Annotated in this window: 67 protein-coding genes and 4 pseudogenes (2 of these 71 cut by a window edge); 38 read left to right on the top strand and 33 right to left on the bottom strand. The window is 61.4% G+C overall.

Translation table 11 applies throughout. The features are described 5' to 3' along the window. Together OVY29_RS21735 and ribA are read left to right on the top strand one after the other, a co-directional pair. A protein-coding gene (locus tag OVY29_RS21735; protein ID WP_313912229.1) for a helix-turn-helix domain-containing protein crosses the window boundary here: on the top strand, nucleotides 1-162 show its final stretch. The gene continues 279 nt to the left of window position 1, outside the view; only the last 162 of its 441 coding nucleotides appear in the window; the start codon falls outside the window, past its left edge; it ends in the stop codon at nucleotides 160-162. A gap of 210 nt (nucleotides 163-372) precedes the next feature. Further along, nucleotides 373-1056: a GTP cyclohydrolase II gene (gene ribA / locus OVY29_RS21730; RefSeq protein WP_313912228.1), complete on the top strand. Its 684-nt coding sequence runs from the start codon at nucleotides 373-375 to the stop codon at nucleotides 1054-1056. Between the two features lie 171 nt (nucleotides 1057-1227). Here the strand turns inward: ribA and OVY29_RS21725 are convergent, their stop codons facing one another. The 7 genes from OVY29_RS21725 to OVY29_RS21695 form a co-directional block, all read right to left on the bottom strand. Next, nucleotides 1228-1923: an alkylmercury lyase family protein gene (locus OVY29_RS21725; protein WP_313912227.1), complete on the bottom strand. Its 696-nt coding sequence runs from the start codon at nucleotides 1921-1923 to the stop codon at nucleotides 1228-1230. A gap of 72 nt (nucleotides 1924-1995) precedes the next feature. Next, a complete protein-coding gene (locus OVY29_RS21720; protein WP_313912226.1) occupies nucleotides 1996-2715 on the bottom strand; it encodes a hypothetical protein in 720 nt (239 codons plus the stop codon). Between the two features lie 192 nt (nucleotides 2716-2907). Continuing rightward, nucleotides 2908-3207, bottom strand: coding sequence for a cation transporter (locus OVY29_RS21715; RefSeq protein WP_313912225.1), 300 nt, complete (start codon nucleotides 3205-3207; stop codon nucleotides 2908-2910). Nucleotides 3208-3247: 40 nt separating this feature from the next. After that, nucleotides 3248-3562, bottom strand: a complete 315-nt coding sequence (locus OVY29_RS21710) for a mercuric transporter MerT family protein (RefSeq protein ID WP_235212034.1) — start codon at nucleotides 3560-3562, stop codon at nucleotides 3248-3250. A 355-nt stretch (nucleotides 3563-3917) separates the two neighbouring features. Continuing rightward, on the bottom strand, nucleotides 3918-4559 hold the full coding sequence (locus tag OVY29_RS21705) for an NrsF family protein (RefSeq protein WP_037515620.1): 642 nt from the start codon (nucleotides 4557-4559) through the stop codon (nucleotides 3918-3920). A 2-nt stretch (nucleotides 4560-4561) separates the two neighbouring features. Further along, complete coding sequence (locus tag OVY29_RS21700; protein WP_037515622.1) at nucleotides 4562-5113, bottom strand: sigma-70 family RNA polymerase sigma factor; 552 nt, start codon at nucleotides 5111-5113, stop codon at nucleotides 4562-4564. A gap of 158 nt (nucleotides 5114-5271) precedes the next feature. Then, nucleotides 5272-5571, bottom strand: a complete 300-nt coding sequence (locus tag OVY29_RS21695) for a heavy-metal-associated domain-containing protein (protein WP_037515623.1) — start codon at nucleotides 5569-5571, stop codon at nucleotides 5272-5274. A 449-nt stretch (nucleotides 5572-6020) separates the two neighbouring features. Between OVY29_RS21695 and OVY29_RS21690 the strand changes: the two genes are divergently transcribed. The 13 genes and pseudogenes from OVY29_RS21690 (at nucleotide 6021) to OVY29_RS21630 (ending at nucleotide 17173) form a co-directional block, all read left to right on the top strand. Further along, entirely contained in the window at nucleotides 6021-6341 is a 321-nt protein-coding gene (locus tag OVY29_RS21690) for a hypothetical protein (protein WP_037513775.1), read from the top strand. Next, nucleotides 6334-6948, top strand: coding sequence for a hypothetical protein (locus OVY29_RS21685; RefSeq protein ID WP_052187397.1), 615 nt, complete (start codon nucleotides 6334-6336; stop codon nucleotides 6946-6948). Before OVY29_RS21690 ends, OVY29_RS21685 begins: the two co-directional genes overlap by 8 nt. 7 nt (nucleotides 6949-6955) lie before the next feature. Then, nucleotides 6956-7387: an organomercurial transporter MerC gene (gene merC / locus OVY29_RS21680; RefSeq protein ID WP_037513778.1), complete on the top strand. Its 432-nt coding sequence runs from the start codon at nucleotides 6956-6958 to the stop codon at nucleotides 7385-7387. A gap of 119 nt (nucleotides 7388-7506) precedes the next feature. Next, nucleotides 7507-8870 (top strand): IS3 family transposase gene (locus tag OVY29_RS21675; RefSeq protein WP_409581491.1). Its coding sequence is split into 2 segments (ribosomal slippage): nucleotides 7507-7854 and nucleotides 7857-8870, totalling 1362 coding nucleotides; the frame shifts between segments, so codons are not numbered across the junction. 105 nt (nucleotides 8871-8975) lie between these two features. Continuing rightward, nucleotides 8976-10334 carry a dihydrolipoyl dehydrogenase family protein gene (locus tag OVY29_RS21670; RefSeq protein ID WP_037515898.1) on the top strand — a complete coding sequence of 453 codons (1359 nt, stop codon included), beginning with the start codon at nucleotides 8976-8978 and terminating at the stop codon, nucleotides 10332-10334. Nucleotides 10335-10391: 57 nt separating this feature from the next. Further along, nucleotides 10392-11078 (top strand): FAD-dependent oxidoreductase, encoded by a 687-nt coding sequence (locus OVY29_RS21665; RefSeq protein ID WP_052187596.1) that lies wholly within the window; start codon nucleotides 10392-10394, stop codon nucleotides 11076-11078. 32 nt (nucleotides 11079-11110) lie between these two features. After that, nucleotides 11111-12484, top strand: coding sequence for an IS1182 family transposase (locus OVY29_RS21660; protein WP_037515904.1), 1374 nt, complete (start codon nucleotides 11111-11113; stop codon nucleotides 12482-12484). Nucleotides 12485-12490: 6 nt separating this feature from the next. Further along, nucleotides 12491-13351, top strand: coding sequence for an FAD-dependent oxidoreductase (locus OVY29_RS21655; RefSeq protein ID WP_081940595.1), 861 nt, complete (start codon nucleotides 12491-12493; stop codon nucleotides 13349-13351). A 44-nt stretch (nucleotides 13352-13395) separates the two neighbouring features. Continuing rightward, nucleotides 13396-13623, top strand: coding sequence for a hypothetical protein (locus tag OVY29_RS21650; RefSeq protein ID WP_037515906.1), 228 nt, complete (start codon nucleotides 13396-13398; stop codon nucleotides 13621-13623). Between the two features lie 6 nt (nucleotides 13624-13629). Continuing rightward, nucleotides 13630-14441, top strand: a pseudogene (locus OVY29_RS21645) (SDR family NAD(P)-dependent oxidoreductase). Nucleotides 14442-14477: 36 nt separating this feature from the next. Beyond that, entirely contained in the window at nucleotides 14478-15758 is a 1281-nt protein-coding gene (locus tag OVY29_RS21640) for a family 1 glycosylhydrolase (RefSeq protein WP_235212042.1), read from the top strand. A gap of 240 nt (nucleotides 15759-15998) precedes the next feature. Beyond that, nucleotides 15999-16340 (top strand): ferredoxin FdxA, encoded by a 342-nt coding sequence (gene fdxA / locus OVY29_RS21635; RefSeq protein WP_313912224.1) that lies wholly within the window; start codon nucleotides 15999-16001, stop codon nucleotides 16338-16340. Nucleotides 16341-16615: 275 nt separating this feature from the next. Further along, on the top strand, nucleotides 16616-17173 hold the full coding sequence (locus OVY29_RS21630) for a flavoprotein (protein WP_052187599.1): 558 nt from the start codon (nucleotides 16616-16618) through the stop codon (nucleotides 17171-17173). A 44-nt stretch (nucleotides 17174-17217) separates the two neighbouring features. Here OVY29_RS21630 and OVY29_RS21625 read toward each other — a convergent pair whose 3' ends face one another. Both OVY29_RS21625 and OVY29_RS21620 read right to left on the bottom strand, forming a co-directional pair. Further along, nucleotides 17218-18504 (bottom strand): hypothetical protein, encoded by a 1287-nt coding sequence (locus OVY29_RS21625; RefSeq protein WP_037515909.1) that lies wholly within the window; start codon nucleotides 18502-18504, stop codon nucleotides 17218-17220. A gap of 193 nt (nucleotides 18505-18697) precedes the next feature. Further along, on the bottom strand, nucleotides 18698-19246 hold the full coding sequence (locus tag OVY29_RS21620) for a recombinase family protein (protein ID WP_037515912.1): 549 nt from the start codon (nucleotides 19244-19246) through the stop codon (nucleotides 18698-18700). 239 nt (nucleotides 19247-19485) lie between these two features. Here OVY29_RS21620 and OVY29_RS21615 point away from each other — a divergent pair, with 239 nt between their 5' ends. Both OVY29_RS21615 and OVY29_RS21610 read left to right on the top strand, forming a co-directional pair. After that, a complete protein-coding gene (locus tag OVY29_RS21615) occupies nucleotides 19486-19776 on the top strand; it encodes an AbrB/MazE/SpoVT family DNA-binding domain-containing protein (protein ID WP_037515914.1) in 291 nt (96 codons plus the stop codon). After that, the gene (locus OVY29_RS21610) at nucleotides 19773-20159 is read left to right on the top strand and encodes a type II toxin-antitoxin system VapC family toxin (protein ID WP_037515916.1); all 387 of its coding nucleotides are present in this window, start codon (nucleotides 19773-19775) and stop codon (nucleotides 20157-20159) included. Before OVY29_RS21615 ends, OVY29_RS21610 begins: the two co-directional genes overlap by 4 nt. A gap of 275 nt (nucleotides 20160-20434) precedes the next feature. Here the strand turns inward: OVY29_RS21610 and OVY29_RS21605 are convergent, their stop codons facing one another. The 5 genes from OVY29_RS21605 to OVY29_RS21585 all read right to left on the bottom strand — a co-directional run bounded on the left by OVY29_RS21605 (nucleotide 20435) and on the right by OVY29_RS21585 (nucleotide 21869). Further along, complete coding sequence (locus tag OVY29_RS21605) at nucleotides 20435-20605, bottom strand: hypothetical protein (RefSeq protein WP_037515944.1); 171 nt, start codon at nucleotides 20603-20605, stop codon at nucleotides 20435-20437. Nucleotides 20606-20618: 13 nt separating this feature from the next. Continuing rightward, a complete protein-coding gene (locus OVY29_RS21600) occupies nucleotides 20619-20837 on the bottom strand; it encodes a helix-turn-helix domain-containing protein (RefSeq protein WP_152568114.1) in 219 nt (72 codons plus the stop codon). Nucleotides 20838-21002: 165 nt separating this feature from the next. Continuing rightward, on the bottom strand, nucleotides 21003-21284 hold the full coding sequence (locus OVY29_RS21595; RefSeq protein WP_037515918.1) for a helix-turn-helix domain-containing protein: 282 nt from the start codon (nucleotides 21282-21284) through the stop codon (nucleotides 21003-21005). Then, nucleotides 21281-21604 (bottom strand): type II toxin-antitoxin system RelE/ParE family toxin, encoded by a 324-nt coding sequence (locus OVY29_RS21590; protein ID WP_037515920.1) that lies wholly within the window; start codon nucleotides 21602-21604, stop codon nucleotides 21281-21283. The genes OVY29_RS21595 and OVY29_RS21590 overlap by 4 nt, the downstream gene beginning before the upstream one ends. A gap of 43 nt (nucleotides 21605-21647) precedes the next feature. Beyond that, nucleotides 21648-21869: a hypothetical protein gene (locus tag OVY29_RS21585; protein WP_037515922.1), complete on the bottom strand. Its 222-nt coding sequence runs from the start codon at nucleotides 21867-21869 to the stop codon at nucleotides 21648-21650. Between the two features lie 16 nt (nucleotides 21870-21885). Between OVY29_RS21585 and OVY29_RS21580 the strand changes: the two genes are divergently transcribed. Then, the gene (locus tag OVY29_RS21580) at nucleotides 21886-22473 is read left to right on the top strand and encodes a hypothetical protein (RefSeq protein WP_235212043.1); all 588 of its coding nucleotides are present in this window, start codon (nucleotides 21886-21888) and stop codon (nucleotides 22471-22473) included. Between the two features lie 48 nt (nucleotides 22474-22521). Here OVY29_RS21580 and OVY29_RS21575 read toward each other — a convergent pair whose 3' ends face one another. Beyond that, nucleotides 22522-25491, bottom strand: a complete 2970-nt coding sequence (locus OVY29_RS21575; RefSeq protein WP_004213245.1) for a Tn3 family transposase — start codon at nucleotides 25489-25491, stop codon at nucleotides 22522-22524. A gap of 139 nt (nucleotides 25492-25630) precedes the next feature. Between OVY29_RS21575 and OVY29_RS21570 the strand changes: the two genes are divergently transcribed. Further along, complete coding sequence (locus OVY29_RS21570) at nucleotides 25631-26200, top strand: recombinase family protein (protein WP_004213243.1); 570 nt, start codon at nucleotides 25631-25633, stop codon at nucleotides 26198-26200. 92 nt (nucleotides 26201-26292) lie between these two features. On the opposite strand, the gene OVY29_RS21565 is transcribed toward OVY29_RS21570, so the two are convergent. After that, the gene (locus OVY29_RS21565) at nucleotides 26293-26706 is read right to left on the bottom strand and encodes a MerR family transcriptional regulator (protein ID WP_004213241.1); all 414 of its coding nucleotides are present in this window, start codon (nucleotides 26704-26706) and stop codon (nucleotides 26293-26295) included. Nucleotides 26707-26784: 78 nt separating this feature from the next. On the opposite strand from OVY29_RS21565, the gene OVY29_RS21560 reads away from it, so the two are divergent. From OVY29_RS21560 to OVY29_RS21525, 8 genes are all read left to right on the top strand, one after another. After that, the gene (locus OVY29_RS21560; protein WP_004213240.1) at nucleotides 26785-27183 is read left to right on the top strand and encodes a mercuric transporter MerT family protein; all 399 of its coding nucleotides are present in this window, start codon (nucleotides 26785-26787) and stop codon (nucleotides 27181-27183) included. 27 nt (nucleotides 27184-27210) lie between these two features. Next, the gene (locus OVY29_RS21555; protein WP_313912223.1) at nucleotides 27211-27393 is read left to right on the top strand and encodes a cation transporter; all 183 of its coding nucleotides are present in this window, start codon (nucleotides 27211-27213) and stop codon (nucleotides 27391-27393) included. Nucleotides 27394-27403: 10 nt separating this feature from the next. Then, nucleotides 27404-27652: a mercury resistance system transport protein MerF gene (merF, locus tag OVY29_RS21550; RefSeq protein ID WP_004213237.1), complete on the top strand. Its 249-nt coding sequence runs from the start codon at nucleotides 27404-27406 to the stop codon at nucleotides 27650-27652. A 2-nt stretch (nucleotides 27653-27654) separates the two neighbouring features. Then, a complete protein-coding gene (gene merA / locus OVY29_RS21545) occupies nucleotides 27655-29085 on the top strand; it encodes a mercury(II) reductase (protein ID WP_004213235.1) in 1431 nt (476 codons plus the stop codon). An 11-nt stretch (nucleotides 29086-29096) separates the two neighbouring features. After that, entirely contained in the window at nucleotides 29097-29723 is a 627-nt protein-coding gene (gene merB / locus OVY29_RS21540) for an organomercurial lyase MerB (protein ID WP_004213233.1), read from the top strand. A gap of 59 nt (nucleotides 29724-29782) precedes the next feature. Next, nucleotides 29783-30184 carry a mercuric resistance transcriptional repressor MerD gene (gene merD / locus OVY29_RS21535; RefSeq protein WP_037492485.1) on the top strand — a complete coding sequence of 134 codons (402 nt, stop codon included), beginning with the start codon at nucleotides 29783-29785 and terminating at the stop codon, nucleotides 30182-30184. Nucleotides 30185-30387: 203 nt separating this feature from the next. Further along, nucleotides 30388-31032: an MgtC/SapB family protein gene (locus tag OVY29_RS21530; protein WP_004213231.1), complete on the top strand. Its 645-nt coding sequence runs from the start codon at nucleotides 30388-30390 to the stop codon at nucleotides 31030-31032. Nucleotides 31033-31271: 239 nt separating this feature from the next. Further along, nucleotides 31272-31517 carry a hypothetical protein gene (locus tag OVY29_RS21525; protein ID WP_037515924.1) on the top strand — a complete coding sequence of 82 codons (246 nt, stop codon included), beginning with the start codon at nucleotides 31272-31274 and terminating at the stop codon, nucleotides 31515-31517. Here OVY29_RS21525 and OVY29_RS24750 read toward each other — a convergent pair. From OVY29_RS24750 to OVY29_RS21465, 12 genes are all read right to left on the bottom strand, one after another. Next, nucleotides 31439-31669, bottom strand: a complete 231-nt coding sequence (locus tag OVY29_RS24750; RefSeq protein WP_409581498.1) for a hypothetical protein — start codon at nucleotides 31667-31669, stop codon at nucleotides 31439-31441. The two genes, OVY29_RS21525 and OVY29_RS24750, sit on opposite strands and share 79 nt — an antisense overlap. 109 nt (nucleotides 31670-31778) lie before the next feature. After that, on the bottom strand, nucleotides 31779-32039 hold the full coding sequence (merF, locus tag OVY29_RS21515; RefSeq protein ID WP_037515948.1) for a mercury resistance system transport protein MerF: 261 nt from the start codon (nucleotides 32037-32039) through the stop codon (nucleotides 31779-31781). A 10-nt stretch (nucleotides 32040-32049) separates the two neighbouring features. After that, on the bottom strand, nucleotides 32050-32364 hold the full coding sequence (locus OVY29_RS21510; protein WP_313912222.1) for a cation transporter: 315 nt from the start codon (nucleotides 32362-32364) through the stop codon (nucleotides 32050-32052). A gap of 31 nt (nucleotides 32365-32395) precedes the next feature. Further along, a complete protein-coding gene (locus tag OVY29_RS21505; protein WP_409581490.1) occupies nucleotides 32396-32809 on the bottom strand; it encodes a mercuric transporter MerT family protein in 414 nt (137 codons plus the stop codon). Nucleotides 32810-33377: 568 nt separating this feature from the next. Then, entirely contained in the window at nucleotides 33378-34016 is a 639-nt protein-coding gene (gene merB, locus OVY29_RS21500) for an organomercurial lyase MerB (protein WP_313912221.1), read from the bottom strand. A 116-nt stretch (nucleotides 34017-34132) separates the two neighbouring features. After that, nucleotides 34133-34831: a hypothetical protein gene (locus OVY29_RS21495; RefSeq protein ID WP_313912220.1), complete on the bottom strand. Its 699-nt coding sequence runs from the start codon at nucleotides 34829-34831 to the stop codon at nucleotides 34133-34135. A 47-nt stretch (nucleotides 34832-34878) separates the two neighbouring features. Then, entirely contained in the window at nucleotides 34879-35103 is a 225-nt protein-coding gene (locus OVY29_RS21490) for a hypothetical protein (protein WP_313912219.1), read from the bottom strand. A gap of 43 nt (nucleotides 35104-35146) precedes the next feature. Continuing rightward, nucleotides 35147-35857: a tRNA-dependent cyclodipeptide synthase gene (locus tag OVY29_RS21485; RefSeq protein ID WP_313912218.1), complete on the bottom strand. Its 711-nt coding sequence runs from the start codon at nucleotides 35855-35857 to the stop codon at nucleotides 35147-35149. A 147-nt stretch (nucleotides 35858-36004) separates the two neighbouring features. Then, nucleotides 36005-36646 carry a DUF1109 domain-containing protein gene (locus tag OVY29_RS21480; protein ID WP_313912217.1) on the bottom strand — a complete coding sequence of 214 codons (642 nt, stop codon included), beginning with the start codon at nucleotides 36644-36646 and terminating at the stop codon, nucleotides 36005-36007. After that, entirely contained in the window at nucleotides 36633-37199 is a 567-nt protein-coding gene (locus OVY29_RS21475; protein WP_313912216.1) for a sigma-70 family RNA polymerase sigma factor, read from the bottom strand. The genes OVY29_RS21480 and OVY29_RS21475 overlap by 14 nt, the downstream gene beginning before the upstream one ends. Further along, nucleotides 37196-38047, bottom strand: coding sequence for a hypothetical protein (locus OVY29_RS21470; RefSeq protein ID WP_313912215.1), 852 nt, complete (start codon nucleotides 38045-38047; stop codon nucleotides 37196-37198). Before OVY29_RS21470 ends, OVY29_RS21475 begins: the two co-directional genes overlap by 4 nt. Nucleotides 38048-38186: 139 nt before the next feature. Further along, entirely contained in the window at nucleotides 38187-38483 is a 297-nt protein-coding gene (locus OVY29_RS21465; protein ID WP_313912214.1) for a mercuric transporter MerT family protein, read from the bottom strand. A 91-nt stretch (nucleotides 38484-38574) separates the two neighbouring features. Here OVY29_RS21465 and OVY29_RS21460 point away from each other — a divergent pair, with 91 nt between their 5' ends. From OVY29_RS21460 to OVY29_RS21430, 7 genes and pseudogenes are all read left to right on the top strand, one after another. Beyond that, nucleotides 38575-39042: a helix-turn-helix domain-containing protein gene (locus OVY29_RS21460; RefSeq protein WP_313912213.1), complete on the top strand. Its 468-nt coding sequence runs from the start codon at nucleotides 38575-38577 to the stop codon at nucleotides 39040-39042. Between the two features lie 24 nt (nucleotides 39043-39066). Further along, on the top strand, nucleotides 39067-40437 hold the full coding sequence (locus OVY29_RS21455) for an NAD(P)/FAD-dependent oxidoreductase (protein WP_313912212.1): 1371 nt from the start codon (nucleotides 39067-39069) through the stop codon (nucleotides 40435-40437). 272 nt (nucleotides 40438-40709) lie between these two features. Continuing rightward, nucleotides 40710-41789 carry an IS630 family transposase gene (locus tag OVY29_RS21450; protein ID WP_313912211.1) on the top strand — a complete coding sequence of 360 codons (1080 nt, stop codon included), beginning with the start codon at nucleotides 40710-40712 and terminating at the stop codon, nucleotides 41787-41789. A gap of 102 nt (nucleotides 41790-41891) precedes the next feature. Next, complete coding sequence (locus OVY29_RS21445; protein WP_313912210.1) at nucleotides 41892-42206, top strand: hypothetical protein; 315 nt, start codon at nucleotides 41892-41894, stop codon at nucleotides 42204-42206. Between the two features lie 93 nt (nucleotides 42207-42299). After that, nucleotides 42300-42743, top strand: a complete 444-nt coding sequence (gene hisI / locus OVY29_RS21440) for a phosphoribosyl-AMP cyclohydrolase (RefSeq protein ID WP_313912209.1) — start codon at nucleotides 42300-42302, stop codon at nucleotides 42741-42743. Between the two features lie 263 nt (nucleotides 42744-43006). Further along, nucleotides 43007-44116: pseudogene (locus OVY29_RS21435) on the top strand (IS110 family transposase). A gap of 473 nt (nucleotides 44117-44589) precedes the next feature. After that, nucleotides 44590-44781 carry a tyrosine-type recombinase/integrase gene (locus tag OVY29_RS21430; RefSeq protein ID WP_313912236.1) on the top strand — a complete coding sequence of 64 codons (192 nt, stop codon included), beginning with the start codon at nucleotides 44590-44592 and terminating at the stop codon, nucleotides 44779-44781. A gap of 108 nt (nucleotides 44782-44889) precedes the next feature. Here OVY29_RS21430 and OVY29_RS21425 read toward each other — a convergent pair. The 3 genes and pseudogenes from OVY29_RS21425 to OVY29_RS21415 all read right to left on the bottom strand — a co-directional run. Then, nucleotides 44890-45421: pseudogene (locus tag OVY29_RS21425) on the bottom strand (transposase); the annotation flags it as partial. Nucleotides 45422-45446: 25 nt separating this feature from the next. Further along, nucleotides 45447-46727, bottom strand: a complete 1281-nt coding sequence (locus OVY29_RS21420; protein WP_313912208.1) for a glycoside hydrolase family 130 protein — start codon at nucleotides 46725-46727, stop codon at nucleotides 45447-45449. Nucleotides 46728-47311: 584 nt separating this feature from the next. Then, nucleotides 47312-47494 carry a fructose-bisphosphatase class II gene (locus OVY29_RS21415; protein WP_409581497.1) on the bottom strand — a complete coding sequence of 61 codons (183 nt, stop codon included), beginning with the start codon at nucleotides 47492-47494 and terminating at the stop codon, nucleotides 47312-47314. A 37-nt stretch (nucleotides 47495-47531) separates the two neighbouring features. Here OVY29_RS21415 and OVY29_RS21410 point away from each other — a divergent pair. Continuing rightward, a pseudogene (locus tag OVY29_RS21410) lies at nucleotides 47532-47795 on the top strand (transposase); the annotation flags it as partial. On the opposite strand, the gene OVY29_RS21405 reads toward OVY29_RS21410, so the two are convergent. Further along, nucleotides 47765-47992: a transposase gene (locus tag OVY29_RS21405; protein WP_313912207.1), complete on the bottom strand. Its 228-nt coding sequence runs from the start codon at nucleotides 47990-47992 to the stop codon at nucleotides 47765-47767. The pseudogene OVY29_RS21410 and the gene OVY29_RS21405 overlap by 31 nt on opposite strands. 12 nt (nucleotides 47993-48004) lie before the next feature. Next, complete coding sequence (locus tag OVY29_RS21400; RefSeq protein ID WP_313912206.1) at nucleotides 48005-48253, bottom strand: hypothetical protein; 249 nt, start codon at nucleotides 48251-48253, stop codon at nucleotides 48005-48007. 301 nt (nucleotides 48254-48554) lie between these two features. Here OVY29_RS21400 and rpiA point away from each other — a divergent pair, with 301 nt between their 5' ends. The 3 genes from rpiA to OVY29_RS21385 all read left to right on the top strand — a co-directional run. Then, the gene (gene rpiA / locus OVY29_RS21395; RefSeq protein WP_313912205.1) at nucleotides 48555-49232 is read left to right on the top strand and encodes a ribose-5-phosphate isomerase RpiA; all 678 of its coding nucleotides are present in this window, start codon (nucleotides 48555-48557) and stop codon (nucleotides 49230-49232) included. Between the two features lie 78 nt (nucleotides 49233-49310). Continuing rightward, nucleotides 49311-51404 carry a transketolase gene (gene tkt / locus OVY29_RS21390; RefSeq protein ID WP_313912204.1) on the top strand — a complete coding sequence of 698 codons (2094 nt, stop codon included), beginning with the start codon at nucleotides 49311-49313 and terminating at the stop codon, nucleotides 51402-51404. Continuing rightward, nucleotides 51405-53859, top strand: partial view of a bifunctional transaldolase/phosoglucose isomerase gene (locus OVY29_RS21385; RefSeq protein ID WP_313912203.1) — the 5' portion only. The gene runs 347 nt beyond the window's last position; only the first 2455 of its 2802 coding nucleotides appear in the window; the start codon lies at nucleotides 51405-51407; the stop codon falls past the right edge of the window.

The following is a 53859-nucleotide window of genomic DNA, read 5'->3' as shown; positions in this document are numbered from 1 at the left end:
CGGGATCTAGCGGCAACGCATCTGGCTAACGTGCAGACCAAGATAGCTGATCTCCGGGGGATGGAGACAGTTCTCTCGGAAATGGTGAGCACATGCGACACGGACAAGTCACCCGACTGCCCGCTTATTGATCGCATGTTCAAGGAAAAAAGAACGTCTTAGGGGGCGCGGGATCGCTCGTCCTCTAGGCTCCAGACAGCGGATCACGAACAAGGGTCGTGGAACTCGCCATTTACAAAAAAAAGAGCTGGCATCTGTAGCTCCTAAAGGACGCATGCCGTGCCTTCATGGGTGCGAGAGCAGCCTAGCGAGGCGGTAGCTGTGAAGAATCTCAGTTCGCATTGTCGCCTCAATCACTGGAGGTAATTTGACATGAAACCGGGCGCCAGATTCTGCCCCTCACCTGACGATGAGCTTACTTCACAAAGCACCTTTGTAGAGCGCGCTCAGATCCCGACGCCCTTCGGCTTGTTTGAGATGCTCCTTTTTCGGGAGCGCGGCACCGACATCGAACACGTCGCTATGGTCAGAGGTATCGTGGCGGACGCCGAGAAGGTCCTCGTTCGGGTACACTCCGAATGCATCACAGGTGACCTGTTTGGATCGCTGCGCTGCGATTGCGGAGATCAACTCCGGCTTTCCCTCCAAAAGATCCAGGCAGAGGGACGCGGCGTTGTTGTCTACCTCCGACAAGAGGGCCGTGGCATCGGCTTGGCAAATAAGCTCAAAGCCTACAATCTTCAGGACCATGCGGGTCTGGATACCGTCGCGGCGAACATCGCCTTGGGATTTCGGCCCGACGAAAGGGGCTTTCGTCCGGGCGCTGAGATCCTCCGGCAGTTGGAGGTTCGATCAGTTAGATTGATGACGAATAATCCAGGCAAAGTCGAAGCTTTGGAGAAGTGCGGGATCCGAGTCGTTGAACGGGTGCCAGTGTTCGCCGAAGCAAGGCGAGAGAATGCGTTTTACCTACGCACGAAGGCGGAGCAGATGGGACACGATCTGCCAAACAGCTCCCAGGCGCTCGACGGCGATCATGAGGAGACGAAACTCTGATCTGCTTGCCAGGCCGGCCTTAGAGACGTGGCAACAGGACTCTACTTCACCAAGGCCCAAAGTGATTTACGGGCTGCGCCCTGGCTCCGAACTATGCTTCCGATGTTGCAGAGGGCGAATTTGATTGCCCGCCAACTCTCGACTATTAGGAAGGGCTGCGCCCCGAGCGCTTCAGAAACTTTCGCTTAGCAGACCGCTGAAAACCTTTCGACCAAGATCCAAGGCTTCCGCTTGCGATAACACGCTACCTTCGACCTCCGGTCGCGCTCGCTGGAAGGCCTCGGCTGTCTCCGCAGAGCTGAAAAAGTTGACGACGACGCAGCAGGTCTGCGCAATCGAGCCGTCTGCGCCGTTCGATCCGGCAAACACCACCGTGCTTGACGGTGTCCACACCGCCTCCCCCTCCCGAACATCGATGCGGATCGAGCTGCCGTTAATTGGATCCTCAGACTCGATCGTCGCGTCTCTGGCCAGCATATAAGGAATTCCGAGCGCATCGACAGCGCACATCGCATAAACGGCATTGCCGCCGGAGATCCTTACCCGATGTCGGGTGGGCTTGGCAGAGAAAGGATACGCGCTCTTGATCGCCCCCGTCGCCGTGTCTCGGGTAATTAGATCGCGGGCTTCCAAGGTTTCGAGCGCAGCCCCAGCGCTCAGCCCCAGCTTGGCGGCTTCGATACCCAAATCCCCTACCGTCGGAGCAAGACCGCTCTCGGCAAACCGCCGAAGGATCGCGCGGTGGAATCTCACAATTGGTGAAGGCAGGTCCAACTGGGCATGCGACAAATGATCTGCCGCTACTCCGAGCTGGCCAATACTGCGGCTAGTCACGTTCGCACTGGAGTTCTGGTGAAGCCTGTCCATGTCGAAGTTTCCTCGCAGGTAGTTGTTGTGCCTGTGGGTCGGGAAAATCAGCTCCGCAACCGTCCCAAGCCTTCATTTCTCGCCGGCTAAAGGCCGATGCCCTTTTGCGATCGCCTCATGGAAGGCAGTCAGACCGCCCGCGTCGAGATGCTCTCGCGCGACCTTCAGGAGTTGCTCGTTGCGCTGCTTCTGGTCGATTGGTCCTTTTCCGGCTGCGCCGAATACTCCCGGACTTTGGATGAATTGGCCTTTGAACACCTTGGCAAAGCCGCTTTCAAGCGCTCGGGCCTGCTCATCCGACAAGGCGGTCCGAGCTTGGATCCTACGCACCAAGCGTGCGCCGATGATGTCCGCTTCCTCGCTGCTGAGACTGTCCGCGTCAGCGCCTCGGTACCAGCCATCGGCTGAAAGGAAACGGGTGAGTTCCTCCTCCCGAGCGGTGCCCTTTAACTCCTTCGCGACCTTCTTCTCGAAGATCTCCAGAAGAAGCGCCTGCACGACCTTGCCTCGAGATTGACGGGTGGAGCGCTCCCGTCCAACAACGGCCAGCACCGTTCCCTTCCGATTGACCCAGGCTTGCGAGATGTTCGGGTCGCGCTCTAGCTCCAGAAGAATGGGCTTCGCCACGCCGCCACATGCAATTTCAGGAGCTGCCGGGCATTGCCACGGCACTTGGAACAAGCTCACGCTTTCTTTATTCGTGCGCGACCTGCCCTCTTGAGCATAGCCTGGTGAAGCCGAAAGGAAACCGAGCGCCACGAGGGCGAACGCAACCAGCGAGTTTCTCATCATAGTACTGCCCTTTTCATTCGCTCAGGTTCAGGATTGTCTCCGCCATCCGCACGGGACGGGGGGACGAACAAAGCCTGAAGCAAGATCGGAAGCTGGGCTGCATCCGGAGTGCGCGGGCCCACAATCAGCACGATAGGCACCGGGAACCCGCGCGGAACGGAGGAGCTCAGCCTTCCGATGTCGTTGCCCTCGTTATCTGACGCCCTTCACAACGGCCGGGTAACCGGCCTCGGACGCAGCAGCAGCCAGTGCAGCCGGGGCGACCTTTGCATCGTCGAAGCTAACCGTCGCCGTGGCTATCCCGGCTTTCTCCACCACCGCCACCTTGGTAACGCCCGAAACGCGGGAGAGAGTTCGTTTGACGATCGGAACGCAGGTTACGCAGCTGACATTCTTGATCTGCAGAGTAGCCGTACGTGGTGCGGCAAGCGCGCCACTAGTGACGCCCATGACAGCAGCAGCAGTCAAAACGGTGCGAATTACAGTTTTCATGGTGTTGGTCCTCCTGAGGTAAGTGAGTGAAGCTAATCTGTTAAAGATAAGGCGCAACGTAAGGGAATGCGGCTGCAGCGATCACGAGCAGCGTTGCCGCCCAAAGTGCGGCCTTTGTCATTCCGGTTGAGCGGGGCTCGGAGCATGCGCTCCCATCGGCGCAGTTTGCCGGGCTCCGGTATACACGCCAGAAAGCGAACGCGAGGATTACGACGGCCGCACCCATGAAAAAGGGTTCGTAAGGTGCGAGCGCAGTCAGGTTGCCCATCCATGCGCCTCCGACCCCAAGCGTCAGAAGCGCCAGGGGCAGGACGCAACAGGACGCCGCACCGAGAGCGGCAACAAGCCCCCCCACGGCCAGCAGCTTCTGCCCTCCAACTTTGCGGCTCCTGATATCAAGCTGCGGGCGAAGCAAGCTCGCCTGTTCAAACTCAGACACTAAATTAATCTCCTGTCCTCGAAAACGGTCGCTGACCGGGCCCGCCCGCAAGCGCGAGGGACAAACGCCGGTGGCTCTTACTCATAATTCGCTGCGAACCGGACAAAGGTTACAGCGATGACAAAAAAAGCATCGGTAAAGCCACTGCGGCTGAACCCGCTTGAAGTCACGGCGCTCCCCCTCTTCGCTGCTCTACGGGGACTCATGTGAGATCTGGCAAATTATGCAAACGGAGGCGGAGAGACGTCTGCTGCTCACCAGCCCTAGGCAATCACCAGCGGAGGAGGCGCGGCCCAAGCAAAGCGCCTAAGACGGCGCAGATCGCTATAGCGCTGGTGTACCAACATGCCACGAACGCGAGTGATGCATCTCGGCAGGAGAGAGCATAGGCACTGGCGCTTACACCACCTGCCAAGAATCCAGCCACGGCACCCGCACGTTTCAGATGTGTCGGCGCTGCCTTCCGTAGCGCCCAGATCATCAGGGCGAATGGCACTGTCGCGATAGCGGGTATCAGCAACAAACACTCCGGCCAGGCACGGCCGATAGTGGCTCCGTTCCGCCAAGCATCTGGAACGGACATCAAGTTTGGAGCAGCAAGAAGAGCGATCACAACGAAAGGAACAAAGACCAAGGCTACCCCCATCCGATTTGCTTGACCTGGGCGCGCCAATTTGAGGAGGGCAGAGAAAGTGATCAGAACAATACTGCCGGTGAAAACCAGCTTCAACACGAGCAAACCGAGGTCATCGGAGTGGTCGAGATCCAGCGACACACCGTAAGCCAAGCAGACTGTCGCAACAGCGAGGAGGGTTCCGATGCCGAGGGCAGCTAGCATGACATGTGGAACGATCCGTCGATCGACCGGTCTTAGCTCAGAGCTAAGCTTTTCTATCAGTTCGCTCGTCTGCATTTCTAACTTTCCAGCTTCAGGGCAGCCGCCATAGCCTTTAACCCGCGATGTATTCTGACCTTCATAGCGGCCTCCGAAATCCCGTGCCCTTGAGCGCTTTCGGCGATGCTCAGGCCATCGAGCTTTACTTCTTTCATCGCCCGCCGGCTATGTACGGGAAGGATGGCAAGCAACCGCTCAGCATCAACCCTGCTCTCAAGAGCCCCGAGATAGTCCTCGGTGGCCATTTCTCCAGCCGTCTCGAGCGGCAGAGCGGCCATGGCCGCTCTGCTCCGCCTTAAATGGTCCAAGAGCTTATATCGAGCGATGCCGTAGGCCCACGGCGTAAACCTCTGCGCAGGATCATAAGTGTGGCGATGTTTGTGGATGGCGATCAGAACCTCCTGCAGGATGTCTTCCGCCTCACTTCCATTGTGACCCAGGCAGGTCAGCTGCCCTGCGACATAGCCCCAAAGCGGACGCCGGAGGCTCTGAAGCAGCCTCTTGAAAGCGCCTCCATCGCCTTCTTGTGCCGCTATCATGAGGGATCTCAACTCATTCTCGATACGTCTCATGAGCTTTTATCGACTGCTGCGGAGATGCTCGTAGCGCATCGCAAGATCTCGGGACTTCGGATGGCACGGTCGACGCACGCGCGGAGAACAACGGGTCCGAGCCCACAGGCAGCCAGGGCGAGCGTGAAGTTCGGCTCAAGCCCGCCCGGTCGCATCGGCTAGTCCGCCTTCGGCGCGGACTGCAGTCGGGCCGGGTAGCCTACCTTTGCAGAGGCAGCCTGGAGCGCCTCGGGCGACGTCTTTACATCGTCGTAGGTCACGACGATCGTCTTAGTTTCACGTGATGCATCGACCTTGCTCACCCCAGGCACGAGGCCCAAGGCAGTTTCCACGCTGTTCTCACAGGAGGCGGAGCCGATCTTTTCACTCGTGAACGTCACCGTCCGTTCGGCTGCAAACGCAGAGCCGGCGGCGACAAGCAATGAGGCCGCACTAAGGAGCCGTACAACAAGGCGCATTTTCAATCCTTCAGCTATGAAAGTTCCGATTTTGGATGGGGTCGAGCGGTTCGCCGAGACAGCTTACGGCGCGACAACATCCGAGAAGCCATGGGAGCTAGAGGAGTGGCGCTGCATCCTCGCCTGCCCCACCAATTCGAATCACCTCTGACGGGCGACTACCGCCTGTAGCCGCTACAGATGCAAGGCTTTTCTTCCCATGCGGCGCGACGGCCAATAACGCGCCTAGAAAGAATTAAGAACAGGCGTTCTTCGATTGGGATAGGACATCGAACCTCACTTCTTAATCGCTCATTAGTACTCTCGCCTTCTTCTGAGAAGCGAGCCTGAATAATCAAGAACAGAAAGGCACGAAAAAAACCTGGAGCTATATCAGGTCCATTTGTTAGCCGTCGGAACCCACCGGACGTCCACTCGGTTATTCGGGTAACTGATGAGGGACCGCCCCCGTGGATGCGCAACGAAATGAGGTCGATCCCTCGGACAACACGGACTTCAGCGCCAAGCCCCCCATGGGGTTCACCATCCTACTGTTGAGCGCGTTCCACGTCCTCTGTTGCGGATTGCCGCTGCTGCTGCTGTCCGGCGTCTCCCTCGCCACCCTGTTTCCCTCTTGGCCCGTGATCGGCGGGATTTTGGCGGTCTTGGGTGTAGTTGCCTTCGTTTGGTACCTGAGAAAGGGCTGCGCCACCCGCCCCGGTAACTCGACGCGCTGCCCGGCCCGTGATCACGACTTTTCAGCACCCCACCAGGAGAAGCCTAATGTCTGATATCGCCGATGTTATCGACCGTGCAGAGATCAACGAGCCGCTTGGGCGAACCGCGTTCAGCGATTTCCCGGAGCGGCTGTACACTCAGGCCAACCAGGGCAACGGCTCCCTTAGCGCAAGTGAGTTCGTCTCTGTCGTGATGGGGTTTCTGCGCGAGTACGTGTGCATCGGCCAGTGCAACCTTCACATCGCGGCTGCGAAAGATCCTGATCTGAAGGAGGCGATCCGCATCTACATGGATGACGTTTGCTTCCCGAACCTCCACGAGATGAAGAAGATTCTGGAGGATGGCGGCTACATGTTGCCGGCACCGTTGGATGAAGCGACGCTCCCGGACCAGGTGCCTGCGGTCGAGACGAATGCGACTACGGACCGGATGATATCAATTGCCCACTGGTTTGACACTCATGGGTTCATGGTGCTCTGGAACACCTTTGCGGCGATGAGTCAGAACACCGAGGTTCGCGCAGCCTTCGTCCGTGCGTGGCATCGGGCGGAACGGTGGCACGTCGCCTACCATCAGATTGCCGTAAACAAGGGGCACATGATGCCCATGCCGAACATGGACGCGAAAGGCATGATGCGAACCGTGATGATGGGCGGCTAACGTGCTGATCGGCGAAGGAACAGACGGGGCGACGTCCCAACACACTCTCACGCGCACCGCTGATAAGGCAGGTTTCTTAGGTGCTGTCATAGCAGCAATGGGCTGCGCCGCGTGTTTCCCGGCCTTGGGGAGCCTAGGTGCCGCGATTGGACTCGGCTTCCTCGTCCAGTACGAGGGCATGCTCATTCGTTACCTGCTTCCGTTGTTCGCCATGATTGCTCTTCTGGCAAATGTCTTTGCCGGCTTCCGGCATCGGCATTGGGGGAGAATGGCACTTGGCGTGACCGGACCGGTGCTTGTGTTAGCGGCCGCCCTGTTGATGGTGAGCTTTGGGTGGCCAACAGAGTGGCTGCTCTATCCAGGCCTAGCACTGATGTTCGTCGTGGCGATCTGGGATTTGCTCGCTCCTCCCAGCAAGTGGCGACGTGCTTCCGCCTGATCCCCCCAGACAAGCGACCCACTGGTACAATGCCTGTCCGCCGTCAGCACCAATGGCACAGATTTGAGGTTGTGATTTAAGGAGGATCTGGGCTTCGTCGTAGTGACGAAGGAACGAAGATGAAGCCCAGATCCTCCAATGTAAAATCGCCCGCCAAGGCCTCCGCAGAGCGGGTAGTGAAGGACATCCGGCGGCAGACCCGGCGCCACTTTTCGGCCGAGGACAAGATCCGCATCGTGTTGGATGGCCTGCGCGGGGAAGACAGCATCGCCGAGCTGTGCCGCAAGGAAGGTATCGCGCAGAGCCTTTATTACACCTGGTCGAAGGAGTTCATGGAAGCTGGCAAGCGCCGCCTGGCCGGCGACACCGCCCGTGCCGCGACCACCGGCGAGGTCCAGGACCTGCGCCGCGAAGCCCGGGCATTGAAGGAATGCGTGGCCGACCTCACCCTGGAAAACCGCCTACTTAAAAAAAGCATGATCGCGGATGGGGGCGACGACGAATGAGGTACCCTGCATCGGAGAAGCTCGAGATCATCCGGATCGTCGAGCAGTCGCACCTGCCCGCCAAGCACACGCTGGACCAGCTCGGCATCGCCCGCCGGACGTTCTACCGCTGGTATGATCGCTTCCTCGAAGGCGGTCCGGAGGCGCTGGAAGATCGACCATCGGCGCCGAGCAGGGTGTGGAACCGTATCCCGCCTGACATCCATGACCAGATCATCGAACTGGCGCTGGATTACAGCGAGCTGTCACCGCGCGAACTGGCGGTGCGCTTCACCGACGAGAAGCGCTACTTCGTGTCCGAAGCCACGGTTTACCGGCTGTTGAAGGCCCATGACCTGATCACCAGCCCTGCCTATGTCGTGATCAAGGCGGCCGATCAGTTCCACACCAAGACCACGCGGGTGAACGAGATGTGGCAGACCGACTTCACCTACTTCAAGATCATCGGTTGGGGCTGGATGTATCTGTCGACCGTGCTCGACGACTTCTCGCGCTACATCATCGCCTGGAAGCTGTGTACCAACATGCGGGCCGAGGACGTCACCGACACGCTGGACATGGCGCTCGCGGCGTCAGGCTGCGACAGCGCCACCGTGCAGCACAAGCCCAGGCTGCTTAGCGACAATGGTCCCAGCTACATCGCCGGCGAGCTGGCCGAATATATCGAAGCTCAAAACATGAGCCATGTCCGCGGCGCTCCGATGCATCCGCAAACGCAGGGCAAGATCGAACGCTGGCACCAGACCCTCAAAAACCGCATCCTGCTGGAAAACTACTTCCTGCCCGGCGATCTCGAGGCTCGGATCGAGGCGTTCGTCGAGCACTACAACAACCAGCGCTACCATGAGAGCCTGAACAACGTGACACCCGCCGACGCCTACTTCGGCAGGGCTTCGGCAATCATCAAACAGCGCGAAAGGATCAAGCGACAGACCATCGAATATCGGCGCTTGCAACACCGCAAGCTCGCCGCCTAACATTAACCCCAGGACGAGGCCCGCACTCCGCTAATTTACGCCGCGAGTTGTGCCAAATGTTCTGACGACGGACACAATGCCGTCCAACGAGAAGAAGGTGGTGACATGGCGCAATCGTACGACCTTATCGTCATCGGCAGCGGGACAGCTGCCATGGTCGCCGCCAATCGCATGGCAGCCGCGGGAAAGAAGGTGGCTGTTGTAGATTATCGTCCGTTCGGAGGGACGTGCGCACTTAGGGGGTGCGACCCGAAGAAGATGCTGATCACCGGCGCACAGGTGATGGACGACATTCGGCGGATGCGAGGTCGCGGTGTCGCCACCGACGGCGCTCACATCGAGTGGCGAGATCTGATGGAGTTCAAGCGAACCTTCACTGGACCTGTGCCGGGCAAGCAGGAGAAGAACTACGCTGAAAAGGGCGTCTACACGTTCCATGAGCACGCCCGCTTCGCAGGCCCAAACACGGTGGAGCTTGAAAGAAGCGGACCAATCGAGGCAAGGAACATCCTTATAGCGACCGGGGCTCGACCGGTGCCGCTTGGCTTCCCCGGCGAAGAGCATCTCATGGACAATGAAGGCTTCTTGGAGCTTGATGAGCTACCCCGCCGAATTGTCATGGTGGGCGGGGGATATATAGCCTCCGAATTCTCCAACATCGCCGCTCGCGCCGGGTCAAAGGTAACGGTGCTGCAGCGCGGCGAGCGTATCCTCCCACAGTTTGACGGGGATCTCGTTGGGTGGCTTATGGAAAGCTTCGAGGCTGCAGGGATCGAAGTCCGACTTGGTCATTCAGTCGAGGCCGTTGAGAAGACGAGCGACGGGTACACGATTCGTGTTCGCACGAAGGACGGACAAAGCGCCACCGTCGATGCCGATTTGGTGGTCCATGCCGCTGGACGGATTTCGGACCTAGAATCGCTTGGGCTGGAAGCTGCCGAGGTGGAGCGGGACGAACGTGGCCGCCTGAAGCTAAACGAGCATCTTCAGAGCGTCTCCAACCCGGCAGTCTATGCGGCTGGCGATGCGGCAGGAACAGGCCCGCCGCTGACACCGGTCTCGAGCCACGACGCAAAGGTCGTCGTCGGCAATCTGCTCAACGGCAACAAGCATTGCCCCGACTATCGCGCCATTCCCAGTGTAGCGTTCACGCTCCCTCCGATCGCGTCGGTCGGCCTCGGCGAGGACGAAGCTCGCGCGAAGGGGTTGAAGTTCACCATGAAGTCCGAGCGGGCCTCCACCTGGTACACCGCCAGGCGAGTCGCCGAGAGCGTCTACGGCTACAAAGTCATGGTTGAGGAGGAGACGAACCTCATCATCGGTGCTCATTTGGTCGGTCCGCACGTGGACGAGGTCATCAACCTGTTCGGCTTGGCTATGCGGCATGGGATCACGGCGGACCAGATCAAGAGCACTATGTTCGCCTACCCGACAGGCGCGTCCGACGTGGGATACATGCTGTGACGTTGAGGGTAACCTGCGCTCCCTTCAATATTGCGCAAGTCGCACTCGGAGGCCCTTGTGTCTCGCTATGACCTCGTTGCGATAGGAACCGGAACCGCCGCGAAGAAGGTGGCACTCACGTGCCGCCGCGCCGGCTGGAGCGTCGCTGTGATTGACGACAAGCCCTTCGGAGGCACCTGCCCGCTGCGCGGCTGCGATCCGAAAAAAGCAATGTGGAGCGTCGCGGAGGCATGTGATCGAGCGCGCCGGCTCGAAAGACCGGGGATCGACGGTGCTAAGCAGCTCTCGCTCAACTGGGGGCGCATGATGAGCTTCAAGCACCAGTTCACCGACCCGGTACCCGAGAAACGGGAGAGGATCTTCCGTGAGGCTGGGATCGATTGCTTCCATGGCCACGCCCGCTTTTTAGGTCCGAATTCGATAGGCGTGGGCGACACTCGCCTGGACGCGGACCACATCCTAATCGCCGTGGGCGCAGAGTCGGCTCCGCTCGACATACCGGGCGCAGAGCACCTGATTTCGAGCGATGCGTACCTTGAGATGGACAGCCTGCCGAGCTCGATGTTGCTCGTCGGCGGCGGCTATATCGGCTTTGAGTTTGCGCATACGGCGGTGCGGGTTGGCGCCAAGCCGGTGATCCTCGAGGCTTTCGAGCCGCTCGCTTCGTTCGACCGCGACATGGTCGAGCGCCTGGTGGCCGATGCTGTTGAAAAAGTCCCTCTTGCAGTGATGGCGCAGTCCTGATTCAGAATCTCCAAGATCGGGAGATTTTTCAGATGATGGGTGAGCGGACGGTGATGCAGGAGGCGCTGTTTTACAGCTTCAGCCTCGAGGATCATGTACCGGCAGATCACCTGTTGCGATCGATCGACCGGTTCGTGGACCTGGGCGATATCCGGGAACACCTTCGGCCTTATTATAGCGAGACGGGTCGACCATCGATCGATCCGGAGCTGATGATCCGGATGCTGATCATCGGCTATTGCATGGGGATCCGTTCGGAGCGTCGGCTGTGCGAAGAGGTGCACCTGAACCTCGCCTATCGCTGGTTCTGCCGGTTGGGGCTCGATGGTGCGGTGCCCGATCACTCGACCTTCTCGAAGAACCGGCATGGCCGCTTCCGCGACAGCGATTTGCTCCGCAAGCTGTTCGAGATGACGGTATCGCGTTGCATGGCCGAAGGTCTAGTCGGCGGCGAAGGCTTTGCGGTCGATGCGAGCCTGATCCGGGCAGAGGCCAACCGCCAGACCTTCCACAGTGGTGAAGAGGGCTTGCCCGCGGAGCTGTCGACGCGCGCGGTCGATGAGTATCTGGCGGTGCTCGACGATGCGGCGTTCGGTGCTGCGAGCCAGGCGGTTCCGCCCCGTATATCGCCATCGGATCCCGCGTCGCGCTACACCTCGGCGCACGGCGGCCGCGCCGAGTTCTGCTATGCGACCAACTATCTGATCGACGTCGACCATGCGGTGATCGTCGATGTCGAGGCGAGCACCGCGTTGCGCCAGGCCGAGGTCACCGCGGCCAAGCGGATGATCGCGCGCGTGCATGACGACCTCGGGCTCTGGCCGCGCAAGCTGATCGGCGACACCGGCTATGGCTCGGCCGACATGCTCGCCTGGCTTGTGAACGAACGCGATATCGAGCCGCATATCCCGGTGTTCGACCACTCCTCCCGATCAGATGGTATCTTCGAGCGAGCGGCCTTCGTGTTCGACCATGATCGCGATCAGTATGACTGTCCGGGAGGCAAGCCACTGAGGCGTGCCCGTCGCAGCGATGCGGTGAAGCGGGACAGCCCTCCTGCCGATGGCTTTTATCGCTACCGAGCCAGCAAGCTCGACTGTGATGCCTGCGCGCTCAAACCGCGATGCTGTCCGGGCGCTGAGGCACGAAAGATCATGCGATCCGTGCACGAAGGCGCCCGCGACCTTGCCCGGGTGATCGCCCAAGAAGACGAATGGATCACCTCACGGCGCGAACGCAAGAAGGTCGAGATGCTCTTCGCGCACCTCAAACGCATCCTCCGGCTCGACCGGCTGCGCTTACGCGGCCCCAATGGCGCCCGCGACGAGTTCCACCTCGCAGCAGCAGCCCAAAACCTCCGCAAAATGGCCAAGATCATCCCCATGCCGCCGCCAGCAATGGCCTGAAGAAGAGTGCCGCCGCTCGCCGGCACCGTCCGCTTCTGTCAAATGCAGACTTTATCAACAGCATCGGCCAAATCCCGGCGGTTGGGCATCGAAGTCCATACGCGGACGAAGGTGGTTGGCATTGAACGGGCTGGGGAGCGCCGGCTCCTTGTGCATGCCGAGACCGAGAATGGCGGCAGTCGCAGCTTTGAATGCGAGATTGCCGTTCAAGCCGCCGGCCGTATACCGGCTCTTGCCGGGCTGGATCTCGAGACCGGAAACGTGGCGACTGAGGGCACTCGCTTCCGGTTGACGCCCCACCTCCAAAGTACAAGCAACCCCTCCGTCTACGCAGCTGGCGACGCGGCAAATCGTGGCCCGGCGCTGACCCCTGTGGCCTCGCACGATGCGGAGATCGTGGCGGCGAACCTCCTTGGATCTGGGCCTCCGAGCCATGTTCCTGACTATACCGGCGTGCCAAGCGTTGCGTTCACGATTCCGCCGATCACGTCGGTAGGGCTAACGGAGGACCAAGCGCGGGCCAAAGGGCTAGCTTTCCGGGTGAACCACCAAGACATCGCAGACTGGCAGGTTAGTCGGCATCTCCAGGAGGACACGGCTGCCTACAAGGTTCTCATCGAGAATAGCAGCAAACGCATACTCGGGGCACACCTGATCGGTCCGGACACCGAGCACCTCATCAACATGTTTGCTTTGGCAATCCGCCTGGGGCTCACCGCCACCGAGATGGACCGTTTTATGTCGGCCTTCCCCACAGCCGCCTCGAACATCTTCCACATGCTGGACACGAGCGAGGAATGCGGTCCGGCAACAGAACCAGCAACGACAAGGTCGGATCGTGAGCTCGCGCCGGCCACAGCCAAGTAAGCCCTCGGCAGGCAAAATAGATTTTTTGAGAGAGGAGAAGTTGAATGGCTACGAACTCAGGCGAGACCGGAACCCGCGACACCACCTACAACCTGATCAGCGTCACTTATCACTGCCTCCAGGGCGCTGAAACCTGCAATCAGTATCTCGAGGATGCACGGCGCGAAGGAAACCAGGAGCTGACGAGCTTCTTCGAGGAGACGCAGCGCATGCAGCGGGAATGTGCCGATCGCGCAAAGCAGCTCCTGAAAACGCACTTCGCGAGGAGCTAAGAGGAGATGACCTTTGCTGATTATGGCCCCCTCGCTCAGCCGGGGGAATACCCCTCGGCAGGCTCAACACGCCTCAGGGACAAGGTGGCCATAGTCACTGGTTCGACGTCAGGCATTGGCCAAGCGACGGCCGAGCTTTTCTTCCGTGAGGGCGCAAAGGTGCTCTTCACAGGAAGAGGCGAGAAGGAGGGCAAGGCGATCATCGCGGCGCTCCACGACGGAACCTCACCCGACGTCGGCGGAGAGGCCGGCTTCGTCGCCGCCGATGTGTCGAGGTCCGCTGAGGTCCGGAAGGTCGTGCAGGCGGCCGTGGACCGCTGGGGGCGGATTGACACCCTCGTCAACAATGCCGCCATGATGACGTTCGATCCGATCGCCGATCTCGAGGAGGACGATTGGGACAAGGTGCTCGAGGTGAACCTTAAGGGGCCGTTCCTCTTCACGAAGTTTGCGCTGCCGCACATGAGCGAGCACGGCGCGATCGTGAACGTGCGTCGGTGCATGCGGCGGCTACCACTCCGAACGTCGTGCCATACGCCTCCTCCAAAGGAGCCTTGGAGGCATTCACGCGGGGGCTGTCGGTCGAGTTACGAGATCGAGGCATTCGCGTGAACGCCGTGCGGCTCGGTGCAGTCGACACGCCGATGCTTTGGGAGAACCCGAATGTCAAGTCGGGGAAGGAGAAGATCGACCCGGCTGACGTCGGCAAGCCCGAACACATTGCTGAAGCGATCCTCTACCTCTGTAGCGATGCCGCGGGCTTCACGAACGGCGCAGTCCTGAACGTTGATGGTGGACGCCTGGCGAGGCTCGGCTGAGCTCCATTTCTCTAAATTTGACGTAAAGGCGCGCTGATGACCGCACTGCTTATGAATGGTTCAGCCCGCTGGCCTACTCCTAAAAGCAGTGCCGCGTCGACGCGGCATCAGTTCATGTTTGCGACGGGAATCGAGAACAGCTACCCCGTTATCACCGGTGCGGACGGCAGGACTCAACGTGTCGATGAGATGGCGAAGACCGGCCATTATGAGCGCTGGCGGGAGGATTTCGCGCTGGTTGCCGAGCTTGGGATCGAATATCTCCGCTACGGCCCCCCATACCACCTGACGCATCTCGGTCCCGGCAAGTACGACTGGGCCTTCCCTGACGAGACCTTCGCGGAGCTGAAGCGCCTCAACATCACTCCCATCGTCGATTTGTGCCACTTCGGAGTGCCCGACTGGATCGGCGATTTCCAAAATCCCGATTTTCCGGAGCTCTTTGCCAGCTATGCCGGCGCCTTTGCGGAGCGCTTTCCGTGGGTGCGGCTCTACACGCCGGTGAACGAGATCTTCATCGCTGCCAACTTCTCGGCACAGCTTGGATGGTGGAATGAGCGGCTGACGTCGGATCGCGCCTTCGTCACGGCCCTGAAGCACCTTGCGCGAGCCAACCTCCTTGCGGAGGAGGCAATCCTCGCCGCGCGCGGCCAGGCCGGAACGCTCTTCATCCAGAGCGAGTCCACCGAATATTTCCACTCCAGCGTACCCGAGGCGGCGGGTCGTGCCGATTTCCTGAATGAGAAGCGGTTCCTTTCGCTCGACCTCTGCTACGGCCATGATGTTCGCGCCTGCATGTATCAGTACCTGACGGACAACGGCATGAGCCGCCAAGAGTATGACTGGTTCATGGAGTGCGCGCCAAGGTACAAGCCCTTCTCCATCATGGGGAATGATTACTACCTGACGAACGAGCACATGGTCTCCCCCGGCGACGGTCCTGTCACCGCCTCAGGGGAGATCTTCGGCTACTACATCATCACCAAGCAATATTACGATCGATACCACCTGCCGGTAATGCACACCGAGACCAATCTCGCGGATGCCGAACGGGCGCCCGACTGGCTCGAAAAGGAGTGGCTGAACATGCTGCGGCTGAAGCAGGATGGCGTGCCGATCGTCGGGTTCACCTGGTACAGCCTCATCGATCAGGTCGATTGGGACACTGCTCTTCGCGAGGACAACGGCAACGTCAACGCCTTGGGGCTGTTCGATCTCGACCGCAAAATCAGGCCAGTCGGAGAAGCTTATCGTGAGCTCGTGAAGCGGTGGAGGGATATCCTGCCCGCCGAAAGTATCTGCCTGAGCGCAGGGTGATCCGAGTGGAGGGCTTCATAATGTTGGAAAACCAACAGATCATGACAAACTGTATGGGCTCTGGCTGGATGATGACCCTGATGGGCCTGTTCTGGCTTCTAGCCGTCGGCCTCATGGCCTTAACGGCAGCAGCTTTGCTCAAGTATCTGAGGGTGAAATGACACAGGCGAGCTATGTTCCTGTGGTGCGACAGCTCCACAAGCCCAAAGATTCGTCTCTCGCCCGCTCCCGGTGCCTCCGATGACCTATGTCGTGACCGAGAACTGCATCAGATGCCAGTACATGGACTGCGTCGAGGTGTGCCCGGTCGATTGCTTCTATGCCGGCGAGAACATGTTGGTGATCAATCCCGACGAGTGCATCGACTGCGGCGTGTGCGAACCGGAATGCCCCGCCGAAGCCATTCTCCCGGACACCGAACCGGGGCTGCAGAGATGGCTCGACTTGAACGCTACCTTCGCTCCCAAATGGCCTAACATCACTCGAAAAGGCGTTCCGCCTGCCGACGCAGACGAGCACAACGGAGAGCCAGACAAATACGAGAAGTATTTCTCGCCTGCGCCCGTACCGGGCGCAGGGTAGGTCGTGGACGCACGAATGGTAGCAGAGCATCGGGTCGGCACCATAGGAGCGCTCGCTATCGCCACTCTCCTCCTCGCGTACCTACGTTTCAGATCCCGGAGAGTGGAAGACGATCCTGCTTCATACCGCTCGATCAAGCGGCGCTCCCAACACAACCGGGTGCTGCATAAAAAAATCGCTCCACCTACGTCTGACCGAAATTCACCTGGCCGCAGGCTTGGAAATTGCCAAAACTGCAGTCTGGAACTCGCCGAGCTAAGAAGGAACGCCGCAGCATGATCGAGAAGCTCCTGCTTGGTTGCACAGGCTCTGTCGGCGTCTTGTTCATACCGTCCTTAATCATGAAGCTGCGCAAGGAATACCGTACACAGATTGAGGTCATGATGACCAAGAGCGCCCAGCGGTTCTTGACGCCTTACTCGCTCGAGATTCTGACCGGCATGCCGGTGGCTACCGACCTCTTCGACAGCTTCCAGCACAACCACATCAACTTCATCGAAGCTCATAAGGTTTTCCTGATTGCACCGGCCACGGCAAGCATGATCTCGAAGATCGCGAACGGGATTGCCGACGATCTCGTGTCCTTGTCGGCGTGTGTCACGGTCGGATCCACCGCAGAGCTGGTGATCGCTCCTTCTATGAACATCGCCATGTGGGAATGCACCTTCGTCCAGGAGAACGTCGCGAAGCTCAGAAAGGCGGGAGTTCACTTCGTTGGTCCATCGCGCGGCACTGAGATCGTGAACTTCAAGGAAGCGACGACAGCGATGGCCAGCGATGATGAGGTCGTCCAGAAGCTCCTGGAGCTATTCTCACCCGCTACTACCACGTAGCTGCTGACGCGCCCGCTTTTGCCACTTTCGGGAGCCCGACCACTTCAGTCAGGACATTGTTCCAGCATCGAGGTTCGGAGCACAGGCGCAAAACCACCGCCTTCTGTTCTGAAGTTGGTCGTCTGGCCTTTGTAGAGCCGGGCGGCTGTGAGTAGCACTTCACCCCGATAGGTGTAGAGACGCACGTCTATTTTACGGGGTTCGGCCGCGTTATCAATGGATACCATGCGCTCGCTTGGTGGAGCAAATCGTTGCGCAACATAGGTGCCTTCAACTATTTCCGCCCAAACCCGCTTCGTGAGCTTTGCCCCGCGATATGCCGCCTTGCTGCCATGGCCCCTGGCAGGTTTGAAAAAGAAATCTCGCCGAGCAGCCCACAGCTCGCTGGCATTCTTCGTGGTGACCGACATCGTCGACGGGATCACGTCGGTTAGGAACTGAATGTCGCACTCCGATAGGCCAAAGGCCCGAAGCTCCTCGGGATTGGAGAGCAGCGTGAGGTTCCGCTTATCGGCGAGCCGGGCGTGGACGTGGGGATTGGGTGTGAAAACAACCTCCCCGCGCTCAAACGCCTCGCGCAACGCTCGGTGACCGGACTCTGCAAACGAGAAATCGACAACACGATTGTATACCAGGTCGATAGGCACCCCGTCGCAGATCAGCTGACCCGCACGGTAGGTGAGATCCTCCGGATCAGCTATGACGACCTCGAACCCGTTACGCTCGAGCAGCCTCTTTGCGAGGACGAAATCCGGGTAGAGATACTGCTCGTCAGGCCGATCGTCGACGATCGCGATCCGGCTGGGTCGTCCGCTCTTACCCTGCAGGCGCCATTCCTGCTCGAACATGCCGACTACCGCCCGTTCGAAGTCATCCGGGAACCCAGGACGCGAGGACGGGCTGGTTCCGCAGCAGGCGCTCTGTGCCCTCGCTAAAACGGCGCTGAGAAAAGCGCCGCCAGCATTCGTGTTGATCTCGATAAGCTTCGGCCCATCGGCACCCACATGGAAATCATACCCCATGAAGGCACCCGCCGGGCCGTGATCGATTCGGGCGATCGCCGGTGCCCAGTCCAGCACCCGCTTGGTATATTCCGGGAGCTTTACGACTGCTTCGATGGTCCGGACAGCCCTCGCCATTTCAGCGAAGCTGTCATTGTGAATGAACACGGAAATGTTCGAAAAGAGGTGCGGACGACCTTCCCGGAGCAGTTCCAACAATGCAGGATCCTCAACCTCACGCACGAAGGCCGCCTCAAGGCGAGCCCGGTTCAATGTCGTGCAGAAGCAGCCTTGGTTGAGCTGGTCGGCAACATCATCGATCATGTTCATACGCCTATAATCCTTAGCCTGCTCGTCGGTGCCACCGCATCGCGGTTTCGAGCGTCGGCGGACGCGCCGGGCTAAAGTCATTAGCAATGACGCACCCTCCACCTCTGGGGAAGCGGCGTGCGCGTCTGCGACGGCTGAGGTTGGCGCATAGGCGTCATCAGGCGAGCGTCGAGGTCTGCCCAGTCGATTGCTTCTAGGCCGACAAGCAACGATAGACGGAGGTTCGCCCAATCCCGAGCGTTCGAGCGATGGTGGCGGGGCGCATTCCCTCGCTCGCCAACCGTTGCACCTCAGCGCTGTCGATCGAAGGCTTGCGGCCTTTGCCCGCGTAGACTCCCCTCGCCTTCGCTTCGGCGATGCCTTCCATCTGCCGCTCGCGGCGCAAATTGGTCTCGAACTCCGCGAACACACCAAGCATGTCTAGGAAGGCTTTGCCGGCCGCGGTTGATGTGTCGACGGCCTGCTCCGTTGCTTTCAGCGCGACCCCCCGCCCCTTGAGGTCATACACTATATCCTGCAGGTCCTTGAGTGATCTAGCGAGCCGGTCGATGCGCGTGACCACAAGCGTGTCGCCCTCCCGCAGAAACGCGAGCAGCGTCTCGAGCTCCGCCCTACCCTTGCGCTTGCTGCCGGAGACCTTCTCTTCCCGGATCACCGTGCAACCAGCCGCTCTCAAAGCCGCGCGTTGGATCGTCAGGTCCTGCCCGGCCGTCGAAACCCGCGCGTATCCATAGATCGACATACCTGCCCTACCCCGTTCTGTTCCGAAACGGTCTAAACCATCTCACCAATATGTTCCAGAATTTTGCAGAGGACCGTTCTGGCACAGGGTTTCGCGTTCCACGTCGATGTTCCTCAGCGGTATACCCGAAAGGACGCTATGGCCCTGCCCTTCTCCCTCCAGCGGCATCGCGTGACTTGTGGACTCTCGCTGCAAATGTCATATTGGTGTGGACGCCATTTCTAGCGGAGGTGAACCGGATGGCCCTGACCATGGATGTTCGTGTGGCGGAGAATGGTAGACTGATCCTACCTCGATCGGTGCGCAAAGCCATGGGCCTCACCGGGGAGACGAAAGTCATCCTCACACTGGAGAACGACGAAGTACGTTTGTCACCGATCGGACACGGCGTCGCCCGCGCAAGAGAGCTATATCGGCAACATGCCAATGCCGCCCGCTCAACAGACGAGTTCCTGGCGGACAGGAGGGAGGAGGTGGCCCGGGAATTGGAAGACCAAGGCACCGCCCAGGCTGCTGAGGAGGGAAAGTGACATCAGCCGTGCTTGATGCCTCGGCCGTGCTCGCATTGGTTCGCGACGAACCCGGCGGCGACAAGGTGATTGAGCATGTTGGCCGCGCGGCTATTTCAGCCGTCAACCTGCACGAGGTTGTGAAAGAACTCCTCATCAGCGGATTGGAGGAGCCGATGATCCGCGAGCTGCTCGGCGAACTGCGCCTCGACGTTCGTCCGCACGATCTCGAAGCTGCTTACGCCGCGGCAGCGCTCCATAAGCAGACCAAGGAATTCGGGCGCGGACTTGGCGATCGTTCCTGCCTCGCGCTTGCTCTCAGCTTGGGGGTTCCTGCCTTCACCACCGACAGCGAGTGGCGCAAGGTCAAGGTGAAGGGTCTGAAGATCGAGCACCTGCGATGAAGAGGCGCTTAGGTGGACAAGGCCGACCACCGGCCGGTCTGCCTTTCCGGAGGCGGTCTTCAGTTTATCTGGCGCATGGGCAACGGAGGCCGCCCGGGGCCACCGCGCCCTTGTACTACCCCGCCCCCGACCCGGTGGCCTGGCCTAGCGGCCGACGGGATCTCCGGTCAGGCGAATAGGTCGCTGATCGCGCTGGCTATCGTGGTATCACACACCAGGCCAGATGCAGTGGCGCCGCGCGGCCCCGCGCAACTCGACGATGGCGTGCGGCTTGGTCAAGCATCCCGAACTTCCGGCGTGACGTAATCCCGCAGCACAGTCGTTCCCGTATCGACGTCGCCGGCGAGCAGGGCGTTCATGGCCTCGGCTAGAAGCGCCGCTCGGAAGGCCGGATCGACCTGCGCGCGTGCCTGCACAGTGTCTTTGAAGGAGCGGGTGAGAGCCATCACGATCTTCCGTCTATGCGAGAACCTGTAGGCCATGCTTCTGGACGACGGCCAGCAGCTTGCGCGCGAAGCTGCTTGGCTTCGCGGTGCCGGCTTCCCACCGCCAGACGGTACTGGCGCTGGCGTTGAGGCAGCGGGCAAACACCGTCAGGCTGACCTTGTTCTTCTCGCGAAGCTTCTTGATCGCCGCAGGGGCAAAGCACGGCGGGGTAGGTGGTTCGTCAGCATTCATCGCCCAGCCCTCGCTTCGGCACTCTGCCTCAATCGTCCGCATAAAGGTCCGCCATCAGCGCTTCGACACTCTCGAATCGTGCACCCTTCCCTACTTTCAGCTCGGCACGGCGTTCGGCACCTTGTCGAGCTGGTCCTGCAACTCGGGATCGAGCTGTTTCCTTCATCACGCTGCCTCCGCGACCCGCATCTCGATATGAAGCCCGGCGGCGCTGACTAGGTTGACCAGCGCATCGAGCGAGAACTTGTCGATCTTGCCCCGCAGCAGATCGTTTAACCGGGGCCGCGTGATGCCGAGCCGGCTGGCAGCGGCTTCTTGGGACAGGTTCCACGCCTTCACATGTCGGGTTAGCGCGATCATCAGATCGGAGCGCGCCGTCATGTTGGCGGATTGGGCCGGGGTGTCGGTCAGCGCATCCCAGACGTTATCGAATGTCTCCACGTTCATCGTTCGTCCTTCCATGCTCGGAGCCGGCCTGCCGCCAGGTCGAGATCCTTTTGCGCGGTCGCTTGCGTCTTTTTCTGAAAAGCGTGGAGCACCAAGACGCCTTCCTCGACCGCAGCGAGATAGATGACCCGGAACGCACCGGCCGCTTCCCTCACCCTGATTTCCCGCACGCCCGGCGCAACCGTCGTCATGGGCTTCCAGTCCGCAGGATCGTCGCCATTTTGAACTTGGCGGAGCTGGTAGCCCGCCCTCGACCGCGCTTTCTCAGGAAACTCCCGCAACCGTTGCCGACTGTCACCTAAAAAAAGGATCGACTTCACGCGCCCTCAGTATCAAAACTGATACATAAACGCAAGAGCGGCGTCACGCCATCGCTCGGATGAAGTGCTCGCCCTCGACATCGACCCAGATCAGCTCGCGGCGGCCACCGGGAGATTCCTTGATGATCGCGCCAGCCGGAGTGTCCGCTTCGCTGTAATAGATCGGGAAGCCCGCCTCGAGATGCGAGCGGGCAGCTGCGCCATCGTCGTTGAGCGCCGCATCCTCAGCGCAGAGGTGAGGATGCTTTGGGGCCTTCGGTTCCAATTCCTGGAGGCGCGTGATGAGTGAAGTCTATCAGACCCAAAGGACGATCGCGGAGGCGAGACTCCCGATTGAAGCTGAGAGCCGGGCCAAGAGCATCGTCGAGCAGCTCGGCGGTGTGTGGCGCGGCGGCCGCGGCGAATGCCGCTGCCCCGCGCACAACGATGGATCGCCCAGCCTGTCGGTTCGCCTCGGCGATACGGCCATCCTGTTCCACTGCTTCGCAGGCTGCACCTCCATCGAAATCATGAAGACATTGCAGCGGATGAAGCTGCACGATCGCAGCCCGCTGGAAATGCCGGAAGCGAAGCCCAAGCGCGACATGGGCGCGCTCGCACAGCGGCTCTGGAAGGCCAGCAAGTCGGTCGCCGGCACCCTGGCCGAGGAGTATCTCCTCGCCCGCGGCTTGTCCGTCCCCTTCCCCAAGGCTCTCCGCTTCAACCCGGCGACCGTCCTCGGATCCGGCGCCGACAAGCGCATCATGCCGGCGATGGTCGCCTCGATCGAAAACGACCTCGGCCTGGTCGCCGTGCAGCGTACCTTCCTCGACCCCGGTAACGTGCTGCGTAAGCCGATCGCAAAGCCCAAGGTGTCCTTGAGGGCGTAGCGTGGAAAGTACGCCAGACAACGCTAAGGACGAACAGTCAGGGAACGCTTAGGCGACGCGGCTATCCGGCGGCAGATTGAGGGCCTTGCGGCCATTGGAAGCAGCGGCTCTATCCCAGAGGAAATCGCCGGAGAAAGCAATATGCTCCCAGCCAACAGGGGAGGTATGGGCAAGCAGATCATCAGGCACCGCGACCGATGTTGACCGGAGATGTTGGGCAGCGGCATCCATGTAGATCGTGTTCCAATAGACGATCGCGGCGATGACCAGGTTGAGGCCGGATGCGCGATATTTCTGTGCCTCATGACTGCGGTCGATGATCCGACCCTGGCGGAATGTGTAGATCGCCTGCGTCAGGGCATGGCGCTGCTCGCTGTTGTTGAGGCCGGCATGGCATCGCCGGCGTAGATCGGGATTTTCCAGCCAATCCAGCATGAACAGCGTCCGCTCGATTTTGCCGATTTCCTGTAGCGCGACGTCGAGCTGGTTCTGCCGCTCATAGGCGGCGAGCTTTCGCAGCATGACCGACGGCGCCACGTGTCCGGCCTTGATCGACCCTACGAGGCGCAGCACGTCGTCCCATTGCTCAGCGATGATGTCGGACCGGATGCGCTTTCCCAATAGCGGGGTGAGGGACGGATAAGCTGCAACCGGCGCGATCGTCGCGAGCCGTCGGTCGGGAAAGTCGCGCAGGCGCGGGCAGAAGCGAAATCCAAGCATGGCGCACAGGGCAAAGACATGATCGGTCGCCCCGCCCGTGTCGGTGTAATGCTCGGCGATTTTCAGATCGGTGCCGTGGCTGGTGAGGCCGTCGAGGACATAGGGCGCCTCATGCGTCGCCGCTGAGATCACGTTGACGTGGTAAGGCGCGCGCTGATCGGAATTATGGGTGTAGAAGCTGAAGCCATGATCGACGCCATAGCGGGCGTTGATGTCGCCCCCCGATGCGCCGCGCTTCGCGCCCCTGAAGAACTGGCCATCGGAACTGGACGTGGTGCCATCGCCCCAGACCCGCGAGAATGGCAGGCGGTGGTGCGCATTGATGAGGACGGCGAGCGCCGCGCGGTAGCTGTCGTCGCGGATATAGGCGTCATGGGTCCACAGGAGCTGATCGCGCGTGACGCCCTGGCTCGCCGCCGCCATGCGCGACAGGCCGAGATTGGTCGCATCGGCGAGGATCGTGGCGAGCAGCGCGTTTTCATTGGGACACGGCTCGCCGGTGCGCAGGTTGGTGAACGCCGCAAGAAAGCCGGTTTCCCGCGCCACCTCATGCAGCAGCTCGGTGATGCGGATACGTGGCATCATGGCATCGAGCCGGTCGGCCAGCGCTTCGGCGTCGGGCGTCGCGATCGCGCGTACCGGCGATATCTGGAGGCGGGCGTCGCGGTATCGCACACCCTCCAGAGCGTCGCGCTTCAGGCGCTGGGCAAATTTCTTCAGCCGCCAGTCCAGTTCGCGGCCCCGCTGTTCGAGCCATTCGCCGGCTGTGGGTGGCAGGCCAAGAGCCGACACGATCGGCTTCGCCTTCGGTACGCTCAGCAGGTAGCTGTCGAACCGGCGGTATCCCGCCGATCGCTCCACCCAGACATCCCCGGAACGCAGCTTGTTGCGAAGATGCGCGATCGTCGCGATTTCCCAGAGCCGCCGGTTGATCTTGCCGTCATCGCCCACAACGATTTTCCGCCATTCCTTGCGGAAAGGCATCGGAGCGTCGGAGGGCAGATCGCGCTTGCCCGACTTGTTGAGGGTGCGCAGTATTTCAATGGCGGCGATCGTTTTCGCGCTGCCCTTTCCGGCCCTGAACTGGAGCGCTTCAAGCAGGTCGGGGGCGAACTTGCGCAACGTCGCATAGCGATCGGCCGCGACCGTCAGTGGGTCGAGGCTGGCGGTTTCCGCGATCGTCGCCACTTCCGGCCTGGCCCTCAGGAGGGTGTTCCACCCGACCGAGGCGTCCAGGGCCTCTATAGGGTCTTCGCCGGTATCGACCGCATCGGTGAGCGTGTCGATCGTCCTGCGAAAGATCAGCATCAGTCGCGCCACGTTCTTCGACGTGGTGGCATAGTTGCGCGTTTGGGCGTTCTTCGCGCGGGTGAAGATGCTGCCGATCAGCTTGTCCGCCATCTCTAGGGCGCTGTCGGTCAGCCGTTCTTCAAGATCGAGCAGGAAGGCAACCAGCGTGGCGCGCCGCCGGGAGGGAATATATCGCTCGGTCATATAGGCAGGCGAAGCGCGGCCTTCCGTGACATATTGCCGAAGTCGGTCCGCATGGATGCGACCAGCCACCTCCCGGGAGATGCCGATCTTTCGCACTTGCCGCAAGCGGTCGAGAATCTGGCGGATATGATCGGGCTTGGCAGCGACAGGGATGGTCTTGAGGAATGCGAGCTGGCTCATGCCGCCGGCGTCGTCAAAGAGCTGGTCAAGGGCTTGGACCTGTTCAGTGCTGAGATCGGCAATCAGGGCGTAGGCAGCCTGCTTGCGGGCACGCGCACGCCCCGCGCTGCTGGCGCGCTCGATGGTGGAGATGGACGGTAGCAGAATCCGGGCCTCGCGAAGGGCGGTGACGACGCCGCTTGCGATCGTCATCCCCTTGTCGGTTGCCCATGCCGTTTTCGCGGCCGCTTCTATCATAAAGGGGATATCGGCGCGGGTCGGCCCCCGAAGGCCTAGGCGCGCCGCCAGCTCGCGGGCATGGTCCGTCATCGTTTGATCCCGTGCGGCATAGTCGGCCAGATCAGTTACGCGCAGGCCAAGCTGCTCCGCGACGAAAGCGGCGAGATCATGGGGTATCGCTCCCCTGTCGCGTATCAATTGCGCGAGGGCGATGCCCGGATGCCGCAAAAGGGCGAGCTGCAGCGCGACGCCCAACCGGTTCCGTCGCTCCCGCCGCGCGCCGATGATCTCAATGTCCGCAGGCTCGAAGGTATAGAGCCGGGCCAGATGGTCACGATCGGTCGGGATCGCGAGGATCTGGCCGCGCTCGCTTTCGGTCAAGAGTTGATGCTTGCGCTTTGTCATGCCGATTCCTGTCCACAAAAGGTCAATTGCGACTATGGACAGGCATGAGTAAAGAGACATAGTATGTGGACGGATATGGGTGGGGTGAAGCGGTCGCGCTTCAGAGCGTCCACAGAACGACCGTTTGGGAGACGCCGGCATGAGCGATATTCTGGGCTATGCCCGTGTCAGCACCGGCGATCAGGATGTGGCGGGGCAGACCATACGTCTCGAGAAAGCCGGTGCCATTAAGGTGTTCACCGACGTCATGTCCGGCAAGAGCATGGATCGTCCCGGCCTCGTCGAACTTCTCGCCTACGCCCGCAAGGGCGACACGCTGGCCGTGGTGCGCCTCGATCGGCTCGGACGCTCGCTCGCCGAGCTTCTCGCTACGGTCGAGAAGCTGCGCGCCCAGGGCGTGGCGTTGCTGAGCCTTGAGGAGAAGATCGACACGTCGTCGGCCGCTGGCGAACTGATCTTCCATGTGTTCGGGGCCATCGCCCATTTCGAGCGGCGCCTGATCTCCGAACGGACGAAAGATGGCATCGCTGCTGCCCGCGCCAAGGGAAAGCGGCCTGGCCGTCAGCCCCTCGACATGGCCAGGGTCGATGCCGCCATCAAACTGGTGGAAGCCCGGATATCGCCAACGGAAGCCGCAAGGCAGCTCGGTATCGGCCGATCAACCATCTACCGGGAAATGCGCAGATTGGGTATCGAGCGCCCCGCCTGATCGGCGGGGTAGGGTGGAGAATTGCAGTCGTTCCGCTGTTGCGCAAGAAGGGGTAGTTTGCGGGAGAACACGAAATCCTAACGCTCAGCGGGTCATGAGGCGAGCACCTCGATGATCGGGCAGTCCGGCACCATATCGCCGGAGCATTGCGCGGCGGTCTGGGTCAGCACTTTCTCGATGCGCCTGAGATCGGCGATCTTCGCGCGCACATCGGCCAGATGCCGCTCAGTGCGCTCCTTGACCTCTGCGCAGGTCTGCGCGCCGCCCTCGACGAGGGCAAGCAGGCCGCGTACTTCGTCGAGCGAAAAGCCGAGTTCGCGGCCGCGCAAGATGAAGCGCAGGCGGGATACGTGGTCCTCGCCATAAATGCGGTAGCCGGAGGCCGTGCGCGGCGGGTCCGGCATCATACCGATTTTCTCGTAATAGCGGATGGTTTCCAGATTGCAGCCCGTAAGCTTGGCCAAGTCAGCGCGCTGCATTCCCTTCCCGAAAACGTGATCGCTCATCGGTCCAAAAAACCTCTTGAGTCTGTAGTACCTACAGAGCGTAGCATGAAGTGGAATAGCAATCGAGAGGCGAGTCGCATGGATCGCGCTAATATGCAAATGCAGGTTCTTGAGCAGCCAAAGGCAACGGCGAGCCGCCGGCCAGGATGGTTCGCGGCGGGCGGTGTGGTCGGAGCGATCCTCGCCTCGACGTGCTGCATCGCGCCGCTTCTCTTGTTGATGCTCGGCGTTTCCGGCGCCTGGATGGGCAACCTCACGGCCCTTGAACCCTACAAGCCCTACGCCGCCGCCGTAGCGCTCGTCTTTATCGGGCTCGGATTCCGGCAGGTCTATTTCAAGCCGAAGGGGGCCTGCGCGGAAGATTCCTACTGCGCTCGGCCGCAAGCCTCGCGCATCACCAAGTCGGCGCTGTGGCTGGCCACGGTTCTGGTCCTCCTTGCCCTGACAATCAGCTGGTGGGCGCCGCTGTTCTACTGATCACGCTACCCCATAGGAGAAACCCATATGAAACGCCCCCTTCTCATCGCGCTCGGCGCGGCGGCCCTGGGCGTCGCCGGAGTGAAGTCCGTCACTGTCGACTTCGCCGCCAAGACGGCGACGGTCATTTATGACCCGGCGACCGCCACCGTCGCAGCCATTGCCGCCGCGTCCACCAATGCCGGCTATCCGGCCCGCCCGGCGGGATGAGGACCGCAGCATGAAGGACGCAACGCTTCTGAAGACCGGCATCGCCGGCTCGCTCATTGCTGTGATCTGCTGCGCCACGCCTTTGCTGGTTGTCCTGCTCGGCGCGATCGGGTTGTCGGCCTGGCTGGGCTGGATCGATTATGTCCTCATGCCGGCGCTCGCCTTCTTTGTCGCGCTCACCGGCTATGGCCTCTGGCGCCGACAACGCGCCGCAGATTGCTGTGCGACTGAAACACAAACGAACAAGGAAAATAGCTGAACATGTCAGACTGCTGCACCACCGAAGGAAGCCGTAAGGGCGGCTACGACCTTGCCGTCATCGGCGCCGGATCGGCCGGATTCTCGGCCGCGATCACCGCCGCCGATCAGGGCGCCAATGTCGCGCTGATCGGCCACGGCACCATCGGCGGCACCTGCGTCAATGTCGGCTGCGTGCCGTCGAAGACGATGATCCGCGCGGCCGAGGCGCTGCATGGTGTGCGGGCCGCGCAACGCTTTCCCGGCCTGGTCGGGGAAGCAAGCGTGGCCAACTGGCCCGCGCTCGTCGCGGCCAAGGACGAGCTGGTCACCAGCTTGCGGCAGAAGAAATATATTGACCTGCTGCCCGAGTACAACGGCGTTGCCTATCTGGAAGGCGCGGCGCGTCTGAACGGGCAGGGCGTGATGGTGAATGGCGCCGCGATTTCAGCGGGCAAGATCATCATCGCGACCGGCACCTCGCCGGCCCTGCCGGACATTCCCGGCATTGAGGAGGTGCCTTATCTCACCAGCACGACTGCCCTGGAACTTGGCGCGCTACCGCGCTCATTGCTCGTCATCGGCGGCGGCTATATCGGCTGCGAACTGGCGCAGATGTTCGCGCGCGTCGGCGTGGCGGTGACGCTCATCACCCGCCGCCGCTTGCTGCCGGAGGCCGAGCCGGAAATCTCCGAGGCGCTGACCGGCTATCTCCGCGACGAGGGCATTACCGTCCGGACCGGACTAACTTATCGCGGAATCGCGCGCACGGCTGCCGGCGTCGAGCTGAGTATCACCACCGACGGCGCACAGCAGGTGATCGCCGCCGAGCAGGTGCTCGTAGCCACCGGACGGGCGCCGAATACCGATGGCCTCGGCCTTGTCGAAGCGGGCATCGCCCAAGCCGACAACGGCAGTGTGGTCGTGGACGACCGGATGCGCACCTCGAGACCGGATGTCTATGCGGCCGGCGACGTCACCGGTCGCGATCAGTTTGTCTATATGGCGGCCTATGGCGCGAAGCTCGCCGCGCACAACGCGCTGAACGGCGACGACCTCGTCTACGACAATACGGTCATGCCCTGGGTCACGTTTACCGACCCACAGGTGGCGGGCGTGGGACTGAGCGAAAGGGCAGCGCAGGCAGCGGGCTTCGAGACCAAGACCTCGATCGTCGCCCTCGACCAGGTGCCGCGGGCACTGGCCGCTCGCGACACACGGGGGTTGATCAAGCTGGTCGCTGACAAAACGTCCGATCGCCTGCTGGGCGGTCAAATCGTCGCGCCCGAGGGAGCCGACAGCATCCAGACCATGGTGCTCGCGATCAAACACGGCATGACGACGAAGGCGCTGGGCGAGACGATCTTTCCCTATCTCACCACGGTCGAGGGCCTGAAACTCGCCGCACAGGGCTTCGGCAAGGATGTGGCAAAACTGTCCTGCTGCGCAGGATGAAAGAGAGCGTCATGAGCCCCACTACATATATCGAGCATTTCCCGTCGATCAGTCGGTCTCAAGATTCCGCGGAACTCCTCGTCGCGCTGTTGCGGGAACTCGCCAAGGGGCGCCCGGTATCGCGAACCACGCTTGCCGGGATTCTCAACTGGCCTGATGAGCGCATCGCCGCCGTGCTCGCGCAAACCGCCAGTACCGAATATGATGATGACGGAAACATCATCGGCCACGGCCTCACCCTACGCGAAACGGCGCATTCCTTCGAGATCGACGGCCGCCGCCTCTACGCCTGGTGCGCTTTGGATACATTGATGTTTCCGGCGCTGCTCGGCTGTACAGCCCGCGTCTCATCGCGTTGCGCTGCCACCGGAGCGCCCGTTTCGCTTACCGTGTCACCCAACGAGATACGGGCTGTTGAACCCGCCGACGTGGCGGTGTCGTTGGTGCCGCCGCAGGAAACGAACGACGTTCGTCGGTCCTTCTGCTGCCACGTCCATTTCTTTGCTTCTACCCATGTGGCGCAAGACTGGGCCTCCAAGCGTCCGGGGTTGACCATCATCGGCGTTCGGGAGGCTTTTTGTGTGGGCCAGGAGCTGAATCGACAGCTGTTGCACCCGCCACACCGGGCAACGCCATGATCGCATACAACCCAGTTGACATCGGATTTGCAGCGCGCGGATCGAACTCCGGGGAGCGCATGCCCTGCCGACAGAGGAGGGAGGTGTCCGATGCCCCCTACACAGCGTCCCGTCTGGCCCATGATGCCGGAGTGAGCGTACATATTGTGCGCGACTATGTGCTGCGCGGGCTGCTGCGCCCGGCGCGCCGCACGCAGAGCGGTCACCGTCTCTATGACGATCATGCGCTGGAGCGGATGCGCTTCGTGCGCACCTTGTTCGAGGCGGGCGTCGGCCTCGATGAACTGACCAGGCTGTGTCACGCTCTGGACGGCGGCGGCGGCGATGCCATCGAATTTCTGCTATGCCTGCGGGCACGACTTGCCGCGCGGCGCGCGGCCCTGGACGTGCTGGACGGGCATCTGGAGCAAATGATTTCCGCCATCGGTGCCGACACCGCCAAAGAATCCGCCCGTGCCTGACAACCCTGCTTCCGAATCATCCTTCCACTGCCGCCTTTGGCCGGGCGGGTCGCCGCAATTGCGCCCGGCCAGCGCCGCATCGCTGACCATAGGCGATCATACCCGTGCCCCCGCCCGGGCGATCGCCTGTTCGCGGCGGCGATGCGGCGCATCATCTCTCGTCGCGCCGCGTTTGATTTCCGCCCCCCGTTCCTGCTGTGACAATGTCGTTTTCTGAGTTCATCATCGACACATTGCTGCCGCTTGTCGCCGCCGCGACGGTCGGCCTGACACTGGGCTTCGAGCGTGAACTGGCGCGCAAACCCGCAGGCCTTCGGACACAGTTTCTGATCACGTTGGGCACGGCCATATTCGTCCTGGCTGGGCGCTCAATTCCGGGGATGGAAACCGGACGGGTCGCGGCAAATGTGGTGACGGGCCTCGGGTTTCTGGGTGCGGGAGTTATATTGCAGCATCGCGGCACCGTGCGCGGGTTGACGACCGCCGCTCTTATCTGGGTGAACGGCGCGTTGGGCCTTGCTGCCGCCACGCAGGAGTATGTGTTGGCGGGCGTAGGCGTCGGTCTGGCGCTGGCCGCGCTGCGCGTGCTTGCGCTCATCGAAAAACGCTTAGGCGAAAAGTGGCAAATCCTCGAATATCAAATTACAACATATGAGAACGAGAGCGTTGTCCAAGCCATCCACGACGCTCTCAGCAAATGCCGATTACAGGAAGGTCCGCTTGCATACGAACGACAGGACGGGGTAACCCGGATGCATATCTCGTTCTGCGACACTCCCACGCGGCACCGTGAATTCTTGGAGCAGCTCCGCAAGATGTCAGACGTCACAGATGTCAGGGTGCTGTGACGTCAGGCTGTGATCAGGTTGATCGCGGTTACTCGATGGAGGCCCGCCCCTTCCCCGATCGACGGTTCTCCGAACGTTCTCACTTAGCGTTGTCTGGCGTACTTTCCACGCTGTGCCCTCAACAAAAGCCGCGGAGAATGGGACTGACCAAAGCGTTGTGCATATCGAATGCCCGAGCATTCCGGGCGAGTAGCTGCACGGCACGCGAGGTGAGAGCCGGCGAGCCGAGGGAGTGACGCATGAAGGTCAATGAAAGAGGGCATGATGGTGGCGGACCTTGGAGCCGTTATCTCGACAAGCTCGGCATTGCCGGATCCGTGTTCGCAGCCCTCTGTTGCCTGGGCTTCCCGGCGCTGTTGTCGATCATACTTGCGCTGATTCTCGGAAGCGACAGCGCGATCATCCTCTACGTCGGGATCGCCGGCCTTATCATTGCGAGTGGCCTGAACGTCTGGCTGCGCAGCCGGCAGCTTCGGCACCACTGAGGCATCCGCAACACGACCACCAGGAATCGCCATCTGGAACTGTCCGCGCCTTCAGGCGCAAGGATGTGTGCCCCAAGCAGCTTGCGTGTGCCGCCGTCCGCTACAAGCTTGATCAGGCCGCGTGTATCCCGGGCCGTGAGCGCGCGGGGCACGTTGTCGAGCGAAAGCACGGAAGTGCCGACAATTGTACCCGGCGGCGCGCGCCTGCGCTTCCGTGAGGCCGACGCTTCCTGTTCTTTGCGCTCGGAGCGCAGCAATCACTCATGACTTGAACTTTCCTGAGTTCTTATCCGTCTCGCAGCAGTCGATGACGGCCGGGGCAGATGCGTTGCGTCGGTAGAGCCCGATCCCGATCAGCCCGAGCGAGGCGACCAGAACCGGGATCAGGACATAATCGGCCTTGGCCACCAGTGCTGAGAGCCCGATCGCTCCCAGCGCAATCCCAAGGATTGGGGTCGCGCAGCAGAGCGCCGCGACGACCGCTCCGATGACGCCCGTTCGAAAGAGGGCGCGATTATTCATTGCGGTCACGTCAGCGCGCGAGAGCCGCGGTCTTCACGCCCGTCACGGTCGAAGGATAGCCGGCATTCGTGGTCGCCTGGGCCAGTGCCTTGGCCGTGACCTTCTCATCGTCGAAGGTCACGGTCGCCGTGGCCCGACCGTCCCGCTCCACGACCACGACCTGGCTGACACCGGGGATGCGCGAGAGCGTTCTTTTTACGATTGGTGCACAGGTCACGCAGCTCACATTCTCCACCGCAAGTGTGGCGGTCCGAGGGGCGGCGTAAGCGCCACCAGCGAGAGTTAAGGCGGCGACGGTCACTGCAGTGCGAAACAAGGTCTTCATGGTCACAAGTCTCCTGGTTTGAGAGGTTGCATCAGAGGTCGAGAAGGAAGGGCGCAGCATAAGGGAACGCCACCGCTGCAAAGACGAGCACCGTCGCTGCCCACAGCCCGATTTTGGCAATCCGGCTCGCGCCCGGGCGAGCACAAGCACTATCTTCCGCACAGTCCACCTTCGGCTGGCGGTAGACGCGCCAGAAGCCCACAGCGAGAAAGACAAGCGCTGCGGCCACAAAGACGGGCTGGTAAGGCTCAAGCGCAGTCAGGTTTCCGATCCATGCCCCGCTCACGCCAATGCTGAACAGAACAAGCGGCAGTATGCAGCAGGTCGATGCGCCAAGGGCGGCCAGGACCCCGCCCGCCATCAACAGTTTTTGCCCGCCCTGCGACGTCCCTGCTTCGGGTTTGCCGGTCAGCCGCGCCGGGTCCGTTCGAACATACTCACTCATTCCTTTTCTCCTCGATCTTTTCAAGATAGGGCCTGTAGCACCTACAGGTTCAAGTGTTATTTCAGAGCGAGGTCTGCGGCCTCGCGCTGAAGGCGCCGCCGACAGGCGCCCTACCACCATAAGTTCGCAAGCGCGGCTCGATCGGTTACATCGAATGTTGATTTTCAGCGGGAGCTGAAGGCGCTTTCTAAGCGGAAGCAGAACCCGCAGCATGGCTTTGATCTCGGGACGCGAAAATCGCCTTTGCCTGCATTGCTCGCCGCGAGGCAGGATCGCGGGGCAGCCCTGCAACCGCAGTTCCCAAGGGACAGGCGGAGCCGCTGCGCTGGACAACCACCAAAGACCCGATCGACTCGGGCAACACGCGCGGGATGGCGCAGGCCCGAGACGGGCAAGACCCTCGCCCCCGCCGGTCGATGCTCACGCCGGCATAGTGGGCCAGACGAGATTCCGTGTAGGGGACCATTTGACACCCGCTTTGATTGCTTCGCGGGGCCACCCGGGTAGTTTTCGCAGAGTGCAACCCGCACCTACGAAGCGAATACCAGGCAGTAAAATCGTTATCCAATCACGATTTTCTCGATGGAATCCTCTGCAGCAGATGTCGACTAAGCTCTTGGGCCAAGCGGAAGGCATCTTGGACGCTTACGATCTCCACGCCTTGATGCTTGGAGGCCCAATCTTTCGCCGCCATGACCGATGCAAAGAAATGCACATGGCAACAAAAGGACTGACGGATGTCGGCCGTTGTCTGCGGAAGTATCAGTGACACCGCGGCGTCGGCCGGTACGACATCCCGCATCTCGTTCGGCGAAATCGTGAGTGAAACTGGCGCTCCGGTTCCGGCGCAATGCGAGGAGACGTGCGCCGTCTTGCCGATCAACGCCGGGAACATCAGGGTGTCCAGTGCGCACCAGGCGTATAGACGGCGGCCGTCAATTTCGACGATATGCGAAGTCTCGCGCAAGGTGAGGCCATAACCAACGATATTCCCATCACTATCGTACTCGGTACTGGTGGCCCGTTCGAGCACGGCATTCACTTGCTGAGCAGGCCAGTCGAGAGACATGGCAAGTGTCGTTTGCGAAACCGGACGCCCCTTGGCCAGCTCACGCAGCAGCACGACGAACAGCTGCCCGAACCCTTCGGGCTGATTAGCTGGCGCCAGACTTTCAGCAATTTCGGTGATGTAGCGTGTATGTTTCATAGCTATTTCCTTGGGATGCACAGCGCGAAAGCTGCTTTGCTTCTCTGAGGGTGAACCGGCGGCAGGTGCGATCTGGACCAGAATGCTCGCGCGTGGTCCAACACGAGCTAAGCGTCTTATTTTTCACCGGGCGCGGGGCGCTCTCCCTTCGCAAGCGCCTCGTCGAATGCTGACACTCCAGCTGTGCCGAGCTGTGCTCGCGCTATGTCTCGAAGTTGCTCATCGCGGGGCTTTTGATCGCCTGTGCGGGGCGCATCGGAACTGCGGATGAAACGTGCCTTGAGGATGTCGGCGAAGCTCACCGTCAGCAACCGTGTCTTGTCTTCGGAGAGCGCCACCTTCGCCTCGATTCGGTGCACGAGCCGGGCGGCGATGATATCGGCCTCCTCGATGCTGAGGGCGTCCACCTGAGCCCCTCGATACCAAGGAGCGTCCGACCGGAAGCTGGCCAGCTCCGTTGTCCGTGCTTCGCCTTGGAGCTCTGTCGCGACATCCTTCTCGAATATTTCCCGCAGGAGCGTGCGAACGGTTTTCGTGCGCGCCTCGCGGTTCCGGTCTGATCCCCCCACGGCGAGCACGGTCCCGGCCCGGTTTATCCAGGCCTCAGCAATTCCCGTATTTTGCTCAAGTTCGAGGAGAACTGGTTTGGCGAGCCCGCCGCAGGCGATCTTCGGAGCCGCAGGGCACTGCCAAGGCACTTGGAACAAGCTGACAAACTCGGGTTGAGTGTTCGCCCTGCCCTCGTCGGCAAAGCTGCTCGTCGTCCACAGGACGCTAGCCACCGCACAGGCCAAGGCGATGAAGGATTTTCTCATCTATTGTTCCTTATCTCTCGAAGTTTCCATTGGAACTTCCACCGACGTCATTTTTTGCCGATACGCTGGAAAGGTTGGGGAGCCGAGATCTTCGCCTCGCGCTCCAGCTGCCTTACGAACATAAGTTCGCAAGCGCGGCTCGATCGGTTACATCGAATGCGATTTATTCGCGCGACCTTGAGCGTGAGATCTTGAGCTGCCCGGCGGCCAGCGACGAAGCCGCCGCCCGAGCATGGCGCAATGCCGCCGCGCAGCGGGATGGCGCTGCCCAAGATGGTCCGCCTGAGCTCGGCCGGCGACTCTCCGCGGCCCGCCTCACTCAGTCAATTTTTCCAACACTTCCATGGACGCTAGCCGAACACGGGGAGTGACCTCGATAAAGCCCTGGTTAGGGCTAGCTGTCGCTCCGCGTTGTGTCTCAAGCAGCTTGCGCAGAAAAGCAGGGCATTGATGGTAGCAAAATACCGACCGCTGCACGCCCACAATCCGCGGTGTGTCCAGAAAGAACGGCACTTCGGCGAGAAAGTAGCGGGCGCCAGTCTCGATCGCCGTTGGCGTCAAGGGGCCCTTTCGATCTGGATGCTTCTCAAGCACCCATGCTGCGCTCTCAAGACAACCTTCTCGGAATTCTATGTCGGAGGCGAAGCGCTTTTGATACTGAGCGTGCAAGACTGAATATTCGGGATGGTCCGTCAGAACGCGACTGTTCAACAATATGGTGCTGAGCTCGTCCCCCAATCCCAACGTCGAAAGCGCGCGAGCGATCTTGTTCTCGAGGTAATTCGCTTGGCGTCGCGCCTTCTTCTCTGCGCGTGCGGGTGAATATCCAAGCGCCTCGAGCGTGAGCGCAGCGGGTTTGTCAGGCACATAGAGGTGAAAAGCGGTAAAGTTTCGGCTCGCCCACCCGACAAGTTCAAGAATTCGCATCTCTGAGAAGTAGCTGTTGAAGGGGCTGATGCCGATGACAGCATGGGATCGGCTGTCAAACAGCTCAGAGCAACGCAAGGTTACGGGATTGGTGAGCATGCAAAATCCAAATGGCTTCAGGCGCCCCCGACGGGCACCCTTATGAAACATAAGTTCGCAAGCGCGGCTCGATCGGTTACATCGAAAGTCGGTTTCGAGCGAAAGCTGCGGGCGATTTCTACGCTGGGGCAGAGGCCTCGCGACGAGCTACCAGCGCAGAAGCCGTGGTCCGAGCATGCCGCCGATCAAGCCGCACATCAGGATGGCGCTGCTGTACCAGCAAGCGACGAAGGGCAGAGAGTCGTCGCCGCAAGCGAGGGCATAGGCGCTGGCGCTGACCCCGCCCGCCAGCAACCCTGCTAGTGCGCCTGTCCGCCAGAGTTCTGTGGGCGCCCCCCAGCGCAGCGCCAGCACCATCAAGGCGTAGGGCACCGCAGCCATGACCGGGATGATCACGAGGCACTTCGGCCACGCATGACCAGCAATCAAAGCTGCCCATTGTGCGCCGGGTGTTGCGTAAAGGTCCAGCGCCGCCAGCAACACGATTCCGACGAAAGGTAGCGCCGCCACAAGGTTCGACGATCGTCGTGCTTGCCCCGGCCTCGCGAGCCTGAGCAGCAACACGAAGGCGGTGGCCGCCACCCCAGCCGCAAACGCAAGCTTCAGCATGAGAAAGCCAAGAGCGTGGGGATCTTGAAGGTCGGGCCGCAGACCGAGAGTCAGGCAGATCGCGGCGACGGCCGCTAGGCTTCCCGCCGCAAATGCCAAGCCTAAGGCGCGAGAGGCGCGACGATAGTCAACGGGCCTGAGATCGACCGTCAACCGGTTGATCAGATCAGCGGTCTTCACGCCACAACCTCCCGCCAATGGCGACAGTCATCGCCTTGAGGCCCCGATGGATCCGGACCTTCGCGGCCGCCTCAGTGATGCCTTCGCGACCGGCAGCTTCGGCGACGCTTCGTCCGTCGAGTTTGACGTCGCGAATGACACGCTGGCTATGTTGGGGGATGGTCGCAAGCAGTTTTTCCATATCGATTCCGGACTCCACCGCCGTATGGTCGAACCCGTCCGACATTGCCTCGGCCGCGTCGAGCGGCCCCTCGGCATGATCCATCTTACGTCGGCGGAGATGGTCGATAAGCTTGTAGCGTGCGATCGCGTACAGCCACGGCGTGAAGGGCTCGGAGGGATCATAGGTATCTCGTCGGGTGTGCACCGCCAATAGCACTTCCTGGACGACGTCCTCAGCATCGGCGACGTTCCGTCCCATTTGGGTCAGCTTACTCCTCATGTAGGCGCGAAGCAGCGAACTCAGCTGTTCCAGGAGAGTTCGGTAAGCCGTCGCATCTCCGAGCTGGGCTTGTTCCATCATCAGCCTGAGGGCGCCTTCCTGACGTTTCATCCCCGGCTCAGGAGCGCACTGCTTACAATGCCTAGGGTAAGACCGAAGCCCGCGTGTCCGACGGCTTCCCAGATGAAATTTGCAACGGTGTGGGACCCCATTGCGAAGACCATGCCGGGATAAATCACCAGCACGAGGTAGGGTATCGCCCATTTCCATCCCCGTGCGCCAAACAGCATCAGGAACGAGAGACTGAACATAATCCCGCTCCAGTAATGCCAAGCGTAGCCCACGGCGACGGTCGCTCCTGGGCTAAGAGAGGAAACCCGCTTATGCTCTGCGGCATGTCCCGCGTCGGGCTTTTGCTCCTCGTGCGGGGCAGCCGAGCCGTGCGCATCAGGCGGGCTCGGAACAGGCGGCGCGGCTTCCTCGCGGATGGGACCGGGCATGGGACCGGTCTCGCGCATCGGACCGGTCTCGTGGTCGTCGGCATGCATGGACCCATGGCCCCCGGGCTCAACTTGCCCTGTGAGACGCTGCCCAAAGTCGAGCGCCTCGTCCATGTCGACGACTCCAGCGCTCATCCCGGCCACCCGGCTGGCGTCGTAGGTGGCGGTTGCCATATATCCCGCCAGAAGGGCCACGATGACTGTTCGGACGAAGCGCTGATCACCGGTCCGTCTGGCCAGTGCGACGGAGGCGATCGTGAAAAGGATTGAGGCCAGCCAGAAGATGGGGCCGACGATCGACATCGGCACGCCCCATTTCAGGTCAAGGATCAGAGGCAGAGGTCCGATCACACTTGCTGTAAGCGCCATAGCGCGCGGCAGCCAGAAGTCCCTGGACGTTCGACCTTGTCGAAAACCATCGAAAATCGAGCCTTCGAAATTGGCAGTAGCGGCGGCCATATTCAAATCTCCCCTGTGATCAGCGGTCGGGCCGCGCCGCGCGGCTGAAACACGCCGTCGCCTTGGGTTTGAGTGGCATTGAGCCCGGCCAAAACTTCACGACGCCGTCGGAGGGAGGCAGCGCGCAAGCTTCTTCGACTCAAGCCCGCTGAGCTTCCAGCAGACCAAGGAAGAAGCGGTAGTCGAGGAACCCGACCGTTCCTGCCACTGACAGCGGCGTGTAGGGCGCGAGCGCCGTCAGGTTGGCGATCCATGGCCCCGCTCCGATGCCGAGGCTGAAGATGATCTGCGGTCCGATACCGCAGGACGAGGTGGCCACCGCACCGAGGAATACCGCCGACGGCAACCAAGCGCCGCCGCTCCACAGCGACGTGTTGCGACGCGTGCAAATCCGCAGTGACAGGCGTTGTCGCCGCCGGTGCGGGGTGCGATGCATTCACCATGTCAGACCTTACTCCCCTTGCCGAAATTCGATTCGAATCGTATTATACGGGCTGTAGTCACTACAGGTGCAAGAAGGAAATTCGATGAGCGGTCACGCAGCAGTAAAAAGCCTCCAGAGGGGAGAGCTTGCCGAACGGACGGGCTGCAATATCGAGACCGTGCGCTACTACGAAAAGATCGGCCTCTTGCCGGAGCCGCCGCGCACCTCGGGTGGCCATCGTGCCTACAGCTCGACGCACGAACGGCGCCTTCGCTTCGTTATGCGAGCTCGCGAACTTGGTTTTTCCCTGGAAGAGATCCGTGAGCTTCTGCGGTTGGCCGAAGAGCGCGACCGACCATGTGCCGAAGCTAGCACCGTAGCAGCCACCCACCTTAAGGACGTGCGGGCGAAGATCGCCGATTTGAAGCGCATGGAGGGCGCGCTCAAAAACGTCGCCTTTCAATGCGGAGACGGCACGCAGCCGGAATGCCCGCTCATCGAGACCTTGTTCCGCGAAACCTACGGCCAGATCGGCAAAGCCACGCACGAAATCAGCGAGAAGTCCGGGTGACTAAGCACGCACCGCAGCGGTGCGGTGGCGACGGAGAGAGTAGAGAGAGATGGCAAGCCAATACGACCTTGTAATCATAGGAACCGGCACAGCGGCCATGGTCGCCGCAATGCGCGTGCGCGCCGCCGGTTGGAGCGTGGCGGTCATCGACTACCGGCTTTCGGGGGCACCTGCGCACTGCGGGGCTGCGACCCGAAAAAGATGCTTGTCGGCGGCGCCTCGGCTCTCGACCATGTCCGGCGCATGAGTGGCAATGGCGTTGCCGGCGACGTCCATATCGACTGGCCGGAATTGATTGCCTTCAAGCGCACTTTCACTGATCCGGTCCCGGAGAAGCACGAACACCGTTACGAAGAAAAGGGCATTCATACTAATCACGGCCATGCCCGCTTCGCGGGTCGGAACAGTCTGACGGTGGACGGCGAAAATCTTGAAGCCCGTCACATTTTGATCGCTGCGGGCGGAGAGCCGATAAAGCTGCACATTCCGGGTGAAGAGTATTTCGCTACCAATGAGGACTTCCTGGCCATGGAGCGACTGCCAGAACGGATCGTGCTGGTCGGTGGTGGCTATATAGCGTCGGAATTTTCCCACATCGCCGCCCGCGCGGGCGCGCAAGTGACTATCCTTCAACGTGGCGAGCGGATGCTTACGCACTTTGAGCCTGACCTTGTCGGCTGGCTCATGGACAAATTCGGCGAGATCGGGGTCGATGTGCGCCTGCGGACCACAGTACAGGCAATCGAGAAGAAGGGTGCGGGCTTTGTGGTTCGCGCCTCGTCAGAAGGCGGCGACACGACGTTTGAAGCCGACCTTGTTGTTCATGCGGCCGGTCGGGCGCCCGCGCTCGACGCGCTTGATCTTGAAACCGGCGGCATCGCGACGGAGGACGGCCGGCTCAAACTGAATGAGCACCTCCAGAGCGTCTCTAACCCGGCCGTGTACGCCGCCGGCGATGCGGCACAAAAGGGCCCGCCGCTCACTCCGGTCTCAAGCCATGACGGCAAGGTGGTCGCCGCTAACCTTCTGGAGGGCAATCGGCATACACCCGACTATCGCGGTGTGCCGAGCGTGGCCTTCACGGTCCCGCCGTTCGCTGCTGTTGGACTGAGCGAGGACGAAGCACGTCAGCAGGGCCTGAAATTCCAGACCAAGTCCCAGAATGCGTCCGACTGGTTTACTGCCCGCCAGGCCGCAGAGAAGACCTATGGCTTCAAGGTGATGGTGGAGGACGACACCGGGCGTATCCTAGGCGCACATCTCGTCGGACCACATGCCGATGAAGTGATTAATCTGTTTGCCCTGGCGATTCGCCACGACCTAACGGCCGACAATTTGAAGACGACGATGTTCGCGTACCCCACCGGCGCCTCGGATATCGGCTACATGCTCTGAATGCCTTTGCGTCTTCTGTAATCATCGAGGACGGGCGCATCTGGCTCTATTACTCGTTGAAGGACGCCGGACTGGCACGCGCAGAGCTTCGACGTAGCTAATCGCTTCGTCGGCGATGCGCCAACCCAGGAGCGCGGGCGCAGACATGGTGAAGCTAGTCGACCAGCCAATCGGATGAAAATTCGGCATTGACCCTGTACCTAGTGGATAGCGCCTGACACAAGAGTCCTTTTTGGGATTCCCATCGGGGTCTTTCGGTGCGATTCAGGCACATGCGCACCGGGATCATATTCGAAGTTTCGCCGCCTGACCGTCTTCGCCTCGAGCGATTGACGCGAGATCGCAACACGCCGCAGAAGCATGTCTGGCGCGCATCGATCATTTTGCTGTCCGCCGATGGGGTCGGCACGGCTGCGATCATGCGGCAGACGGGCAAGTCGAAGACTTGTGTGTGGCGCTGGCAGGAACGCTTCATGGCCGAAGGCGTCGATGGCCTGCTGCGCGACAAGACCCGGCCTTCGCGGATTGCGCCCCTCAAGCCAGAGGTGGCCGAGCGCGTGGTTGCCCTGACGCTGACCGATGCGCCGGGCGAGACGACGCACTGGACGGCGGATATGATGGCTGCAGCCAGCGGGATCAGCGCCAGCGCGGTGCGCCGCATCTGGAAGGCGCACGGCCTGCAACCGCATCGTTTCCGGCAGTTCAAGCTGTCGAACGATCCCAGGTTCGCCGAGAAGCTGCACGATGTGGTTGGGCTTTACGTCTCGCCGCCAGCCCACGCGATTGTGCTGTCGTTCGATGAGAAAAGCCAGATTCAGGCGCTCGACAGGACCCAGCCCGGACTGCCGCTCAAGAAAGGACGGCTCGGCACGATGACCCATGATTACAAACGCAACGGGACCACCACGCTGTTTGCAGCCCTCAACATTCTCGATGGCACCGTGATCGGGCGGAATATGCAGCAGCACCGGCATCAGGAGTTCATCCGCTTCGTCAACACGATCAATACCAGCGTGCCATCCGACAAAGCGGTGCACGTGATCCTCGACAATTATGCCGCGCACAAACACGCCAAGGTGCGCGCCTGGCTCGACCGCCATCCGCGCTTCACTTTCCATTTCACGCCGACGTCCTGCTCGTGGCTCAACGCGGTCGAGGGCTTCTTCGCCAAGCTGACAAAACGCCGCCTGAAGCGAGGAGTCTTCCACTCCGTCATCGACCTCCAGAGTGCCATCAACCGCTTCGTCGCCGAGCATAACCACAAGCCCAAGCCCTTCACATGGACAGCCGATCCCAACAAAATTATCGCCGCTGTCAAAAGAGGGCACCAAGCGTTAGATTCTATCCACTAGTACAGGGTGTAGCAGTTCTAATGTGACGATCGTCAATGTGAACTAACGAGCAGCGCAGCACAGATGGCTTGGCAGCGCCACTAGCGCGGAAAGAGAGGTTTCATGAACGAAAAGCCAGCAGCCGGGCTTATGACGGCGATTGTCGTCGCGCCACTGGTCGCGCTTTGCTGCCTTGGGCCGCTTTTTATCGACTCGGCAGTAGGTGGTGTCGTGGGCTGGCTTAGCGGACAGGGTCTTGCATTGGCCGCCGTGCTGGCATTCTTGGCCGCAGCCATCGGCTACGCCGTGATGCGTTGGCGCAGGGCTTCATCCAATCGAGTGGATGCCGGCCCGACTTGCGCATGCGATGTATCTGAAGCGCGGCAGGACGTCGAGCTTGATATCGTCAAGCCTGCGAACGAACGGCGGACCCGTTAATCGCAACGATTCGGGCGGTCCGGAGCGCGCGGTGCGATCGCTCAGGCCGGACGATCATCCATAGAACTGGTACGTGACAATCAAGGAATGCCAATGCCACTGGAAGATCAGCGACCTGACCCATTAAGAGCGGACCCTGCGGAGGTGATCGAAGAATGCTCGGCCTTGTTGCCAGGGTTCAATGAGGTCGGGCTCATTCCCGCAGTCGCGACAGACGTCGCGAGTGGAGTGGTGCTGATGCTGGCGTGGATGAATGCGGAGGCGTTGAACAAGACGATCGAGACCGGCCAAGCCTGGTACTGGAGCCGGTCCCGCCAGCGTCTCTGGCATAAGGGCGCGACAAGCGGGCAGATCCAACAGGTCGAAGAACTGCGCATCGACTGTGATCAGGACACGGTCTGGCTCAAGGTGCGCGTCGCGGGCGACGGCGGCTGTTGTCACACCGGCCGAACCAGTTGCTTCTATCGCCGAATCGTGACCGGGTCGGAGGGTCCGACGCTCCAACGGCTATCCCACGCTCGGCCATTGTCGCGCTGAAAGGCCGCCTCAGGAAATGAGGCAATAAGTTGTACATGCCCGTCACGCGATAGAACATGTTTGTGCACAGGGGCTTCAGCAAATCCTGCTTTCTGTGATCCACGCACCTGTGCGGCATCTAGTACCTCGTCACAGAGATTATGATGTTCGACCAATCGTAAGACCGTATGTCCGCCTCTGCGTAGGAGGTGGCTCGCCCTACACTGCATAGCCGAGGGTTGCTCGGACTGGCCGAGCCTATCCTCATCGCAGGAGGACGAGCCGTGGAACATTCTACAGAAGTCTTCGTCGGGATCGATGTGGCGAAGTCACGCAACGCGATCGCGATCGCTGATGGTGAGCGCGGTGGAGAAGTGCGGTACATTGGCGAAGTCGATGCCGCACCTGAAGCGATGCGCCGGGTGGTGCAGCGGATCGCAGCGAAGCATGGACGCGCGCATTTTTGTTACGAGGCTGGCCCCACCGGTTACGGTCTTTATCGGTTGATCACCTCCATGGGCCATCCCTGTGACGTGGTCGCGCCATCCCTAATTCCAAGGAGGCCCGGAGACAGGGTGAAGACCAACCGACGCGATGCGGTGGGCTTGGCCAAGCTGCTCCGCGCCGGCGATTTGACCCCAGTATGGGTTCCCGACGAGGGGCATGAAGCGATTCGCGATCTGGTCCGAGCTCGCGCGGCAGCGGTGGAGACCCAGCGCGTCCACCGGCAGCAGGTTGATGCGTTCATGTTGAAGCATGGGCGCATTTTTCCGCGCAAGACGGCGTGGGGAGCACGCCACCTCCGCTGGCTTCAAGAGCAGAGCTTCGATCATCCCGCTCACCAGATCGCGTTGCAGGAGCTGGTCGATGCGGTCTGCACATCGAAGGAACGCATCCAGCGCATCGAAGCGGCGATCGAGGAGTTCCTGCCGAGTTGGTCGCTGGCTCCCGTGGTTCGCGCGTTACAGGCACTGCGTGGCGTCGAGCTCATAGTTGCGGTGACCTTCGCCACCGAGATCGGGGACATGCGCCGGTTCGAGGGCCCGCGTCAGCTGATGGGTTATCTCGGCCTGGTGCCAAGCGAGCGCTCCACAGGCGACACCATACGGCGAGGCGGGATCACCAAGGCCGGCAACGGCAGGGTTCGCCACATGTTGGTGGAGAGCGCCTGGACTTACCGTCACCCGCCCCGCGTGGGCAAGACGAAGCTGTACCGTCTCGAACAGACTACGCCCAAGGTGCGTGAGATCGCCTGGAAGGCGCAGAGCCGTTTGACAGCCCGCTACCGGGCACTCAGCGCCAAAGGCTAGAAGACAACCGTCGTATGTGCGGCAATCGCACGCGAGCTGGCCGGGTTCATGTGGGCAGTCGCCCGGGAGGTCCAACCAACCTGAAGATGGCCGCAGCTCCCGCGTACCGGCGGGGGCGGGACCACGGCAGGGGAACATCCGTCAGACGCTTTGTGGCCGGAACCGCCGACGCCCGCTGTAACATCGGATCAGCCCCGGACGCATTATCGGAAATGCGGTAACCAACCCGCGTATCAGAGCTTGATCACCGACGTCTCTCAGGTCCCGTCCCCACCTGTGCGCGGTCACGACCGCGCCGCTTTACGAAGCGGTTGGTGCCGCGCGGTCAGCGCATTGACAACGGACATCAGAGCGTGGTCTGAAGGCCGCGGAACGGTGATAACTGGTGGAGGCACGAACATGATGTAATCGCGGAGGGTGCGGACCGGGCACAGCATCAGACGGAGGACAGCTGTGGATCAGTATATCGGACTCGATGTTTCTCTCAAAGACACTTCGATATCGGTTCGTGAGAATGGCAAGCGCGCCGGGCTGAACCCGGAGTTCAAAGGGGCCACCTGCTACGGCACCTCCTGGCCACCGATCTGCTACGCCGAGGGGCTTCGCTTACCGAGATTGGACAACTCCTCCGCCATAGCCAGCCGACGACGACGCAGATCTACGCAAGGCGGATATCGCCGCGCTACGATCCATTGGACTGGCTTGGCCGGGAGTTGCATCATGAGCGCATTGCATACTGCGCTCAATGAGTATCTGGCCATGCGTCGCGCCCTCGGTCACGAACTCTGTCTGACCGGATATCCCCATTCGCAAACGGCCGAGCGATACCCTGAGCCGCCCAGAGCCTGTCTTGAATCTCATGCGTAACGAGCGAGGCGCCTGACGAAGAGGATCGTGGCAGCGGCGTAGAGGAACCCGGAATCCGATCGGATGGTGCGCTCCAAGTCCTTAGCGAGGCGGTGATTGCGGTTGATCCAGGCGAAGGTTCGCTCGACGACCCGCCGCTTGAGATGGAGGACGAAGCCTGTCTGATCGACGAACTTGCGGACGATCTCGATGGTGATGGAGGTGGCGTCTGCGACGCGTGAGCTGTTGCAGGCGCTGTCGGAAGGCGCGTTAGACGAACGGTTGCCACCATCGCGATTGCTTGAGCAACGGCACCGCGCCGTCGCGATCCTGCACGTCGGCCGGGTGAGCGGGCAGCTTGAGCGCACGTCCGTCGGATTCAACCACGGCGTGGCGCTTGCGTCTCGTCACCTTCTTGCCCACATCATGGCCGCGCGTAACCCCGGACTCAGTCGTTTTAACGCCCTGTCCGCGACCGACGGGGCAGCTCCCGGGCAAGGCGAGCCCGACCGAGTGGACCAGATGATGGTTGAGGCTCTCGAAACGGCGGGCACCGTTCGTCGAAAGATCATTCCATTCGCTTCAGCAGCGCATCGACCGAACAGCTCGCAAAGCTCGTGAAATTGTCGGCCACGCCGTACGGCAGCAGCAGCGTGCGACCGTGAACCATGCCGCCGCAGGTGTAAACAACGTTAGGGACATACCCGTCCCGCTCCTTGACCCTCGGGCAGAGGATCGGCTCGGGCGTCCGGGCCAGCAGCTTGGATGGATCGGCCCGGTCAAGCAGCGCCGCGCCCAGGCAGTAGGTGCGCGCCACGCCGACGCCGTGGGTGAGCACCAGCCAACCCTCTTCGACCTCAATTGGGGAGCCGCCATTACCCATCTGAGTGAACTCCCACGGATAGCGTGGCGAGATCAGCTTCGCACCGCCGTCCCAGTGATAAAGATCGTCGGAATCGAGCAGCCATATGCTCTCGCCGTCCTGGCGCCCGAGCATCATGTATCGGCCGCCGATCCGGCGCGGGAAGAGCGCCATGCCTTTGGCTGCGGCGGCGGAACCGGTGAGGGTGTGCATCTCGAAGCTCCTGAAACCGTTCCAGCGGAGCAGTTCGGATCGCGCAGTGCGGCCATCGAAGGCGGTGTAGGTGCCATAGAACTCCACCTCGCCATCCTCCTGCACGAAGCGGCATAGGCGCAGATCTTCGATGCCTTGCCTCTGCTTGTCCGTGGTGGGGAAGAGCACCGCCTCGGAAATGTCCTTGAGGTCATCGCACACGATGCGGATCGATCCGTCGCCTTTCAGCTTTTCAACGTGCGCCGCGCAGGCGAATTTGCTCGGTGCGTCCAGTACGAAGCCGCCTTCCTCGGACCAGCTTCCGGTACGGAAGGTAACCGAAGAGATGTGCCCTTCGCCGATTCCGCGAAGCGACACCAGGAAGCGGATCGCGCGCGATCCGTCCTCCTCCTGTCGAGGGTGGAGCACCACGCTGGGGTTGAAAAGGGCCGCGCACTCGAAGCTGTACTCCTGGCTGAAATAGGCACCGATCACGAGCTTGGCCTGATCGGAAGCCCTGGCGCAGATGGGCAGACGCTCGCGAATCTCCTCGTATCGATGGCGCAGTATGTCTTCCAGGTTGCGGTGGCGATCGGCGAGCGCCTTCTTCATAAGTCGGCATTTCGCTGCCAGCGTCTCCTGGTCGAGCCCGAGCACATGCTCGACGATGTTGCGTGCGCGGGGATGCTCGTCGTCCCGGAAGGGGCACGGAAATTCGGGAGCAAAGGGGCGGATCATATTCCGCGAATTCGGCCATATCTGGATACGGGAGTGGTGAAAGAGGCTACGGCTCATACGGTAATCCTGTCGTTACGAGTGCGAGACGCGGACGCGCGCGCAAGGTTCCGTCAGCAGCGAGTGCCACCCTGCAAAACCTCGGCGGCGGCCCGCCAGCGTGGCTTGCTGAAGGGTTGTCTGGTGAAAGGGCGAAATACAGCACTCGTGCAAACCGGCTGGTCGGAGCCGAAGGGTTTCGGACGGTAGTTGGGCGGCCAATCAAGAGACCTGGTTTGACAGTGCCTCGAACAGGGGCGGCGATCCGGACCGTTTTGTGACCAGATGAAACCCCCCTTGTTGCGACAGCCTCGCCTATGCGGAGTCCGATCTCAAATTGCTGGGCCACGATCGCGGCGAGCACCTTGTCCCCATTGAAGGACGGCGATGTGATGATTCGGCAGCGCATTTGATGGATGAGATCGAACATCTGATCGTCACTGGACCAGCTCTCAGGAGCCGGTCCGTACCTTAACAAGGTCTTCGGGGTTGAGCCACCCGACTCATCGAGGGCGACAATGAAGCCATCCTCTCCCCGAATTCGAGTCAACATTTCCTACTCGTCCATCACGTCTGCCCTGCGAACGCATCTGCGACTTGTGAAATTACAGGTACGCCGACTTTCCTTCGGTTTGCCTGTGCTCGGTCCTGACCCAGCGGAAGGTGCCGGTAATGGGTCGCATGACAACGCTCTCCGTTGTCACCCTGCCTCCTCCGCGCAGGAGCGAACCATCGGTTACGCCCGTTGCAGCGACGATGTAGTCTCCACGGGCAACATCCTCAAGCAGATAGACTCGATTCAGTCCTCGATGCCCCAGCGACGGGGATAACCTGCTGCGCTCTATCGACCCTCGGTGGATCTCTCTGGCATCCGCGAATACCTGCGCCCTTACTACAGCGAGACGGGCAGGCGTTCTATCGACCCGGAGCTGATGATCCGGATGCCGATCCTGGGTTACTGCCTTCATCCGGTCGGAGCGGCGGCTGTGCGAGGAAGTGCATCTCAACCTCACCCATCGCTGGTTCTGCCGGCTCGGCCTCGATGGCGGGGTGCCGGATCACTCGACCTTCTCGAAGAACGGCCACGGTTGATTCAGGGATAGCGATCTGTTGCGTATCGTATTGTCGAGACGGACGCGCGCTTCGACCAGATCGCCGCGGGCGGTGATGACCGAGCGTACGCCAAGCGCCGCGGGCGACTTGACGTGCACCTGCTTGTAAAACCCTGTCCGCGCCAGCTGGGCAAGCCCGGCCGCGTCGTGCGGATCGGTTTTGTTGGCCTTCATCGCCTTCAGGCTCTAATGCGCCTGGCGCGTATCGATGCAAACGATGGCGACGCCCAGTTCGCGCAGACCGAGCGCGACCGACGGAGTCATCCGACCCGTCTCGATCGCCGCGCGTTCGACAGGACCATAGCTTTCCAAGGCAGCGGCGATTGCTGCTGGCGTGGTGTCCACGCAAGTCGAGCCAACCTTGCGTCCATCTGTGCCGACCACATAGACGTGCGACGTTTCCGTCGACAGGTCGATACCTGAATAATGCTTCATGGCTGCTTCCTTCCTTCAGGCTTCGACAACCAGAAGAGTGCGCCGTTCAGCCGGCCCGAGGAAAGCAGCCACAAATTGCGCGATGACCCTTCGTTGCGTGAACCCCTTTTAATGGGTCCTGAGCTAAGCTCGGGTTTTCCGGTAACCGTAAGACCGGCCGGATCGGGTTTGGGCCTCGCCCTCTCCGAGGCGATCGTCCCGCGAGGCGGGAGGCGAGATCGCGCCCGCCGGCCCTACCGAGTGACGGCTTCGACGCTATGATGACCTTGCGGCGCTGACCGCGCACGGGCATGGCTAGCCCATGAGTAACCGCGATCGCCAGAAGCGCGCCGCCGCCGAAGCAGCGGTGGCCGAGATTGATCAGGGTATGCTTGTCGGCATCGGTACAGGCACCACGGTGGCCTTTGCGATCGCAGCGTTAGGCGAGCGGGTACGCCGTGGCTGGGCGATCCGCGCCGTCGCCACCTCGGTCGCCAGCGAACAGGCGGCACGCAAGGTCGGAATCGCAATCGAGGACTTTTCGACCTTGGCGCACGTCGATCTCGCGATCGACGGAATCGATGAAATTGATCCCGCTTTCCGTGCGATCAAGGGCGCGGGTGGCGCGCTGTTGCGCGAAAAGGTGGTGGCGTCAGCGGCGAAGCGAATGATCGCGATCGGCGATGCCTCCAAACCCGTCGTGCAACTGGGCAATGCGCCGGTGCCGCTCGAAGTGCTGCCGTTCGCGCAATCCTTCGTTGCGGCCCGCATCGAAGCGCTTGGAGGTACGCCGGTGGTTCGCGGCAGCTACCGCACCGATCAAGGAAATCCGATTGTCGATTGCTCGTTCGGCCTTATCGGCGATCCCCCAGGTCTCGCTGTGCAGCTTTCGGCGATTCCGGGCGTGCTTGGCCACGGGCTGTTCCTTCACGAGATCGACGAGCTCTATATCGGGCGAGGCGATCGCGTTAGCCATACGGAACGACCGGCGCGGGGCTGATTTCCCTGCCCTGCCCTGCTCTCCCCTCGGAACCTTTCCGCACCTGCGCCGTTCGGAGGAGCGATAGCGGCTGATGCGATGACGACCTATACCGAAGAACTAGCGCCGAGCGTCCACGACGACAGCTCTTCCGAGCGACTGGCGATTGACACCATTCGCACCTTGGCGATGGACGCGGTGCAGAGGGCGAATTCCGGCCATCCCGGGACGCCGATGGCGCTCGCGCCGATCGGCTTCAAATTGTGGCGCGACTATCTGCGCTACGACCCCACCAACCCGGATTGGGCCAATCGCGACCGCTTCGTGCTCTCGGTCGGGCATGCTTCGATGCTGCTATATGGGCTGCTTCACCTGGCCGCGGTCCAGGAGATCGACGCCGAGGGTAACAAGACCGGCGAGCCCGCAGTAAGCTTAAATGATATCAAGAACTTCCGCCAGATCGGCTCCAAGACGCCGGGCCATCCCGAATACCGCATTACAACCGGCGTCGAGACCACCACCGGCCCACTCGGACAAGGCTGCGGCAACTCTGTCGGCATGGCGATCGCTGCGCAGGCGCTCGCCAGCCGCTTCAACCGCCCCGGTTTCGATTTATTCGATTTCGATGTGTACGTCTTCTGTTCGGATGGCGACATGATGGAAGGCGTGGCGCAGGAGGCGGCCTCGCTCGCCGGCCAACTGGCTCTCCCGAACCTCTGCTGGATCTACGACGACAACCACGTCACCATCGAAGGTAAGACCATGCTCGCGTTCAGCGAGGATGTCGGCAAGAAGTTCGAGGCGTACGGCTGGCAGGTTATCCATCTGAACGATGCCAACGACACCCAGGCGTTCGGCGAGGCGATCGAGCGGTTCAAGGCGACCGACGAGAAGCCGACAATGATCATCGTCCACTCGATCATCGGCTATGGCAGCCCGATCGAGGGAACGTCCAAGGCGCATAGCGACGCGATGGGCGAAGACGTAATCCGCGCCACCAAGAAGGCCTACGGCTGGCCCGAGGACGCGCAGTTTCGCGTGCCGGAGGAGGCCATGCGGGCGCTCGCCAAGCCGATGCGCGAGCGGGGCGGCAAGTCGCGCCAGAACTGGGACGCGATGTTCGCTAGATATCGCGAGCAATATGCAGAACTCGCCGAGGAACTGGAGCGCGCCCGCCGCGGCGAGTTGCCCGATGGCTGGGACGAGGACCTGCCGAGCTTCGATCCCGACGAGAAGGGCATCGCCAGCCGCGAGGCATCGGGCAAAGTGCTGAACGCAATCGCGCCGCACGTATCGCTGCTGATGGGCGGCGCAGCGGACCTTTCGCCCTCCACCAAAACGAACCTCAAATACGCCGATGTTGGCGCGTTCGGGTCCGGTAATCTCGCCGGCCGCAACATGCATTTCGGGGTGCGGGAGCACGCGATGGGCGCGATAGCCAACGGCATGGCACTCTCCTACATGCGCTCCTACACCGGTACGTTCCTGGTGTTCCTCGATTACATGCGTCCGCCGGTGCGCCTGGCGGCGATCATGGAGGTGCCGGTTATCTTCGTTTACACGCACGACTCGATCGGGGTCGGCGAGGACGGCCCCACCCACCAGCCAATCGAGCACTTCGCGCTCCTGCGCTCGACGCCGGGGCTGGACATGATCCGCCCGGGCGACGCCAACGAGACCGTCGAGGCGTGGAGGGTGGCGCTGAGCCATACACATGAGCCCACCGCCCTCATCTTCTCGCGCCAGGCTATCCCGACGATCGACCGTTCCAAATACGCCGACGCTTCGGGGCTCACAAAGGGCGCCTATGTCCTCGCGAGCGAGGGCGATGACAATCCTGAGATCATTCTGATCGGCACCGGCAGCGAGATGCCGCTGGCGGTCGCCGCGCACGAGGAACTGGTCGCCCGTGGCATCAAGTCCCGCGTGGTGTCGATGCCCAGCTTCTACCTCTTCGAGAAGCAGGATCAGGCCTACAAGGACTCGGTGTTCCCGCCTTCCGTCACGGCGCGCCTTGCCGTGGAGCAGGGCGGCGAGTTTGGTTGGGATCGCTATGTCGGCCCCGAAGGCAAGACCATTACCATGTCGACATTCGGTGCGTCGGCGCCGCTCAAGAAGCTCCAAGAGAAGTTCGGCTTCACTGTCGATCACGTCGTCGAAGTGGCGTGCAACCTGTTGAAGAGGGGCGACTGAATGCCCAGCCGCCTCACCCAGCTCCACGATGCCGGACAGGCCGTCTGGCTCGATTACGTTGATCGCAAATTTTTGAAGGAGGGCGGACTCAGGAAACTCGTCGAGGAGGACCATCTCACCGGCGTCACCTCCAACCCGTCCATCTTCGAGAAGGCGATGGGGCACGGCGAGGCCTATAACGAGGGCTTTACCGAGACCGCCAAGAAGGGCGACGAAAGCGTAACGGCCACTTACGAGGCGCAAGCGATCCGCGACATCCAAGACGCGGCCGACACGTTGCGCCCGGTTTACGACCGGCTCGGCGGCAAGGACGGCTACGTCAGCCTCGAAGTCTCGCCCCATCTTGCCGACGAAACGCAGCTGACGATCGACGAGGCGCGGCGGCTGTGGAACGATGTCGACCGCGCGAACCTTATGATCAAGGTGCCCGGCACCGAGGCTGGCGTTCCGGCGATCCGCCAGTTGATTGAGGATGGGCTCAACATCAACGTCACCCTCCTCTTCGCGATTGATGCCTACAAGAAGGTGGCGATGGCATTTGTCGAGGGGCTCGAGGCGCGCGTCGCCAAGGGCGAGCCGATCGAGCGGATCGCCAGCGTCGCGAGCTTCTTCCTTAGCCGGATCGACACCCGGATCGATGACGAGATCGATGCGCGGGTGAAGAACGGCGACAACGGCGCCGATTCGCTCAAGGGTCTGAAGGGCAAGGTCGCGATCGCCAACGCCAAGCTCGCTTATGCCTGGTACCAAGAACTGATCGCGAGCGACCGCTGGAGGGAACTCGCCGACAAGGGCGCGATGCCGCAGCGGCTGCTCTGGGCCTCGACCAGCATCAAGAACCCCGACTATCGCGACGTGCTCTATATCGAGAAGCTGATCGGCCCCGACACCGTCAGTACGATGCCGCCCAAAACGATGGATGCGTTCCGCGACCATGGCGAGGTGGCCGAGACATTGGCCCACGGCGTCGACGAGGCGCGGAGGACGATCGACGAAGCCAATCGACTCGGCCTCGACGTCGATGGCGTCACACAATTCCTCGTGCATGACGGCGTGAAGCAGTTCGCCGACGCCGCGGACGCGCTACTCGGCGCGGTCGCCGACAAACGCGCGAAGCTGCTCGGCGACAAGCTCAACGGTTTCAAGGCGAAGCTGCCTGGCGACCTGCAGAAAGCGATCGACGATCGGCTCGACACCGCCCGCAAGCAGCATTGGGGTCGGAAACTGTGGGACGGCGACGCCTCGCTGTGGACCGGCAACGACGAGGGCAAGTGGATCGGCTGGCTCCGTGCCGCCGAAGGCAAGCAGGTCGATCACGATCAGCTCACCAAACTCGCCGACACAGCCAAGCACTTCAAGGACGCGGTGCTGCTCGGCATGGGCGGATCAAGCCTTGGCCCCGAGGTGATCGCGCGTATCCTCGGCAATCGCCGCGGGCATGCCGCGCTCCACGTGCTCGATACCACCGATCCCGGCCAAATCGCCACGGTGCGCGATGCGATCGATCCGACGAAAACTTTGTTCTTCGTGTCATCCAAGTCTGGCTCGACGATGGAGCCCGAGCTGCTGCGCGAGTATTTCTTCGATCTCTCGGGGAAGCAGGGCGACCATTTCGTTGCGGTAACCGATCCCGGCTCCGACCTCGAAAAGGTCGCGAAGCGTGACGGCTTCGCCGGCATCTTTTTCGGCGATCCGGCGATCGGCGGTCGCTATTCGGTGCTGTCGGTGTTCGGCATGGCGCCGGCGGCGGCGATGGGGATCGACGTGGGAGCGTTCTTGAACGCGATCCAGCCGATGGTGCGATCCTGCGCGGCCGATGCGCCGCCTGCGGCCAATCCCGGCATCCGGTTGGGAGCTATCATCGGCGAGGCGGCCCGGGTCGGACGTAATAAGTTGACGATCGTCTCCTCGGAGAGCCTGAAGCCGCTCGGCTCCTGGTTGGAGCAGCTGCTCGCAGAATCGACGGGCAAGCAGGGCAAGGGCATCGTGCCCGTGGATCTCGAGCCGCTCGGCGCGCCGGAGGATTACGGCGACGATCGCCTCTTCGCGCACTTTCACCTCGAAGGTGACGACGACGCCGAGTTGCGTGCCAAGCTCGATGCGCTCGCCGCCGCCGGCCAGCCGGTGGTGACGATGCGGCTCGCGTTAAAGGAGCTGATCGGCCAGGAATTCGTCCGTTGGGAGGTCGCGACCGCGATCGCTGGTGCTGTAATCGGCATCGATCCGTTCAACCAGCCCGATGTCGAAGACACCAAGGTCGCGACTCGCATGTTGGTCGATGCTTACGAGCAGAGAGGTTCGCTCGACAAGCCCGAGCCAGCAGCGAGCGACGGGCCGGTCAAGGTTTTCGCGACGGGCGATCCATCGATGTCGCTCAACGATCCCAAGGTAATGATCGCGACGCATCTCGCAAGACTGCAACCAGGCGATTATCTCGGGTTCCTCGCCTATGTCG

This window comes from Sphingopyxis sp. SE2 (assembly GCF_032227185.1).
Classification (GTDB): Bacteria; Pseudomonadota; Alphaproteobacteria; order Sphingomonadales; family Sphingomonadaceae; genus Sphingopyxis.
Note: the sequence above shows the minus strand (reverse complement) of the source record. Positions and strands in the feature narration are given on the sequence as shown.

Excerpts from the sequence above, each read along its gene's own strand:
- OVY29_RS21570 (WP_004213243.1), top strand. The coding sequence starts at position 25,631 with ATGAGCGATATTCTGGGCTATGCCCGTGTCAGCACCGGCGATCAGGAT.
- OVY29_RS21685 (WP_052187397.1), top strand. The coding sequence starts at position 6,334 with ATGTCTGATATCGCCGATGTTATCGACCGTGCAGAGATCAACGAGCCG.
- OVY29_RS21700 (WP_037515622.1), bottom strand. The coding sequence starts at position 5,113 with ATGAGACGTATCGAGAATGAGTTGAGATCCCTCATGATAGCGGCACAA.
- merD (WP_037492485.1), top strand. The coding sequence starts at position 29,783 with ATGCCCTGCCGACAGAGGAGGGAGGTGTCCGATGCCCCCTACACAGCG.
- OVY29_RS21650 (WP_037515906.1), top strand. The coding sequence starts at position 13,396 with ATGGCTACGAACTCAGGCGAGACCGGAACCCGCGACACCACCTACAAC.
- OVY29_RS21405 (WP_313912207.1), bottom strand. The coding sequence starts at position 47,992 with ATGAAGGCCAACAAAACCGATCCGCACGACGCGGCCGGGCTTGCCCAG.
- hisI (WP_313912209.1), top strand. The coding sequence starts at position 42,300 with ATGCCACTGGAAGATCAGCGACCTGACCCATTAAGAGCGGACCCTGCG.
- OVY29_RS21565 (WP_004213241.1), bottom strand. The coding sequence starts at position 26,706 with ATGAGCGATCACGTTTTCGGGAAGGGAATGCAGCGCGCTGACTTGGCC.
- OVY29_RS21485 (WP_313912218.1), bottom strand. The coding sequence starts at position 35,857 with ATGCTCACCAATCCCGTAACCTTGCGTTGCTCTGAGCTGTTTGACAGC.
- OVY29_RS21525 (WP_037515924.1), top strand. The coding sequence starts at position 31,272 with ATGAAGGTCAATGAAAGAGGGCATGATGGTGGCGGACCTTGGAGCCGT.
- OVY29_RS21595 (WP_037515918.1), bottom strand. The coding sequence starts at position 21,284 with ATGAACGTGGAGACATTCGATAACGTCTGGGATGCGCTGACCGACACC.
- OVY29_RS21495 (WP_313912220.1), bottom strand. The coding sequence starts at position 34,831 with ATGAGAAAATCCTTCATCGCCTTGGCCTGTGCGGTGGCTAGCGTCCTG.
- OVY29_RS21660 (WP_037515904.1), top strand. The coding sequence starts at position 11,111 with ATGATGGGTGAGCGGACGGTGATGCAGGAGGCGCTGTTTTACAGCTTC.
- OVY29_RS21560 (WP_004213240.1), top strand. The coding sequence starts at position 26,785 with ATGGATCGCGCTAATATGCAAATGCAGGTTCTTGAGCAGCCAAAGGCA.
- OVY29_RS21450 (WP_313912211.1), top strand. The coding sequence starts at position 40,710 with ATGCGCACCGGGATCATATTCGAAGTTTCGCCGCCTGACCGTCTTCGC.
- OVY29_RS21530 (WP_004213231.1), top strand. The coding sequence starts at position 30,388 with ATGTCGTTTTCTGAGTTCATCATCGACACATTGCTGCCGCTTGTCGCC.
- merF (WP_037515948.1), bottom strand. The coding sequence starts at position 32,039 with ATGAATAATCGCGCCCTCTTTCGAACGGGCGTCATCGGAGCGGTCGTC.
- OVY29_RS21600 (WP_152568114.1), bottom strand. The coding sequence starts at position 20,837 with ATGAATGCTGACGAACCACCTACCCCGCCGTGCTTTGCCCCTGCGGCG.
- ribA (WP_313912228.1), top strand. The coding sequence starts at position 373 with ATGAAACCGGGCGCCAGATTCTGCCCCTCACCTGACGATGAGCTTACT.
- fdxA (WP_313912224.1), top strand. The coding sequence starts at position 15,999 with ATGACCTATGTCGTGACCGAGAACTGCATCAGATGCCAGTACATGGAC.
- OVY29_RS21695 (WP_037515623.1), bottom strand. The coding sequence starts at position 5,571 with ATGCGCCTTGTTGTACGGCTCCTTAGTGCGGCCTCATTGCTTGTCGCC.
- OVY29_RS21615 (WP_037515914.1), top strand. The coding sequence starts at position 19,486 with ATGGCCCTGACCATGGATGTTCGTGTGGCGGAGAATGGTAGACTGATC.
- OVY29_RS21555 (WP_313912223.1), top strand. The coding sequence starts at position 27,211 with ATGAAACGCCCCCTTCTCATCGCGCTCGGCGCGGCGGCCCTGGGCGTC.
- OVY29_RS21725 (WP_313912227.1), bottom strand. The coding sequence starts at position 1,923 with ATGGACAGGCTTCACCAGAACTCCAGTGCGAACGTGACTAGCCGCAGT.
- OVY29_RS21720 (WP_313912226.1), bottom strand. The coding sequence starts at position 2,715 with ATGATGAGAAACTCGCTGGTTGCGTTCGCCCTCGTGGCGCTCGGTTTC.
- merB (WP_004213233.1), top strand. The coding sequence starts at position 29,097 with ATGAGCCCCACTACATATATCGAGCATTTCCCGTCGATCAGTCGGTCT.
- OVY29_RS21580 (WP_235212043.1), top strand. The coding sequence starts at position 21,886 with ATGAGTGAAGTCTATCAGACCCAAAGGACGATCGCGGAGGCGAGACTC.
- OVY29_RS21420 (WP_313912208.1), bottom strand. The coding sequence starts at position 46,727 with ATGAGCCGTAGCCTCTTTCACCACTCCCGTATCCAGATATGGCCGAAT.
- rpiA (WP_313912205.1), top strand. The coding sequence starts at position 48,555 with ATGAGTAACCGCGATCGCCAGAAGCGCGCCGCCGCCGAAGCAGCGGTG.
- OVY29_RS21605 (WP_037515944.1), bottom strand. The coding sequence starts at position 20,605 with ATGGCTCTCACCCGCTCCTTCAAAGACACTGTGCAGGCACGCGCGCAG.
- OVY29_RS21630 (WP_052187599.1), top strand. The coding sequence starts at position 16,616 with ATGATCGAGAAGCTCCTGCTTGGTTGCACAGGCTCTGTCGGCGTCTTG.
- merA (WP_004213235.1), top strand. The coding sequence starts at position 27,655 with ATGTCAGACTGCTGCACCACCGAAGGAAGCCGTAAGGGCGGCTACGAC.
- OVY29_RS21620 (WP_037515912.1), bottom strand. The coding sequence starts at position 19,246 with ATGTCGATCTATGGATACGCGCGGGTTTCGACGGCCGGGCAGGACCTG.
- merB (WP_313912221.1), bottom strand. The coding sequence starts at position 34,016 with ATGAAACATACACGCTACATCACCGAAATTGCTGAAAGTCTGGCGCCA.
- OVY29_RS21640 (WP_235212042.1), top strand. The coding sequence starts at position 14,478 with ATGACCGCACTGCTTATGAATGGTTCAGCCCGCTGGCCTACTCCTAAA.
- OVY29_RS21715 (WP_313912225.1), bottom strand. The coding sequence starts at position 3,207 with ATGAAAACTGTAATTCGCACCGTTTTGACTGCTGCTGCTGTCATGGGC.
- OVY29_RS21460 (WP_313912213.1), top strand. The coding sequence starts at position 38,575 with ATGAGCGGTCACGCAGCAGTAAAAAGCCTCCAGAGGGGAGAGCTTGCC.
- tkt (WP_313912204.1), top strand. The coding sequence starts at position 49,311 with ATGACGACCTATACCGAAGAACTAGCGCCGAGCGTCCACGACGACAGC.
- OVY29_RS21475 (WP_313912216.1), bottom strand. The coding sequence starts at position 37,199 with ATGAAACGTCAGGAAGGCGCCCTCAGGCTGATGATGGAACAAGCCCAG.
- OVY29_RS21470 (WP_313912215.1), bottom strand. The coding sequence starts at position 38,047 with ATGGCCGCCGCTACTGCCAATTTCGAAGGCTCGATTTTCGATGGTTTT.
- merF (WP_004213237.1), top strand. The coding sequence starts at position 27,404 with ATGAAGGACGCAACGCTTCTGAAGACCGGCATCGCCGGCTCGCTCATT.
- OVY29_RS21670 (WP_037515898.1), top strand. The coding sequence starts at position 8,976 with ATGGCGCAATCGTACGACCTTATCGTCATCGGCAGCGGGACAGCTGCC.
- OVY29_RS21445 (WP_313912210.1), top strand. The coding sequence starts at position 41,892 with ATGAACGAAAAGCCAGCAGCCGGGCTTATGACGGCGATTGTCGTCGCG.
- OVY29_RS21705 (WP_037515620.1), bottom strand. The coding sequence starts at position 4,559 with ATGCAGACGAGCGAACTGATAGAAAAGCTTAGCTCTGAGCTAAGACCG.
- OVY29_RS21400 (WP_313912206.1), bottom strand. The coding sequence starts at position 48,253 with ATGAAGCATTATTCAGGTATCGACCTGTCGACGGAAACGTCGCACGTC.
- OVY29_RS21465 (WP_313912214.1), bottom strand. The coding sequence starts at position 38,483 with ATGCATCGCACCCCGCACCGGCGGCGACAACGCCTGTCACTGCGGATT.
- OVY29_RS21625 (WP_037515909.1), bottom strand. The coding sequence starts at position 18,504 with ATGAACATGATCGATGATGTTGCCGACCAGCTCAACCAAGGCTGCTTC.
- OVY29_RS21505 (WP_409581490.1), bottom strand. The coding sequence starts at position 32,809 with ATGAGTGAGTATGTTCGAACGGACCCGGCGCGGCTGACCGGCAAACCC.
- OVY29_RS21510 (WP_313912222.1), bottom strand. The coding sequence starts at position 32,364 with ATGAAGACCTTGTTTCGCACTGCAGTGACCGTCGCCGCCTTAACTCTC.
- OVY29_RS21575 (WP_004213245.1), bottom strand. The coding sequence starts at position 25,491 with ATGACAAAGCGCAAGCATCAACTCTTGACCGAAAGCGAGCGCGGCCAG.